Source organism: Acidovorax sp. GW821-FHT10A04, assembly GCF_059415825.1.
On sequence record NZ_JBWKNZ010000005.1, the window covers coordinates 314,032 to 369,491 of the forward strand.

A 55,460-nucleotide genomic window follows, 5' to 3' on the forward strand; every position below is an offset into this window, starting at 1 on the left:
TTTTGAATCAAACTCAGGCTTTGGTGGCGATGTCATTGGCGATCAGCTCAGCGAACGCTTCGATGGACATCACTCCGAGGTCACGATTGCCCCGGCCGCGTACTGCAACGGCGCCTGCGGCCTTCTCCTTGTCGCCCGCGACGAGGATGTACGGCAGCTTTTGCAACGAATGCTCGCGTATTTTATACGTAATCTTCTCGTTGCGCAGATCCAGGCCCACCCTAAGGTCTTGATTCGGCAGTGCTTTTTGCAGCCGTTCAACAATTTCGCGACAGTAATCGGCCTGCGCGTCGGTGATATTGAGCACCGAGACCTGCACCGGAGCCAGCCACACGGGGAAGGCGCCAGCATAGTGCTCGATCAGCATGCCGATGAAGCGCTCCATGCTGCCCACCGTGGCGCGGTGCAGCATCAGCGGGCGCTTGCGGCTGCCGTCTTCGGCCACGTACTCGGCGTCCAGGCGCTCGGGCAGGTTCGGGTCGATCTGCATCGTGCCGCACTGCCACTGGCGTCCCAGGGCATCCTTGAGCGTGTACTCGATCTTGGGGCCGTAGAAGGCGCCCTCGCCCTCGGCGATCTCGAACTCGCAGCCCGAATGGCGCAGGCCGTCCATCAGCGCCTTCTCAGCGCGGTCCCACGATTCGTCGGTGCCGATGCGCGCCTCGGGGCGCGTGGCCACCTTGTAGATGATGTTGGTGAAGCCGAAGTCCTTGTAGACCTTCTGCACCAGCGCCGTGTAGTTGGCGCACTCCTCCAGCACCTGCTCTTCGGTGCAGAAGATGTGGCCGTCGTCCTGCGTGAAGCCGCGCACGCGCATGATGCCGTGCAGGCCGCCCGTGGGCTCGTTGCGGTGGCAGGCACCGAACTCGCCGTAGCGCAGCGGCAGGTCGCGGTAGCTCTTGATGCCCTGCTTGTAGATCAGGATGTGGCCGGGGCAGTTCATCGGCTTGAGCGCGTACTCGCGCTTTTCCGACTCGGTCGTGAACATGTTCTCGTGGTACTTGTCCCAGTGGCCGGTCTTCTCCCACAGTTGCTTGTCCAGGATCTGAGGGCCCTTGACCTCCTGGTAGCCGTTGTTGCGGTACACGCGGCGCATGTACTGCTCCACCTCCTGCCACAGGGCCCAGCCCTTGGGGTGCCAGAACACCGTGCCGGGCGAATGCTCGTCCATGTGGAACAGGTCGAGCTCGCGGCCGAGCTTGCGGTGGTCGCGCTTTTCGGCCTCTTCCAGCATCGTGAGGTACTGCTGCAGCTCGTCCTTGTTGGACCAGGCCGTGCCGTAGATGCGCTGCAGCATCTCGTTGCGGTGGTCACCGCGCCAGTAGGCGCCGGCCACCTTCATGAGCTTGAAGAACTTGAGCTTGCCGGTGCTGGGCACGTGGGGGCCGCGGCACAGGTCCTCGAACGCGCCTTCGCGGTACAGGCTCACATCCTCGTTGCTCGGGATGCTGGCGATGATCTCGGCCTTGTAGTGCTCGCCCAGGCCCTTGAAGTAGGCCACGGCATCATCGCGCGGCAGCACGCGGCGCACCACGGGCTCGTCCTTGGCAGCCAGCTCGGCCATGCGCTTTTCGATGGCCACCAGGTCATCGGGCGTGAAGGGGCGCTTGTAAGCGAAGTCGTAGAAGAAGCCGTTCTCGATCACCGGGCCGATGGTCACCTGCGCCTCGGGAAACAGCTCCTTGACGGCATAGGCCAGCAAGTGGGCCGTGGAGTGGCGGATCACATCCAGGCCGTCGGCGTCCTTGGCCGTCACGATGGACAGGGGGCTGTCGGCCGTGATCTGGTAGCTGGTGTCCACCACCTTGTCGCCGATCTTGCCGGCCAGGGCGGCCTTGGCCAGGCCCGTGCCGATCGATGCCGCCACTTCGGCGACCGTGACCGGGCCGGGGAACTCTCGCTGCGAGCCGTCGGGGAGCGTGATGTGAATCATGATGGGTCTCTAATCCGTGGATGGGTGGGTATGGGGGTCGATCGCGGGGCAGGTGCTGCGGCGCACGCCAGCCGGAATCGGAAAACAAAAAAGCGCGGAACCGGCCGCGCTTTTGATTGGGGAGAGGTGAATCTCGTGCAGGCGCGAACGGCCAGCCACTAGTGGCCGGTGGAGAACTCCGTTGTAGTTCGCGGTGTCATAACCAGATTGCCTTTCTCGCCCTTGTGGGAAATCAAACAGTTGATGCCGCCATTTTAACCATGTTCGCCGAAGGGTGCACGGCGCAAGCCATCTGACAGCCCGCCAGTCGCGCCCCGACAACAGGACCACCCCGGCGAGCCCAAGCAAAAAGCCACCCCGCTGGGTGGCTTTCTGGAGTCTCCTCATCCCCCTTGGCGAGGGATTTCGGATCAGTGGAACTGCTCTTCTTCGGTCGAGCCGGTCAGCGCGGTCACGCTGGACTTGCCGCCCTGGATCACGGTGGTCACTTCGTCGAAGTAACCCGTGCCCACTTCCTGCTGGTGCGACACGAAGCTGTAGCCGCGGTCGCGGGCTGCGAACTCGGGCTCCTGCACCTTCTCGACGTAGGCCGACATGCCGCGGGCCACGTAGTCCTGGGCCAGATCGAACATGTTGTACCACATGGAGTGGATGCCAGCCAGCGTGATGAACTGGTACTTGTAGCCCATGGCGCCCAGCTCGCGCTGGAACTTGGCGATGGTCGCGTCGTCCAGGTTCTTCTTCCAGTTGAACGAAGGCGAGCAGTTGTAGGCCAGCATCTTGCCGGGGTGCTTGGCGTGCACGGCTTCGGCGAACTTGCGGGCGAACTCCAGGTCCGGCGTGCCGGTTTCGCACCACACCAGGTCGGCGTACTCGGCATAGGCCACGGCGCGCGAGATGGCCTGGTCCATGCCCTTCTTGGTCTTGTAGAAGCCTTCGGCGGTGCGCTCACCGGTCAGGAAGGGCTTGTCGTTCTCGTCGTAGTCGCTGGTCAGCAAGTCGGCGGCTTCGGCATCGGTACGGGCGATCACCAGGGTGGGCACGCCGTAGACGTCGGCAGCCATGCGGGCGGCGATCAGCTTCTGGCAGGCTTCGGTGGTGGGCACCAGCACCTTGCCGCCCATGTGGCCGCACTTCTTCACGGAAGCCAGCTGGTCTTCGAAGTGCACGCCACCGGCACCGGCGCGGATCATGGCCTTCATCAGTTCGTAGGCGTTGAGCACGCCGCCGAAACCGGCTTCGGCATCGGCCACGATGGGAGCGTGGTAGTCGATGTAACCCTTGTCGCCGGGGTTGATGCCCTTGGACCACTGGATCTCGTCAGCGCGGGTGAAGGAGTTGTTGATGCGCTCCACGACCTTTGGCACCGAGTCCACGGGGTACAGCGACTGGTCGGGGTACATGGCCGAGTATTCGTTGTTGTCGGCAGCGACTTGCCAGCCCGACAGGTAGATGGCCTTGATGCCGGCCTTCACCTGCTGCATGGCCTGGCCACCGGTCAGCGCGCCCAGGCAGTTCACGTAGGGCTCGTTGTTCACCAGGTCCCACAGCTTCTCGGCACCGCGGCGGGCCAGCGTGTGTTCGACCTGGAAGGAGCCGCGCAGACGCACCACGTCGGCAGCGCTGTAGCCACGCTTGATGCCCTTCCAGCGGGGGTTGGTCGCCCAGTCTTTTTCCAGGGCGGCAATCTGCTGTTCGCGGCTCAGTTGTTCGTTGAAGGATTGGGGCATGGGGTCTACTCCTGAGGTTGGTTGAAAACACCGGGCTGCGTCTGCTGCCCATGGAGAGAACTTTAAGTCTTGTATAAGAGTTGCACAAGCTCTTATGTCTTATATAAGAGATAAATTTTTCCCTTATAAAACAAGACTTTATGCTTCAAATTCCTCAATGTGAAAACCATTTTCTCGTATTGAGAGAAATTGCCGCACCGCAGCATTCTTGCATTCCGCATTGCCAAAAGCAATTTTTGCAATGTGAAATTTGCTGATCGGGGATTTCAGGAGCCCGCGCACCCGCACTGCCAGGCCGGCCTGGCCCCGTCAGGCCCTGGGTGCACGCGCCACGTCGCGCATCCAGTCGCCGCCATCGATGCGCGCCGCCGAGCGCACCCGGCTGGGGTTGATCTCGTACACCAGGCAGTCCACCGATCGACCGTCCACCTCCAGGGCGATTTCGCGCTTGAAGTATTCGTCGTCGGGTGCACCGGAGATTTCCTCGATGGCGTCGAGGCGCCGCTCCAGCGCCGGCTCCATGGCGTAGACCTCGCCGACAACATCCACGGCACCACCCAGCACCAGCCCGGGGTAGGCGCCCAGGTGGTACAGCGCGCCTGCAATGCGCGAGAACCCGATGAAGCGCGGTGCCGGCTGCAGCCGCGTGATGTCGTTGGAGCCCCCCTTGCGCAGGGTGCCGTAGACGAACACGCAGCGCAGCGGGCCGGGAGAAGGGGATGCATCGGGCATGGCGTGCAGATCCTTGGGGAATGCCCGTCAGGCGGTGAGCGTGATTTTTCCGGCGCGGCCCGGCACATCGCTGGCCGCAGCCGCCTTGGCCGCATCCGCAATATCGAAGGAGGCCTCCACCGGCAGGCGCAGCTCGCCGCTGGCTGCCAGGCGGATCAGCTCGCCGATCAGGCGTGCCATCTCGGCTGGTGGCGTGGCCTCGGAGCGCTTGGCGCCCCAGAAGCCCTTGACCGTGGCCTGCTTGAAGATCAGGTTGTTGGCGCTCAGCACCAGCGGCTGGCCCGACATGGCACCGAAGGACACCAGCGTGGCCCCAGCCGCCACCACATTCATGATCTGATTGGCGGCATCGCCACCGATGGAGTCCACCGCCCGCACGATGGGCTCGCCAGCGGTGATGGCCTGCACGCGCTCCTCCCAGCCGGCCTGCTCGGTCGAGACACCGTTGGCAATGCCCAGGGCGTCGAGCTCGGCCACGCCGGCATTCCTGCGCACCAGGTTCACCACCTTCACGCCGCGCGCCTGGGCCAGCATGGCCACGGTCTTGCCCACGGCGCCGTTAGCGGTGTTCTGCACCATCCACTGGCCGGGCTTCAGCTGCAGGTCTTCCAGCAGCATGGCGGCCGACAGCGGCATCGCGATGAGCTGGCAGGCCAGGCCGTCGGTCACCGCATCGGGCACCGGGATCAGTTTGGCGCCCTGGGCCAGGAAGTACTCAGCCCAGGTGGCGCTGGCACCGGCCAGCATCACGCGCTGGCCGACCTGGAGGTGCGTGACGCCCTCGCCGAGCGCGTCGACCACCCCCACCGCCTCCGTGCCGGGAACCGCCGGCAGCGGTGGCCTGTAGCCGTACTTGCCACGGATGATTGCCAGGTCGTGGTTATGGATAGGCGACATCGCCATGCGCACCCGCACCTGGCCGGCGGCGGGCTGGGGCTGCGGGCGGTCGGCCAGGACCAGCACTTCGGAGGGTTCGCCAAAGGATTCGAAAACGACACTGCGCATGGGATGCTCCTTGGAACAAGGGATGAAAAAAGAGAAGCGCCAGATCTGCGCCATGGACCCGAAGGAGCTTAGCGCCTGTGCAATCATCGCGGGGTCGCTCTGCCGACACCCCTGTCCTGCCCGCGATCCCCGTGCATTGCATCGGAGCGCGGGTGCGAACGCCGCCCCCCCGCACCGCCCGATGACCACCCCCAGCCGCACCGTTGCCTACCTTTGCCTGGCCCTCAGCATGTCGCTGGTGGGCAGCTATGTCGCCCTGTCCAAACCGCTGGCCGCCGTGCTGCCGGTGTTCCTGCTGGCCTGGATGCGCTTTGGCATCGGCGGCCTGGCCATGCTGCACTGGCTCATGAAACCCGCCGACGAGCCGCCCATGACGGCGCAGACCCGGCGCCTGCTGTTCCTCGAGTCCTTCCTGGGCAACTTTTTGTTCACCGCCTGCATGATCTACGGCGTGAGCCTGACGAACGCGGTCACCGCCGGCGTCACCATGGCCAGCATGCCGGCGGCCGTGGCGGTGATGAGCTGGGCCTTCCTGCGCGAGAAGGTGGCGCCGCGCACCTGGGTGGCCGTGGGCTGCGCCGTGGTCGGCATTGCCCTGTTCGCCATGGCAAGCCCCAGCGCCGGCCATGCCAGCCCGGCAGGTGCCGAAGCGTCCGCGGGCAAGACCCAGCTCGCATGGCTGGGCCAGTTGCTGCTGCTGGGCGCCGTGGTGTGCGAGGCCGCCTACTCGGTGATCGGCAAGAAGCTCACCGGCGCGCTGGGGCCCAAGCGCATCACCTCCATCATCAACCTGTGGGGCTTCACGCTGTCGGCTCCGCTGGGCCTGTATGCCGCGTGGCGCTTCGACTTCGCGGCGGTGGGCTGGGGCACCTGGGTGCTGCTGGTGTTCTACGCCCTGGCCGCCAGCATCTGGACCGTGTGGCTGTGGATGACCGGCCTGCGCGTGGTGCCCGCGGCCCAGGGCGGCGTGTTCACCGTGCTGCTGCCCGTGAGCGCGGCCCTGGTGGGCGTGTTGGTGCTCGGCGAATCGCTCAGCGGCCTGCAGCTCATGGCCTTTGCCATCGCGCTGGCCAGCGTGCTGCTGGCCACCCTGCCCTCGCGCCTGGCCTTGAAAGTGGGAAAACGGTCAGGCTGACAGCGGCGTCGCACTGACCACGATGCCATCGGCATCGGCATAGAGCCAGTCACCGGGGCGCACCCAGACGCCCTGGATCTGCACGGCCACGTCGCGCTGGCCCTCATTGCGCTTCTCGGTGGGCAGGGGCATCAGGGCCAGGGCGCGGATGCCTACGGCCGCTGCACGCAGTTCGGCGATGTCGCGCACGCAGCCATCCACCACCACGCCGGCCCAGCCGTTGCGTGCGGCGGCGGCGGCCAGGTTGCCCCCGACCAGCGCCTTGCGCAGCGAGCCACCGCCGTCGACCACCAGCACCCGGCCGTTGCCGGGCGAATCGACCGCGGCCTTCACCAGGGTGTTGTCCTCGAAGCACTTGACGGTGCTCACCGGCCCGCTGAAGGCCGGCACGCCCCCCAGGTCCTGGAACACGGGCGGCAGCACGCGGAAGGCACCGCTGTCGTCGCCCTTGTGTGCATCGCAGAAATCACAGGTGCTGAAGGCCGAGGAGGATGAGGCTGTCATGGAGCAAAAACCTTTCGTGCGAAAAGAAAAAGGAGGAAGCCGGTGCTGCACAGGCAATCACCGCCATTCATTGTCCTGCACGGCGGCCGCCCCGGCAGGCCCGACTGCCACGCACCCGCATAACCTCGGCAGCCCACTTTCTCCCCCAGGGAAAGCACCAAAACGGTGAGCTTTACCTTCCCTGGGGCAAGCAAGCAACAAATCGAGGCAAAAAAAGCGTTTTCTCCCTTGGAAACGCGTTTTTTTCCCAGTAGCATCGGCCTGCCAGCAGAGAGGCTAGCTCTCACTGGTCAGACAATCTACTTCCAACAAGGAAAATCCAACATGGCAACTGCAAAAAAGGCTCCGGCAAAAACAGCACCCGCAGCCAAGACGCCCGCCACCAAGGCGGCGGCTCCTGCCAAGAAGCGCACGCCCAACGCTGCGTTCATGAAGGCCCTCACCCCCAGCCCCGCTCTCGCGGCTGTGGTCGGCTCGGCACCGCTGCCACGCACGGAGATCATCAGCAAGCTGTGGGTCTACATCAAGGCCAACAACCTGCAGGATGCTGCGAACAAGCGCAACATCAACGCAGACGCCAAGCTCAAAGAGCTGTTTGGCAAGCCCCAGGTGTCGATGTTTGAACTGGCTGGCCTGATCGGCAAGCACGTCAAGTAAGCACCCAGGCGCTGCAGGGCGCGGCCTCCGCCCCCTGAAAAGCCGGCCTTGCGCCCAATGCCAGTCAGTAAGCGCCGAGGCCAGCTGGTGCAGCAAAAAAAAGGGAACGTGTTCAACACGTTCCCTTTTTTGCTTGATGAGCGCTGCATCGGCTTGACGAACTCAGCGCGTTGACAGACCCCGCCCGGATCGAACAGGCGCTGGCGCGGGCAAAAGCTACCTTGAGGACTCCCTCCACCAACTGCGCAGCACGAAGGCCGCGGGCACAGACATCAACGCCGCACAGAGCCATCCATACCAACGCCCTTCCGGCAGCGCAGGCGCTGCCAGCGCCCACAGGTGCACACCGACCCCGGCTTCGGTGGACGCATGCGCGAATTCCGCCAGCGCCCCGAGCATCATCTGGATGGACAGCAGCGCGAGCACCAGCGCCGACAGGTGAAACGCCGTCAGCAGGCCGATGCGGGTGCTGAGCTTGCGCGAGGCGACGGCCAGGCACACGACACTGGCAAGGCCGAGGGCCGCGCCGCCGAGCACGTCCACCCCTTCGGCGCGCAGCCACTGCGAGCGCAGGAACAGGCCCACTTCCAGCGCTTCCCGGAAGGCCACCACGGTGGAGAACGCCATCGCCACCAGCGGTGCCGAAGGACGTTCGAGCCACACCTCCACCAGCGCCTGTGTGCGCGAGCGGATCGCATTGGCCGTCACCAGCATGGTGCTCACCATCAGCAGCACACCCACCGCAAGCACGAAGGTCAGCCCTGCCGACCAGCGCGGATCGATGTCCGAGGCGATCAACCACAGGCTGAGCCCAATGCCCAGCAGCAAGCCGACCCCGGTGCCCACGGCAACCCAGGGCAGCAGGCGCCCAGCCTTGGCCGTGCGCAGGCAGGCCACCAGCGAGGCCAGGATCAGAATCAGCTCGGCCGACTCTCGCAGCACCACCACAAATGCATCGAACACGACAGGAAGCCCTCCCGCAAGCGGAGTAGGTTAAGGATGATTCTCATTATCACGGCTCTGACCGCCTTTCCATGAGACACTGTCGGCGCTCCCGCCCCCCTGCGGCATCCGCCCCTGAATCAGCGACACACCCCATGACCGACAAGGATCTTCTGGCCATCATCGACCGGGCCGTTGACGAGTTCAACGGCGACCTGGACGAACTCGAGAGCGCCATCGGGATGCTGATGCTGGGCCGGCACTACGGTTGGCGTGTGATGCTGCTGATCCACAGCCCCACCACCATCCGCAAGTACACCAAGATATTGAGCATCAAAAGCCTGCGCGATGTGCTGCCCGAAGTGGGCGTGCTGGCCCACCGCTCCAACGCATGGCGACTGGTGGACGGCACCAAGAATTTCTGGAAAGTGGTGCGCGGGCAGATCAGCGGCGTGCGCAGCGCCCGGGTGAACAAAACCCAAGGCGAGTAGCGGCGGGCGCCAGCGCGGCGCAGCCCCCTCTTCCCCCAACCCCTTCAGGGCCGCGGCAACACGCCGCGGTGGGCGCCAGCGCGCCCCGGTCTCTTCTGAGCCTGCGGGCCATTGCCGCAGCAGGACTCCCCAATAACCCCCAGTGGTAGATCTCCAAATGACCACTTGATTGCGCCCGCGCACAGGCGCCCACCTCGGGGGCACCATCCATTCCACCCGTTACCACGCGGGAGAACTGCACCTCTCGCCGGGTTGATCGGCGCCACCGTGGCAGTACGGATACACCGCATTTAGTAGAACTTGACACAACTACTTTTGCATCGATACATTTGATTGCGACTGAGAACAACTTGCATTTATCAATCAGCGACAGCAGGTGCTGCGCTGCATGCCTTGCATCTGTGCAGATGCCCTTTTTCGATTTCTCTCCCTCCCTCCAAGGCCTGTCCATGCCCTCAACGAAACCATCGATCCGCCGCGCCGCGAGCGCCCCACTCCAGCCCCGCGCGCTCAGCTACGCCATCCGTGCGGCCATCGCCACCGCCGCCTTCGCCGCACCTGCCACGTCGGCCTTTGCACAGACCGCCGCTTCCACCTCGCTGCCGACCGTGACCGTCTCGAGCGAAGGCGAAGCCGGCTATGCCGCGCCGCGCAGCACCACGGCCACCAAGTCCGACACGCCGCTGCGCGACACCCCCCAGTCGATCTCGGTGGTGACCAAAGAACAGATCCGCGACACGGCCGCGCAAAGCATTGCCGAGGCCACCAAGTACGTGCCCGGCGTGGGCTTCGCCCAGGGCGAGGGCAACCGCGAGACGCCGATCTTCCGCGGCATCAGCAGCACCGGCGACTTCTTCATCGACGGCATCCGCGACGACGTGCAGTACTACCGCGACCTGTACAACATCGAACGCGTGGAAGTGTTCAAGGGCCCCAACGCCATGATCTTCGGCCGCGGTGCGACCGGCGGCCTGATCAACCGCACGACCAAGCAGGCCGGCTGGACGCCCTCCATCGGCGGCTCGCTCACCCTGGGCAGCGACAGCAACAAGCGCCTGACGGCCGACATCAACCAGCCCATCAACGACCAGTTGGCCTTCCGCCTGAACGCGCTGCACGAGAACTCGGACAGCTACCGCGACGGCGTGTCCATCAAGCGCTCGGGCATCAACCCCACGCTGGCCTGGCGCGCGGGCGCGAAGACCTTGGTGACGGTGGGCTACGAGCACTTCAAGGACGACCGCATCGCGGACCGCGGCATCAGCAGCTTCCGCGGAGCCCCTGTGTCGGTCGATCCGGCGACCTTCTTCGGCAATGCCGCGGCCAGCCCCACGGGCACCACGCTGAACGCCTTCACCGCGTCTGTCGAGCACGAGTTCGAGAACGGCCTGCAACTGCGCAACCGCCTGCGCATCACCGACCAGGACAAGTTCTACCAGAACGTCTTCCCTGGCGCGGTGAATGCAGCCGGCACCCAGGTGGCCATCAGCGCCTACAACAACGCCACCAGCCGCCAGAGCGTCTTCAACCAAACCGATTTCAACTACACCATCAACGCCGGTGCCGTGAAGCACAAGCTGGCATTCGGCGCCGAGCTGGGGCAGCAGGACACGGACAACTTCCGCAACACCGGCTTCTTCCCGGGCAACGTGACCAGCGTCAACGTGCCGCTGTCCAACCCCACCACGCAACTGCCCGTGACGTACAGCCAGAGCGCCACGGACGCCAACAACAGCGGCAAGGCCAAGGTGGCGGCCCTGTACCTGCAGGACCAGATCGAACTGGGCCCGCAATTCCAGGTGATCGGCGGCGTGCGCTACGACAAGTTCAAGGTGGACTTCCGCAACAACCGCAACGGCCAGCAGTTCGACACCTCCGATGGCCTGGTCTCGCCCCGCATCGGCCTGGTCTACAAGCCGCAGGAAGCCGTGTCGCTGTACGCCAACTACAGCGTGGCCTACCAGCCGCGCGCCGGCGACCAACTGTCCTCGCTGAGCCTGACCAATGCCGCACTCAAGCCCGAGAAGTTCAAGAACTTCGAGCTTGGCGCCAAGTGGGACGTGCGCAGCAACCTGGCCCTCACGGCCGCGCTGTACCGCCTGGACCGCACCAACGTGATCGTGCTGGACCCGAGCGACCCGACCAACACCCGCACCATGCTCAGCGATGGCCAGCGCTCGCAGGGCTTCGAGCTGGGCCTTTCCGGCAACGTCACGCCCGCCTGGAGCGTGGCTGGCGGCTACACCTACGCCGACGCCAAGTTCATCGCCGACACCTCGGCCACGCAGCGCGCCGATGGTGCCGTGGGCCAGGTGCCGCGCCACACCCTGGCCCTGTGGAACCGCTATGACTTCACCCCCGCCTGGGGTGCAGGTCTGGGCGTGATCCACCGCACCAAGATGTTCGCGGCCAACGAACTGATCGCCACGGCCGCCAACACCATCCCCAACGTGGTGCTGCCCGGCTACACCCGCGTGGATGCGGCAGTGTTCTACACCCTGAGCAAGTCGATGCAGCTGCAGCTCAACGTGGAGAACCTCTTTGACAAGAAGTACTTCGCCAACGCCAACAGCAACAGCAACATCACGCCCGGTGCGCCACGCAGCTTCCGCCTGGCGCTGAACGCGAAGTTCTGAATCTGAAGACACGAAAGGGCTAAGCCCTATCGTGGTACAAGCCGCAGTGCCCAGGCACTGCGGCTTGTCTGCCTTCGGGGGACGCGTGACCCGGCACACGCCACGCGACCCGCAGGCCCTTAAAGTCTCGCAAAAAGCACCTTGCAAGCTCCATGAATCGAAAGGCATGCAGGCAAAGACCTCATACACCCCATCCTCCCACAGCAGGCAGAAATCGACCCAGGAGGCAGCCATCGAAGGCGAACACATCGCCATGGAGGCGCAAGATTTCCTGGCCAGCCCTATGCTGGGCCAGTCCATGCTCTGGCTCCAACGCGCGCATGACCCGGCGGTGGTCTTGTTCATCCTGGGCGGCATCGGCCCGCATGCCTCCCGGCGGAGCTGGCAGCAGGTCTGCTGGCTGGTAGCTGTAGCCCCGGCGGCATGACGAAGCGCCAGCGATGCGGCTCAGGTTGTGTCCGATTTCACGCGCGCACCAGCAAATCGCGCCCGGCGATGTCCAGGCCAAGCTGCCGGGCAGCAGCGATCAGGCGCGCATGCAAGTCTGCATCGTCGACAGCCACAAGTTGGCCGGTGCGCGAGCAGCCTATCAACACCACCCTGCAATCGGACTCGCTGGACTTGATCAGGTACACGGCCTTCTTGCTTTCGTCCCAGACGCTGGAGACGAGGCCATGGGTGTCGAACTCGCGGATGACACGGTAAACCGTGCTGGCTGACGCCCGCGTACCGCGACGGAGCATGCGCTGGTACACCTCGTCTGCAGAGACACCATACGGCTTGGCCGCCGCGATTACCTGGTAGATGCCGATGCGCGCCATCGTGGGCCGCAACCCCGCCGTGCGCAGGTGCTGCAGCACGGGCGTGCGGTCACCGGCGGAGCCCACCTCTAGCGCAGGTGCGGCGAGGGACGACGCTTGCAGCCCGCGCCCGGCGGCAGCCAAGGGTGGTGGCGCCGGCCTGTTGGCCACTCCTTTCCACCCGACCGTCCCCACAGGAACAGCGCCGCGGGCAAGTGCTGCCACGGATGCAGTTGACGGCTTCATGTGCAACCACCCCCGTCACGCGCCGCACAAGCAGGGCGCAGGCGGGCCTCGCCGGCTTGAACGTTCGCCCCTCGGGCGCCAGAAAAGGGAAATGGGAAGAATTTCATGCAACGTCCATGGGTGCCCGCGTCCGCTGACAAGAGCCCAGGGTAGCGCGTGGCAGCGCGGCAATCTGCACTTCTGAAAAGCAACGTCAGTAGTATCGCCAAATTCTACTATTTGCCAGCCGTGGCATCGCACGGCAAACAATCCCGCGGGCCAGCACGGTACGGCGCCTCCACGTACTGCCTCAACACCGTCCACAACGCCGTCAAATCCCCAGCGGCGCCAAAAAACCCTTGCTTACAACACCAATTGATTACAGCCAAGAACTAAGAATTCTCTGAGTGGCGGAAAAAAAATCTATTGCTGCGCCATGCGCTTTACATAAATCTTTTGTAAAGCAGCGCCCGAATTTGGGGCAAAGTCGTGGTTGTTGTGGCGACAACGCATCACGGCAAATGCGAACGCTACTTGTTTTGAGTAACATCTGGATGCATTGCAAAGGTACGCCGGTTACACCGCGCCTTTCGCCCGCACAGGCGCCTGCCGCTTCCCCATTCTTTTCACCGACGGAGCCCTCCATGTCCAAGACGCGCGTCCAGCGTCGCAGCAACTCGCTGCGCCCCACCATCCCCACTGCCACGGCATTGCCCTCCAGCACTTTGCTGACGAGCGACAAGGCACTGCTGCCCCTGGGCGCCCTCATGCTGGCTGCATCGGTGAGCAGCTGGGCCCAGACCGCCACGCCCGAAGCCACCATGGGCACGGTGACGGTCAAGGAAGCCGCCGAAGTGCAGTCCAAGGACACGCTGCAGACCAAGAAGAGCAGCATCGGCAAGAGCACGCAGGACATCCGTGACATTCCGCAGTCGCTCACGGTGATGACCGAGCGCCTGATGGACGAGGCCAAGCTCGACACCCTGAAGCAGGCCCTGCACTACACCTCGGGCATCACCTTCGCGGCGACCGAGAACGGCACCGACCAGGACATCCGCCTGCGCGGTTTTTCCGTGTCCACCGTGGGCGACCTGATGATCGACGGCATGAAGGACCCCTCGCAGTACGAGCGCGACACCTTCAACTACGACCGCATCGAAGTGCTGCGCGGCTCGGCTTCCATGCTGTTCGGCCGGGGCTCCACCGGTGGCGTGGTCAACCAGGTCAACAAGAAGCCGCTGCTGCTGGACCAGTACGAGCTGGAAGCCACCTACGGCACCGACAGCGTGCTGCGCACCACGGCCGACCTGAACAAGCTGCTGGGCGAGAACGCCGCCTTCCGCCTGAACCTGATGCACACCAAGGGCGACAACCACGGCGCCAGGATCGACAAGTACGGCATCGCCCCCACCGTGAGCTTTGGCGTGGGCACGCGCGATGAGTTCTCGATCGGCATGTTCCACCTGAACTCGGACAACGTGCCATGGGCCAACCTGCGCTACCTGCAGGGCACGGCCCCGACGCTGATCAACCCCAAGAACTTCTACGGCACGCAGAGCGACTACCTGCGCGGCAAGGCCACCTACGGCATGGCCTCGTGGATCCACCGCTTCAATGACGGCAGCGAGCTGACCACCCAGTTGCGCGCCGGCACGTTCGACCGCGCCCAGTGGGGTACCACGGCAGGCTACGGCACCACAGGCGGCGCCGCCACCACCTGGGCCAACCTGAACGGCAGCACCCTCCTGACCAGCGCCGGCCTGAGCCCGCGCTCCGACACGCACGAAGGCGTGTACGCGCAGACCAACTACACCACCAAGGCCAACTGGGGCGGCATGAAGCACGAGCTGATGGCCGGCATCGACGCCGCCCAGGAGAAAGCCTTCTTCAACGTGGCCCTTGGCCAGCCGGGCACCAACTACAACAAGGGCAACACCACCGTGGGCACGCCGGACGATGGCCGCACCACCGCGATCTCGCCCTCGTACCGCTACGACCAGAACTACACGTCCTCGTCGGTCGGCGCCTACGTGCAGGACCTGGTGCAGATCGCCCCGCACTGGAAGCTCCTGGGCGGCCTGCGCTGGGACCGCGTGAGCTCCACCCCCGAGCGTGACCTGTACACCAACAACGTGATCACCCACGAGACGACGCGCCTGCGCTACAACTCGCTGTGGAGCCAGCGCGTGGGCGTGCTGTTCCAGCCGAGCGAGACGGCGTCCTACCACCTCTCGTACAGCACCTCGTTCAATACCTCGGCGGACACCTACCGCTTCACGACGCAGCAGAACGCCAACACCGACGCGGAAAAGAGCCGCAATTTCGAGCTGGGCGCCAAGCTGGACTGGCTGGACGGCAACCTGTCCACCCGCGGCGCGATCTTCCGCACCGAGAAGTACAACGAACGCACCACCGACGCCGACTTCGCCGGCACAGCCTACCTGCTCAATGGCAAGCGCCATGCCGCAGGTGTGGAACTCGACGTGGTCGGCCGCATCACCCCCCAGTGGGACATCTACGCCTCCTACACCTGGATCCCCGTGGCCACCATCGACAAGACGGGCAGCGCCGCTGCCAACACCGTCGGCCAGCGCGTGGGCCTGACACCCAAGCACAGCGCCAGCGTCTGGCTCGGCTACCAGGCCACGCCCAAGCTGCGCGTGGCAGGCGGCGTGCGTGGCGTGAGCGAAAACCGCCCCGTGGCCGGTACCACGGGCGCGGCATCGGCAACCGCCTATGCGCAGGGCTACGTGGCCATGGACCTGATGGCCCAGTACAACTTCACCGACAGCGTGTACGCCAAGCTCAACATCAACAACGTGGCCAACCGCAGCTACGGCGACCAGCTGTACCCCGGCTTCGTCACGCTGGGTGAGCCGCGCAATATCCGCCTGACGGTGGGTACGCGCTTCTGAGCGAACGCAACTACCCTACCATTGCCTGAACCGAGACCCTGAATCGCCCGCCATGCTGCTGCACATCCCGAACCTCCTGAACGCCGACGAACTGCGTGGTGCCCAGGAGCTGCTCAGGGATGCGCCGTGGCACGACGGGCGCGTCTCGGCCGGGCCGCAGGCCGCACAGGCCAAGAACAACGAGCAGTTGCCCGAGCAGTGCGAAGTAGCCCAGGCCCTGCGCCAGCTGCTGTTGCGCGGCCTGGAGCGCAGCCCGCTGTTCTTCTCCGCCGCCCTGCCCAAGACCATTTCGCCCCCCATGTTCAACCGCTATGGCGGGGCCACCAATGCCTTCGGCAACCACGTGGACAGCGCCGTGCGCTTTCTGCCCGACGGCAAGGGCCGCGTGCGCACGGACATCTCGTGCACCGTCTTCCTGAGTACGCCCGAAGACTATGACGGTGGCGAGCTCGTCATCGAGGACACCCACGGCCCCCAGCGCGTGAAGTACGCCGCGGGTGACATGGTGGTCTACCCCGGCACCAGCGTGCACCGGGTAGAGCCTGTCACGCGCGGCCAGCGCCTGGCAGGCTTCTTCTGGGTGCAGAGCATGGTGCGCAGCGACGAGCAGCGCCGCCTGCTGTTCGACATGGACCAGCACCTCACGCAGTTGCGCAGCACCGTGGGCGAATCGGCTGGCGCCATCGTCGGCCTGACCGGCACGTACCACAACCTGCTGCGCATGTGGGCGGACGTGTAGGCTGGGCGCCCATGTCCTCCCCTCCCCCACCCACACTGCAGCAGGTTCCCGCGCACATCGTCACCCTCGACGACCACGAGCGCCATGCGCGCACGCTGCTGGACGACAATGCCTGGGCCTATTTCGCCGGGGGTGCCGCCGACGAGATCACGCTGCGCGCCAACCGCAGCGCCTGGGATGGGCTGCCCCTGTGGCCACGCGTGCTGCGCCCTCTGGCGGGTGGACACACGCGCGTGGAGCTTCTGGGGCGTTCGCTGGCCCACCCTATTTTGCTGGCCCCCGTGGCCTTTCAGCGCATGGCCCATGGCGATGGCGAGCTGGCCACCGCCTACGCGGCTGCGGCGCTGGGCGCCGGGCTGGTACTGAGCACCCAGGCCACGCTGCCGCTGGAAACCATTGCCCAGGCGGTGCAGAACGACGCCGGCCGCGGCCCCCTGTGGTTCCAGCTGTACCTGCAGCACGACCGGGGCTTTACCCAGGAACTGGTGCAGCGTGCCGAGGCCGCAGGCTACGAAGCCCTGGTGCTGACGGTGGACGCCCCGTCGAGCGGCGCCCGCGACCGCGAGCGCCGCGCGGGCTTTCGGCTGCCCCCCGGCATCGCCGCCGTGAACCTGGCGCAGCTCCCCCCGCCCCCGCGCGTGGCGCTGCAGCCCGGCCAGAGCGCCCTGTTCGATGCCCTGCTGCACCAGGCCCCCACCTGGGACGATGTGGTCTGGCTGCAGTCCATCACCCGCCTGCCGGTGCTGCTCAAGGGCGTGCTGCACCCGGCCGACGCCCGCCAGGCCGCGGGCCTGCAGGTGGCGGGCCTGGTGGTGTCCAACCACGGCGGCCGCACGCTCGATACCGCCCCCGCCACGGCCAGCGCACTGCCGCGCATCGTGCAGGCGGTGGAGGGCCGCCTGCCCGTGCTGGTGGATGGCGGCATCCGCCGCGGCACCGACGTGCTCAAGGCGATGGCGCTAGGGGCATCGGCCGTGCTGGTCGGCCGCCCCGTGGTCTGGGGCCTGGCCAATGCGGGTGCCGCTGGCGTGGCCCATGTGCTGCGCCTGCTGCGCGATGAGCTGGAAATCGCCATGGCGCTCACCGGCTGCGCCACGCTGGCAGATGCCTCGCCCGCCTTGCTGGAAGGCGATTTTTAGAACCTGTTCAAGGCCGGCAATCGGGTTTTCCCCTCTCGCCAGGAATGGTTTGTTGCAAATGCGAAAAATTCGCATTTATAATCACCCATCTTCTACCAGCCAGCCACCACTGCCTGCCGCCATGATCGTCTGTGTTTGCCGCCGGATTTCTGACCGCGAGATCGCCCGCCACGCCCGTGCAGGCATGAGCTTTGATGAGATCCAGTTCGAACTGGGCGTGGCCACCCAATGCGGGTGCTGCGAAAGCTGCGCCCGCGACGTGGTGGCCCAGTGCAGTGCATCGAGTCCGGTCGCCGCCCTGCACAACGAGGTAGCGCCCCAGACGATCCAGCTTGCCAGCTCCATCATGGAAAGCAAGGCATGGAACTCCTCTCTACACTCGCCGGCAGCCTGATCCTCGTCGCAGGCTCGGCCTGGTGGATCTTCCGCAAATAATCAAGGTCTCACAGGCCTGTGCCGTTTGCCGCGCAAGCGGCGGCAGCCGCCATCACACTTATGTCTCACCCTGATCGTTTTGCCCCTCCCGCGGGCGTCAGTCGCAATACCGTGATCGTAGGTTCCGTCGTGCTGCTGCATGTGGCGGGCATCTGGGCGCTGCAGTCGGGCCTGCTGCGCCGCGCGGCGGAGGTCATCGTGCCGGCAGAGCTGCTCAGCGAGTTCATTGCGCCGCCCGCGCCCAAGATCGAGCCACCGCCGCCCAAGCCGCCGGCACCACCGCCACCGCGGCCCGCCCCCCAGGTGAAGGCACCGCGCCCGGCCCCCATGCCCGTGGCCATTGCCGACCCCACGCCGGCCCCCAATGCCCCCACGGGGGTGACCACGCCCCAGCCCCCCGCGCCGCCCATCGCCGCCCCCGTGGCCGTGGAAGCGCCGCCACCGGCCCCACCCGCCCCCCCGGCCCCGCCCAAGATCGAACTGCCATCGAGCGATGCCGCCTACCTGAACAACCCCAAGCCCAGCTACCCCGCCATCAGCAAGCGCATGGGCGAGCAGGGCAAGGTGATCCTGCGCGTGCTCATCGGCACCGACGGCTCGCCACAGAAGGTGGAAATCAACAAGTCCAGCGGCTTCGAGCGCCTGGACCGCCAGGCCCAGGAAGCCGTCATGCGCTGGCGTTTCACGCCCGGAAAGCGCAATGGCGTGCCAGAGACCATGTGGAACCTGGTACCCGTCAATTTTGTTCTCGAATAATCATCAGGAGTTCTCATGGAATCGCAATTCGGCATCGCCAACGTATGGATCCAGGGTGACTTTGTCACCCGCGCAGTGGCCGTCATCCTGCTGGCCATGTCCCTGGCCTCGTGGATCGTCATCATCATCAAGGCCCTGGACATCGTGAAGTTCAAGAAGCACACCCGTGCCGCCCAGGACTTCTGGCACAGCGAGGACTTTGCCGCCGGCCTGTCCAAGCTGGGCAGCGACAACACCAACCCCTTCCGCCACCTGGCCCTGGAAGGCCGCGAAGCCACGGCCCACCACCGCAACACCAAGGCGCACCTGCACGACAGCCTGGACGTGAGCGACTGGGTCACGCGCTGCCTGCGCAACTGCATCGACGAGTTCACTTCGCGCCTGCAGTCGGGCCTGGCCATCCTGGCCTCGGTCGGCTCCACCGCCCCCTTCATCGGCCTGTTCGGTACCGTCTGGGGCATCTACCACGCGCTGCTGGCCATCGGCACCTCGGGCCAGTCGACCATCGACAAGGTGGCCGGCCCCATCGGCGAAGCGCTGATCATGACCGCCCTGGGCCTGGCCGTGGCCATCCCCGCCGTGCTCGGCTACAACGCCCTGGTGCGCGGCAACAAGTCCATCCTGGGCGGCCTCAACAGCTTTGCCCACGACCTGCACGCCTACTTCGTCACCGGCGCCCGCGTGTCTGCCGGCGGCGAACAGGCCAAGGTGCTGCCGCTCAAGAAAGGCAGCTAAGCCATGGCCTTCGGAACGCAAGACGAAGCCGATGACGTGATGAACGAGATCAACATGACGCCACTGGTGGACGTCATGCTGGTGCTGCTCATCATCTTCATCATCACCGTCCCCGTCATGAAGCACTCGGTGAACGTGGACCTGCCCCGCGCCACCAACCAGCCCGAGGACGTCAAGCCTGAAACCGTGCGCCTCTCGGTGGCGGCCGACGGCAAGTACTACTGGAACGAGTCCCAGGTAACGGACGAGGAGCTCTTCCCGCGCCTGCAGGCCGAGGCGGCCAAGCAGCCCCAGCCGGACCTGCACATCCGCGGCGACAAGGAAGTGCGCTACGAACGCGTGGCCCAGGCCATGGCCAGCGCCCAGCGCGCCGGCGTGCGCAAGATCGGCTTCGTGACCGACCCGCAGTGACGCGCCTGCCGCGCCGCAAGGCGCGGGCGGCCGCCATGCAACGACAGGCCTTCGGGCCTGTTTTGCTTGGTGCCTGCGGTGTCCGCGCCGGGATCGCCCATCACCCCCACCCTCGCCCAAGATTCCTGCCGGTTCATGAAGAAATCACTTGACCAGTAATTGCGAATCACTATCATTAGCGAACCGTACAAATCAACGTACCAGGAACTCTTTCATGCAAGCCACCCTGACTGCCGCCACGCTCCTGCGCTCCGCCCCTGCAGACACCCTGCAGCCGCAGCAGGCCGCCGCCGCATTGCGCAGCGCCACCTCGGTGGACGCAACGGCCGCCGTGGACAGCAATGATCTGCTGCAGGGCCAGAAGGCCGTGGCCATCAGCCACAACGGCTCGGTGTACCGCCTGCAGGCCACCAAGCTCGGCAAGCTGATCCTCACCAAGTAAGGACATCCCTCCATTCAACCGGTTTCATCGTGGGGCGACTCCCGGGCTTCCAGTCCGCAAGGGTCGTTTTTGCCAGCCAACGGGCTTGATTGACCCGCGTAGCCAGGCCTTTTTTTCCACGCTAGGCTCCTGGGGTCAGAGCCGACCGCCACGCCGGCGCTCTCCCCACCCAACGGCCCCCGACGGGGGCCGTTTTCCTTGGGTGCATGGCCGCCAGCGCGCAGCCCCGGCAAACGCCCGAAATGGGCGGTTTTCACCCTGCTGTTCCGCAACGGGACACGGGTCGGGTGTGAAACACTTCTTGACGTTTCTCCCTTTTGCGGGCACCGCCAGCCAGATCCCATCTTGCAGCCAGCCACACGCCTGCGGCGTCACGTGAAGGGGCCATCCGACACCCTGTGCACTGCCCCCGCCCATGACCCAGCCCACCACCGCCCGGCCCGAGATTTCCAAAGCCCAGTTGCTGCAGGAACTGTCGGCTTTCGCCAATCCCAGCGACCGCAAGGGCGTGACCCTGGTGCTGCGCGACCACGTGCTGTACTGGGCCTTCATCGCCACCGTGCTGCTGGCCGGGCCGATGTGGGTCAAGGTCGTGGCCGCGCTGATGGCGGGTGTGCGCCTGTCCTCGTTCTATACCCTGGCGCACGATGCCGCCCACGGCACCCTGGCCCGCTCCAAGCGCCTGAACTGGGTGCTGGCGCTCGTGGCCGGCGTGCCCGCCACGCACAACTACCGCATGTGGTCGCACGACCACAACAAGGTGCACCACCCCTACACCAACGGCGACCACTTCGACTACTACACGCCCTACTCCAAGGCCGGCTACGACGCGCTGCCCTGGTACAGGAAGGTGCTGGAGCACATCTACCGCGCGCCCCTGGGCATCGGCCTGTGGCTGTACTTTGCGATCCACTGGTTCCCGACCCGCATCTACCCCAACGTGCGCACGCCCAAGGACCAGGTGCCCGAATCGCGCAAGTATTCCGCCCTGCTGCTGGCCTACCACGGCAGCTATGTGGCCTTCCTGCTGTGGTCGCCCGCCTTCGCCCCCGTCACGGCCCTGCAGGCCGTGCTGCTGGGCTGGGTGCTGCCGCTGTTCACGCTGATGTTCCTGAGCAGCACCTCGCTGTACATCATGCACACCCACCCCAACATCCCCTGGTTCAAGAGCGACGACCTGCGCAGCAACCGCCACAGCCCCGAGGTCTGTTCCGTGGTCTGGGTGCTGCCCGACTGGATCTCCAAGGTGGTCAACAACGTCTACAACCACGCGGCGCACCACGCGCATGCCGGCATCCCGTCCTACCACCTGCTGGCAGCGCAAAAGCGCATGAACGAGCTGGTGGGCCACAAGCTGGTGATCGAGAAGGCCTCGGTGCGCACCCTGCTGCGCACCATGCGCACCTGCAAGCTCTACGACTACGAGAACCACCAGTGGCTCGACTTCAAGGGCCAGCCCAGCGCACCGCGCATCGACCTGGAGCAAAAGGGCCTGGTCGCCCTGCGCAACCCCGTGCGCCGGCCCGCAGCGCCCATCCAGGCCCCCATGCCCAGCCCCTGTGCAGCGCCCAGCAGCAACGGCAACGCCCTGCCCCACCCCATGGCAGACGCAACCGCCTGACGCTTGGCATCCCCCAACGAAAAAACCGGCCAAGGCCGGTTTTTTTTCATGGGTGGTGCATGCCAAAAGGCATGCCGCGGCTCACAGGCCGATGGCGGCAATGCCGGCGCGCGCGACCTGCGCGTCTTCGGTGGACTTCACGCCGCTCACGCCGACGGCGCCCAGGCACTGGCCGTCCTTGAGGATGGCCACGCCACCTTCGAGCAGGCCGTCGATGGTGGGTGCGCTCAGGAAGGCGGTGCGCCCACCGTTCACGATGTCCTCATAGACCTTGCTGTCGCGGCGGCCCAGTGCGGCCGTGCGGGCCTTGGACGGAGCGATGTGCGAGGACACGGCGGCGGCACCGTCCAGGCGCTGCAGCCACAGCAGGTGGCCGCCATCGTCCACGATGGCGATGGTCACGGCCCAGTGGTTCTTCAGGGCTTCGGCTTCGGCGGCGGCGGCAATGGCCTTGACGTCGGCCAGTTCGAGTTCGTGCTTGGTCTTCATGGGTGCGGTGCGGGTTGGAGGAGGCGCCAACGCGCCCCCAGGGATGGAAACCGGCAAGCATAGCGGCTCCCGGCGGGGCCACCAACTGTGCCTGGGGCGAAAGAATAGTGACCGGGGACAGCGCAATCCCTCACGCCCCCCGCCCTCTGCGCGCCCATGGCAAGCCCGTTGGCCGGTGCGGGTATTGCCATTGGGGGGAACGCCTCCACCTAGAATTTGTCCAAGCCTGTACCGTGCAGGCACAAGGAGAGATACAGATGAATGACCAAGTCACCACCCTGAACCATTCGGCGGGCTATGGCATTTCGCAGGAAGAGCGCCACAAGGTGCTGCGCAATACCTATTGGCTGCTGGCACTGAGCATGATCCCCACCGTGCTGGGCGCCTGGATCGGCGTCGCCACGGGCATCACGCAGTCGCTGCGCGGCGGCGTGGGCCTGATCGTGTTCCTGGGCGGCGCGTTCGCCTTCATGTACGCAATCGAAAAGACCAAGCGCTCTGCCGCCGGCGTGCCCGTGCTGCTGGCCTTCACCTTCTTCATGGGCCTGATGCTCTCGCGCATGATCGGCATGGTGCTGGGCTTCAAGAACGGCACCGACCTGGTGATGACCGCATTTGCCGGCACCGCAGGCGTATTCCTGGTCATGGCCACCCTGGCCAGCGTGATCAAGCGCGACCTCTCGGGCATGGGCAAATGGCTCATGGTGGGCGCCTTGGTGCTCATGGTCGGCGCCATCATCAACGTCTTCGTCGGCTCCTCGGCCGGCATGATGGCCATCTCGGTGGCTGCCATCGGCATCTTCAGCGCCTACATGCTGTATGACCTCAAGCAGATCCTGGACGGCGGCGAGACCAACTACATCAGCGCCACCCTGGCCCTGTACCTGGACATCTTCAATGTGTTCCAGAGCCTGCTGGCCCTGCTGGGCATCATGGGCGGCGAGAAGGACTGAGCTCCTTTTCGCGCCGCCCCCTAAAAAGGCTCCTTCGGGAGCCTTTTTGTTGACCCCGGGCCGTGGTCAACCCTCAACCCAGGCGGGCTGCTGCCGATAATGGAACTACATGCGCTCTACCTTCCTTTCCGCCTCCCTGCCTGTCCTGCGCCTCCTGGCCGTCTCTGCCGCCCTGCTGGCACTGGCCGGGTGCGACAAGATCACTGCCAGCCTGGGACTGAACGAAACCCAGCAGAAGGATACCGAGGCCCGGGCCATTGGCGGGGCCTGCCGCCACGCACTGCGCGGCGTGGAGGACTGCTACACCCTCAATCCAAAGGCCCCCAAGGCGGCGGTCTTCGATGGATGGAAGGAGATGGACCAGTACATGCGCGACAACAAGATCGAAGGCACGCCTGCGGTGGTCACCAAGCCGCCCGAGCCGGCGCCCAAGCGTGCGGCAGCGAAGGCCTCCGCGCCCGCCGAGCATTGAACCGACCAAGACGACAAAGGGGCCCTCGGGCCCCTTTGCGCTTCGCGGCGGGTGATGTTCCCCGGCCTCAATCCCGCTCGAACACCGCCATGCTCTCCACGTGCGCCGTGTGCGGGAACATGTTGACCATGCCGGCCGCAGTGCAGCGGTAACCGCCCAGGTGCACCAGCAGGCCGGCGTCGCGCGCCAGCGTGGCGGGGTTGCAGCTCACGTAGACGATGCGCTTGGGCGCCGTCCAGTTCTCGGCCCCGGCCGGCAGCGGCGCAGCCCCTTCGGCACCGATGCGGGCCTGCTCGATGTCCGCCAGCGCCTTGGCCAGCGCGAAGGCGCCTTCGCGTGGCGGGTCCACCAGCCATTTCTCGGCCGAGCCATCGGCGATCAGCATCTCGGGCGTCATCTCGAACAGGTTGCGGGCCACGAAATCGGTGGGCGCCAGGGCCTTGCCGCCTTCGGCCACCAGGCCCTGGTTGAGCCGGTAGTTCTCGCGCGAGCGTGCCACCAGCGTCTCGCTGCCCTCGATGCCCAGCACCTCGCGGCCCTGGGTGGCCAGGGGCAGCGTGAAGTTGCCCAGGCCGCAGAACCAGTCGATCACGCGCTCGTGCTTTTGCACATCCAAGAGACGCAGCGCGCGCGTCACCAGCACGCGGTTGATGTGTGGGTTCACCTGCGTGAAGTCGGTGGGCTTGAAGGGCATGGTGATGCCGAAGTCCGGCAGCGCATAGGACAACTGCTCGCCGCCCTCCTCCATGAGCTTCACGGTCTCGGGACCCTTGGGCTGCAGCCACCATTGCACCTGGTGGGCGGCTGCGAAGTCGCGCAACCGGGCCAGGTCGTCCGCGCTCAGCGGCTCCAGGTGGCGCAGCACCAGCGCGGTCACGCTGTCGCCGCAGGCCAGCTCGATCTGCGGGCAGGTGTCGCGCGCGTCCATGGAGGCGATCAGCGCGCGCATGGGCATCAGCATCGCGTCCACATGCGGGGGCAGCACCGGGCAGGTCTGCATGTCGGCCACATAGCGGCTCTTGCGCTCGTGGAAACCCACCAGCACCGTGCCCTTCTTGATGACGTGGCGCACTGACAGGCGCGCGCGGTAGCGGTAACCCCAGGCCGGGCCCTCGATGGGGCGCAGCACCATCTCGGCACGCACCTTGCCCAGGTGCCACAGGTTGTCTTCGAGCACGCGCTGCTTGACCGCCACCTGCCCGCCCACGTGCAGGTGCTGCATCTTGCAGCCGCCACAGGCGCCGGCATGCAGGCCGAAGTGCTGGCAGCCCGGGCGCACGCGCTGCGACGATTCGCGGTGAATCGCCGTCAGGCTGGCCTGCTCCCAGTTGTTCTTCTTGCGGTGGGTGTTGGCGGTGACGTATTCGAACGGCAGCGCGCCGTCGATGAACACCACCTTGCCATTAGGCCTGCGGGCCACGCCCTGGGCTTCGAGGTCCAGGGATTGCACGGACAGCCAGCCTTCCGGCAGTTCTCCCGCTTCCTGCTGGGCGGGTTCATACGAGGGGGACAATTCTTTGGGTTCGCTCATCCCCTGATTGTCTCAGAGGCCGCGAACCCTCCCGCCGCCCCTTGCAGGCGGCAGGAAGCGAGGGCGCAATCAGCCGCGGTCGGCGCGCGGTGCGCGGCGGCCGCCGGGGCCGGTCATTCGGGCCGGTGCAAAGCGGGGCAGCTCGTTGATGCGCAGGTCGCAGCCATGGTTGTCCAGCGTGAACACCAGCGTGCTGCCGGGCGCCACGCGGGGCAGCACTTCGTGGATCTGGTAGGACATGTCCACCGGCGGCTCGGGCGAGCGGTAGATGATTTCCTTGGCCGGGCTGTAGACCACGTAGCAGGCAGCGGAGGCGGTTTGGCTGAAGCAGGCGGCCACCAGGGCCGCTGCGGCGAATTTGAATGCGGACATGAGAACTCCTCCTGCAACTTTCGGTATTGCACCCATTATGCGGGCTGGTGGCGCGCTCGCCAATGCAGGCGTTGCGCGCGTGCCTACCGCAGCACGAGGTGGTTGGTGTGCTTGACCTCTTCCATCACCGCGTAGGTGCGCGTTTCGCGCACGCCCGGCAGTTGCCACAGCACGTCGCCAGCAAACACGCGGTAGGCGTTCATGTCGGCCGAGCGGGTCTTGAGCAGGTAGTCGAAGCCCCCCGCCACCATGTGGCATTCCATGATCTCGGGGTGCACCTGCACGGCGGCCTTGAACTGGTCGAACACATTCGGCGTGGTGCGGTCGAGCAGCACCTCGACGAAAACCAGCATGCCGGCGCCCAGCTTGAGCGGGTTCAGCCGCGCCTCGTAGCCCAGGATGAAGCCGTCGCGCGTGAGCCGCTGCACGCGCGCCAGCACCGCCGTGGGCGACAGGGCCACGGCTTCGGCCAGCTTGAGGTTGGCAATGCGCCCGTCTTCCTGCAGGATCGACAAAATTCTGCGGTCGATACGGTCCAGATCGGCTTCATTGGTCATTGACTCTAGTGATTCATTCGTTCGATAGGCCAATTTTCGAACATTTATTCACCGCAAGTCCAGAGATGATCCGTTTCAGCGAGGCAGACAGCCGTTTGCCCCGAACTTCTCTCACCAAGACGCCGCCATGACCCACCCCACCGCCTTCGCCGACTTCGCCCCGCGCACCCCGCTGGCCAGCCCGCTGCGCGCCGCCATCACCGCGGCCTGCCGCCGCCCGGAACCCGAGGCCCTGGCACCGCTGCTGGAGCAGGCCCGCGTGCCGCAGGAGGTGGCCGCGGCCGCGCAGCAGCTGGCACTGCGCATCGCGGGCGCGCTGCGCCAGCGCAAGGCCGCCAGCGGCCGCGCCGGCATCGTGCAGGGCCTGCTGCAGGAGTTCTCGCTCTCGTCCCAGGAGGGCGTGGCCCTGATGTGCCTGGCCGAGGCGCTGCTGCGCATCCCCGATGCGGCCACGCGCGACGCGCTGATCCGCGACAAGATCAGCAACGGCCAGTGGGAGCCGCACCTGGGCAAGAGCCCCTCGCTGTTCGTCAACGCCGCCACCTGGGGCCTGCTGATCACCGGCAAGCTGGTGGCCACGCACAGCGAGGGCAGCCTGGGCGCATCGCTGGGCCGGCTCATCGGCCGGGGCGGCGAGCCGCTGATCCGCAAGGGCGTGGACATGGCCATGCGCATGATGGGCGAGCAGTTCGTGACCGGCGAAACCATTGCCGAGGCCCTGGCCAACGCGCGCCGCATGGAGGCCGAGGGCTTTCGCTATTCCTACGACATGCTGGGCGAGGCGGCGCTGACCAGCGCCGATGCCGAGCGCTACTACGCCTCCTACGAGCAGGCCATCCACGCCATCGGCAAGGCATCGGCCGGGCGCGGCATCTACGAAGGCCCGGGCATCTCGATCAAGTTGTCGGCCCTGCACCCGCGCTACAGCCGCGCGCAATTCGGCCGCGTGATGGACGAGCTCTACCCCCTGGTGCTGCGCCTGACCGAGCTGGCCAAGAGCTACGACATCGGCATCAACATCGACGCCGAGGAGGCCGACCGGCTGGAGATCTCGCTCGACCTGCTGGAGCGCCTGTGCCACGCCGAGAGCCTGGCCGGCTGGAACGGCATCGGCTTCGTGATCCAGGCCTACCAGAAGCGCTGCCCCTATGTCATCGACTTCGTGATCGACCTGGCCCGGCGCACGCGCCGCCGCCTCATGGTGCGCCTGGTCAAGGGCGCCTACTGGGACAGCGAGATCAAGCGCGCCCAGATCGACGGCCTGGCCGACTACCCGGTCTACACGCGCAAGGTGCACACCGACATCTCCTACGTGGCCTGCGCGCGCAAGCTGCTGGCCGCGCCCGAGGCTGTGTACCCCCAGTTCGCCACGCACAACGCCGAGACCCTGGCCACCATCTACCAACTGGCGGGCAGCAACTACTACGCGGGCCAGTACGAGTTCCAGTGCCTGCACGGCATGGGCGAGCCGCTGTACGAGCAGGTGGTGGGCGCCGTCACCGCCGGCAGGCTGGGCCGGCCCTGCCGCATCTACGCCCCGGTGGGCACGCACGAGACGCTGCTGGCCTACCTGGTGCGCCGCCTGCTGGAGAATGGCGCGAACACCTCCTTCGTGAACCGCATCGCCGACGAGACCATCGCCCTGGCCGATCTGGTGCGCAGCCCCGTGCAGGTGGTGGACGAAGCCGCGGTCCGCGAAGGCACTGCCGCCCTGCCCCACCCGCGCATCCCGCTGCCAGGGGCGCTGTACGGCCATGGCCGTGCCAACTCGCAAGGCCTCGACATCGCCAGCGACGCCACGCTGGCGCAACTGGGCGCCACCCTGCAGGCCAGTGCGCTGCACGATTGGAAGGCCGGCCCGCTCCTGGCCACCGATGCCCCCGCCGGCCCCACCACCCCGGTACGCAACCCCGCCGACCTGCGCGACGTGGTCGGCCAGGTGCAGGAGGCCACGGCCGACGACGTGGACCAGGCGCTGAAGCACGCACAGCAGGCGGCTCCCGCCTGGGCCGCCACCGCCCCCACCGAGCGCGCTGCCACCCTGCAGCGCACGGCCGACCTGCTCGAAGAGCGCCTGCAGCCGCTGATGGGCCTGTTGATGCGCGAGGCCGGCAAGAGCGCCAGCAACGCCATCGCCGAGGTGCGCGAGGCCGTGGACTTCCTGCGCTACTACGCGGCCCAGGTCGCCACCACCTTCGACAACGCCACGCACATCCCGCTGGGCCCCGTGGCCTGCATCAGCCCCTGGAACTTTCCGCTGGCCATCTTCATGGGCCAGGTGGCCGCGGCGCTGGCCGCCGGCAACCCGGTGCTGGCCAAGCCGGCCGAGCAGACGCCGCTCGTCGCCGCCGAAGCCGTGCGCCTGCTGTGGCAGGCCGGCGTACCGCGCGGCGCGGTGCAGCTGCTGCCCGGCCAGGGTGAAACCGTGGGCGCGCGCCTGATCGGCGATGCCCGGGTGATGGGTGCCATGTTCACCGGCTCCACCGAGGTGGCGCGCATCCTGCAAAAGACCATTGCGGGCCGGCTCGATGCCGCTGGCCGCCCCATCCCGCTGATCGCCGAGACGGGCGGGCAGAACGCCATGATCGTGGATTCCTCGGCCCTGGTGGAACAGGTGGTCACCGATGCGGTCTCGTCGGCCTTCGACAGTGCGGGCCAACGCTGCTCGGCCCTGCGCGTGCTGTGCGTGCAGGAGGATGCCGCTGACCGCGTGGTCGAGATGCTCCAGGGCGCCATGGGCGAGCTGCGCATGGGCAACCCCGGCGCCCTCGCGGTGGACGTGGGCCCGGTGATCGACGCCGAGGCCCAGGCCGGCATCCACAGGCACATCGAGGCCTTCAAGGGCCGTGGCCAGCGTGTGTTCCAGCACTGCCGCAGCGACGCTGCCGAGGCTGCGCAGGGCACCTTCGTGCCGCCCACGCTGATCGAGCTGAACAGCATCAGCGAGCTGCAGCGCGAGGTCTTCGGCCCCGTGCTGCACCTGGTGCGCTATGCCCGCCAGGACCTGGACCAGCTGCTCGACCAGATCAACGCCACCGGCTACGACCTGACCCAGGGCGTGCACACCCGCATCGACGAGACCATCGCCCGCGTGGTGGACCGCGCGCATGCCGGCAATGTCTACGTCAACCGCAACATGGTGGGCGCCGTGGTGGGCGTGCAGCCCTTCGGGGGTGAAGGCCTGTCGGGCACCGGGCCCAAGGCCGGCGGCCCGCTGTACCTGCTGCGCCTGCTGGCCGAGCGCCCGGCCGACGCGCTGGCACGGACCTTAGCCGCCGCCGACCGCGCCGCCCCGCCCGACCTGGCTGCACGCGACCAGCTGCTGATGCCGCTGCGTGCGCTGGAACGCTGGGCGCAGATGGGCAACCAGGCCACCCTGGCCGCCACCTGCCGCCGCTTTGCCGGCGAAAGCCAGAGCGGCACGGCGCGCACCCTGCCCGGCCCCACGGGCGAGCGCAATGTCTACAGCCTGCTGCCCCGCGCCACGGTGCTGTGCATCGCCTCTGCCGAGGATGACGTACTGACCCAACTGGCCGCCGTGCTGGCCAGCGGCGGCAAGGCCGTGTGGAGCGATGCCCACACCGCCCTGCGCACCACCCTGCCCGCCGAGGTGCAGGCACGCATCGTGACCACAGGGAACGCCCTGGGGGATAGCAGCATCGAACTGGCTGCGGTGCTGCACCATGGCAGCCCTGAAGCCTTGCGCAGCGTGTGCGAACAGCTCGCGCGCCGACCTGGCCCTATCGTCGCCGCCACGGCGCTGCCCCCGGGCAGCACCGTGGTACCGCTGGAGCGGCTGGTCATCGAGCGTGCCCTGAGCGTGAACACGGCCGCAGCGGGCGGCAATGCGAGCCTGATGACCATCGGCTGAGCTTTGTGGAGCGCGCTCACTCGATGGAGATGTTGCGCTCCTTGATCAGCTTGGACCAGCGCTCGCTCTCGCTGGCGATGAAGCGGGCGAAGTCCTCGCGGGTTCCGCCGCCGAACTCGTTGTTCTGCGACTGGATGGTGTCCTTGACCTCGGGCCGTTCGATCGCCTTGGCGAAGGCTTCATGCAGCCGGGCCACGATCGCCGGCGGGGTGCCCTTGGGCGCGACGTAGCCCATCCAGTTGGACACGGTCACCTGCGGGTAGCCGAGCTCCGCGAAGGTGGGTGTGTCCGGCAGGGTCGACAGGCGCTTGGCCGAGGTGACGGCGATGGGCCGGATCTTGCCGGCCTTGATGGACTGCAGCGCCGCGCCCGTCTGCTCGAACATCAGGTCCACCTGCCCGGCCAGCAGCGCGGTAGCGGCAGGACCGCCGCCCTTGAACGGAATGCCCACCATGTCGATGCCTGCGGTGCTTTCGAACAGCTCCGCCGAAAGATGGTGTGCGCCCCCGGGCCCCGCGTTGGCTATGTTCAGCGAGCCCGGGGCTTTCTTCGCTGCCGTGACGATGTCGGCGACCGTCTTGTACGGCTTGCTGGCGGGGGTAGAGAGCACCAGCGGGCTCTTCTCCAGCAGGATGATCGGAACCAGGCTCTCGGGCGCGAAGTTCAGCTTGGGATAGATCCAGGGATTCACTGCCAGGGGGCCGAAGCTGCCCATGCCGATGGTGTAGCCGTCCGGCGCGGCGCGGGCCACCATTTCCGTGCCGATGTTGCCGCTGGCCCCCGGCTTGTTGTCCACGACCACCGGCTGGCCCAGGATGGCCGAGAGCTGCTGCGCCACCAGGCGCGTCTTGACGTCCGTATTACCGCCCGCGGCGAAGGGCACGATGATCGTGATGGCCTTTGCCGGGTAGGGCGCCGCCCCTTGCTGCGCGTGGGCGAGGCCCGGCGCTGCGCAGGCAATCAGCGCAGCGGCGATCGCCGTCCTTCGGGTCCATGTGGGGTGCGTGGGGTGCATGGTCTGTTCTCCATCCATAGGTGAGGTATGTGCGGTCCGGCGGACCCCAAAGTGCACTTCGGGTTTGCGTTTAATTGCATTTTACGGTCGCAATATGCAAAAATAGAACCTATGGAAAACACCAATGCCTGCCCTTTTGGGCAATTCGAGGTCGACGGAGAGGTGCTGCACGCCGTGGATCTGCCGGCCCTGTTCGGTCCGCGCCTGGCGCGCCTGCCGGTGGTACTGCGCCTGCTGCTGGAGAACGCCGTGCGCAACATGCAGGGTGCGGAACGGGACGCCGCCGTCAGCGCCTTGCTCGCCTGGCTGGAGACCGGAACCAGCACGGCGGAAATTGCCTTCCAGCCAGGCCGTGTGCTCATGCACGACACGACCAGCACCCCGGCCCTGGTGGACATCGCAGGCATGCGCGACGCGCTGGCAGAGGCCGGTGTCGACCCCACAGTGCTGAATCCCGGCCTGCCGGTCGATGTCTCGGTCGACCACTCGCTGGCCGTGGAGATCCATGCCCAGCGCGATGCCCTGGCGCGCAACCTGGAGCACGAGATCCGCAGGAACGGCGAGCGCTACCGCTTCCTGCGCTGGGCAGCCGCGGTGCTCGATGGGGTGCGCATCCACCCGCCGGGCACGGGCATCATGCACACCATCAACCTGGAGCAGCTGGCGACCGTGGTCACCACCGAGGTCCGCGACGGCGTGCGCTGGGCCGTGCCGGACATGATGATCGGCACCGACAGCCACACGCCCATGGTCAACGGCATCGGCGTACTCGGCTGGGGCGTAGGTGGACTGGAGGCGCAGACCGTGATGTTCGGCATGCCCACCATGCTGCGCATTCCCGACGTCATCGGCGTGAAGCTGACTGGCACCCTGGCCCCCGGTGTGCTGGCAACCGACCTCGCCTTGACCGTGACGCAGCGGCTGCGCGCGATCGGCGTGTCGGGCGAGTTCGTCGAGTTCTACGGCCCGGGCGTGTCCACGCTGACTGCAGGCCAGCGCAGCGTGGTGGCCAACATGGCACCCGAATACGGCGCCACGACCGGCTTCTTCCCGGTGGACGGCCAGACCACCGCCTACCTGCTTGGCACGGGCCGCAGCGCGGCGCAGGTGCGGCTGGTCGAGGCCTGCCTGCGCTTTGCCGGGCTGTGGTTCGACCCCGAGGCCGAGCCCACCTTCACACGCCGCATCGAGGTCGACCTGGCCGCGGTGGGCATGCACATCGCCGGCCCGCAAAGGCCGCAGGACCTGCTCGACCACGGCGATGCGGCGCGGGTTCTGCGCGCCATCGGCTTCACGCCGCGGGCCGACGCCGGGCCGGGTGCGGGACTGCCGCGCCATGCCATCGCCATCGCCGCGATCACCAGTTGCACCAACACCTCGGACCCGGCCCTGCTGATCGCCGCCGGCCTGGTGGCGCGCAAGGCGCGCGCGCTGCGCATGCAGGTGCCCCACTGGGTCAAGACCTCGCTCGGGCCCGGCTCGCCGGCCGCCGCCTCGTACCTGGAACGCGCCGGCCTGCTGGAGGACCTGTCGGCCGTGGGTTTCGACATCGTCGGCTACGGCTGCACCACCTGCATCGGCAACCCTGGTCCCCTGCCCGAAGTCATCCGCAGCGAACTGGCCCAGGGGCGCATCCGCCCGGTGGCGGCGATCTCGGGCAACCGCAACTTCCCCGGGCGCGTGCACCCCGACCTGGACCTGGGCTTTCTCATGTCGCCCCCGCTGGTCATCTCCTTCGCGCTGGCCGGCGATGCCGAGCGCAACCTGCGCGAAGAACCGCTCCAGACCCTGGCCGACGGTCGCCCCGTGTTCCTGCGCGACCTCTGGCCCAGCCACGAGGAGATCTCCCGGCTCACCGCACATGCCGTGCAGGCGCCCGACTTCACGCACGACTTTCGCATCGCCAGCCAGTCGCCGCTGTGGCACCGGCTGGACGCGCCGACCACCCCACGCTTTCCCTGGGACCCGGCGTCCACGGCCCTGCGGCGCCCGCCGTTCGCCGCGCTCGACCAGGGCAGCCAGCTGGGCCGCTACACGGCCTATCCCTTGCTGGTGGTCGGCGACGACATCACCACCGACCACATCTCACCCGCCAGCGCGATTCCGCCCGACAGTCTGGTGGCCGACTTCCTGGTGGCGCGCGGCGATGACCGCAACGACCTCAACGTCTTCGCCTCGCGGCGCGGCAACTGGGAAGTGATGCTGCGCGCGGCCTTCCACAGCAAGACGCTGGTGAACCGGCTGGCCCCCGGCGCGCCCGTGGCCCACACCCTGCACGCCCCAAGCGGGCAGGTGCTGCCGATCTGGGAGGCCGCAGCCCGCTACCGCGAGGAAGGCCATGCGGTGGTGATGGTGGCCGGCGAGCGCTATGGCACGGGCTCATCGCGCGACTGGGCCGCTAAGGGCCAGCGGCTCCTGGGCATCCGCGCGGTGCTGGCCATGGGCTTCGAGCGCATCCACCGCTCCAACCTGGTGGGCATGGGCATCCTGCCGCTGCGCTTTGCCCCGGGTGTCGGCCCCGACACACTGGCCCTGCAGCCGGGCGACCGCATCGTGGTGGACGCCCCGGCCCAGGATCTGAGCCCACGCTGCCCGGTGCGCGTGGAGATCCTGCGGGCCGACGGCGCACGCGAATCCCTCGTGGCCACCGCCGGGGTGGAGACCCAGCTCGAAGTGGAGCTGCTCCGCAGCGGCGGCGTGATACCGCTGATCCTGCGCCAGACCATGGCCGCCCATGCGCACGAATCGACCATGCCGGCATAGACCGGCCATCGGCGCAGCAAGCCACGGCCCCTACCGTGGAGAATCGGTCTCCATGAAGACCGAATCCACCATCGCGGCACAAATCATCGCGCTGGCCCAATCCGAAGAGTGGGCGCTGGGCACGCACCTCAAGGCCCAGGGGCTGGCCGACCGCCTGCGCGTGTCGCGCTCGCCCATCAACGATGCGCTGCAGCTCTTGGCCGACAAGGGCGTGCTGTCGCGCGAGCGCAACCGCGGCTACTTCCTCGCGGCCCTGCCCACGGATCTGTCCAGCGAGACGCTGGAGGAAATCGGCATCTCCGAGAACGATGCGGTGGGCACGGCCTACTTCCGCATCGCCGAGGACCGGCTGCGCGGCCTGTTGCCGGACAGCATTACCGAGACGGCCCTGCGCGCGCGCTACCAGCTCACGCTGGGGCAGTTCACCGCGGTGCTGGGCCGCATCGCCCAGGAGGGCTGGGCCGAGCGCAAGCCAGGCTACGGCTGGGAGTTCACCTCCATGCTGACCACGCCCGACAGCCTGCTGCAGTCCTACCGGCTGCGCCTGGCGCTGGAGCCGGCGGCCTTGCTGGAGCCGGGCTACCGGCTCGACGCCCAGGTGCTCGCGCGCTGCCGCGCCGCCGAAATGCATTTGCTGCAGGGCGGCATCGCCACCGACACGGCCGACCAGCTGCACGACCGGGGCGTGCGCTTCCACGAATCGCTGATCGAAGCCTCGGGCAATGCCTTCTTCATCGACACCATCCGCCGCGTCAACCGCGTGCGCCGACTGCTTTCATACCGGTCGATGAAAGACCGCAGCCGCTACCAGCAGCACTGTGAGCAGCACCTGCACATCCTGCAACTGCTGGAGCACGAACGCAACGAAGAAGCATCGCTGGCGATGCGCGAACACCTGTCCAGCACGCTGCGCAACCTGGCGCAGATCAGCGACATCCTGCAGGCCCGCCCCGCCGCTCCGCAACCCCCTTCCAAAACACCATGAACCCTGCTGCCGCATCCCCCGACATCGTCCGCGCCTTCGCGCCCACCGGCGTGCTGCGCGCCTCCATCAACCTGGGCAACCCCATCCTCGCGCGCCGCGACGGCGACGGCCAGGCCGCGGGCGTCTCGGTGGACCTGGCCCATGCCTTCGCCCACCGGATGGGCATCGGGCTCGAGCTCGTCGTCGTCGATGCGGCGGGCAAGTCGGTGGACGTGGTCACCGAGGAAAGCGCCGACATCGGCTTCTTCGCGATCGACCCGGTGCGGGGTGCGGGCATCGCCTTCACCGCGCCCTACGTGCTGATCGAAGGCGCCTACCTGGTGCGCGATGCCTCGCCGCTGCACAACAACGAGGACGTGGACCGCCCTGGCCAGACCATCACGGTCGGCAAGGGCAGCGCCTACGACCTGTACCTCACGCGGGAAATCCGGCATGCGCAGATCGTGCGCGCCCCCACCTCCCCCGCGGTGGTGGACACCTTCGTGGAACAGAACCTGGATGTCGCGGCCGGCGTGAAGCAGCAGCTACAGGCCGACGCGCAGCGCATCGCCGGCCTGCGCCTGCTGCCCGGGCGCTTCATGGTGATCCAGCAGGCCATGGGCCTGCCGCGCTCACGCGATGCGGCCGCGGTCCGGTTCCTGCGGGCCTTTGTCGAGGAGGTGAAAGCCAGCGGCTTTGTCGCGCAGGCGCTGGCCTGGCACGGCATCGAGGGCGCATCCGTCGCGCCAGCGCAGGTGGAGAACAGCTAGCGGTCAGGGCCTGTCAACGCCGTCTTCGGGGGTCGCGAAGGCCCTAGTGAAAACGGTGGTGGTCCAGCGCCCAACGCCCCAGCACCCGGTAGGCCCCGCCCGAGCCCAGCCGGTTGTACAGCAGCTGGAACTCGCGCACCGTCCAGCACAGCGGCTCCACGGGGTGCGCCGGCACATCGCGGGGGCTGTAGTACAAGGTCATGTGGGGCGTGATGACCGGTGCGCTGCGCGCGAAGTGCGGCTGCGGCCAGGCCGCCTGCAGCGCATCGTGCAGCGCCTGGTACAGCGCCAGGAAGCCGGCCACCCCCTCGCCCTCGCCGCACAGCACCTGCGGGCGGTTGCCCCGGCGCCGGTGAAAGCTCAGGAAACGGTCGAGCCGGATATTGAAGGCCGGCATGTCCACCCCGCTGGCGGCACGCGCCGCCCACAGGGCCAGGGCTTCGGAAAAATCGGCATGCCAGTCCAGCGACACCAGGGTCAGGTGCAGGCGCTCGGTGCGCACCTCGCTGCCGGCCAGTTGGTGGCGTGCGATCAGGTCCCGGCGCAGGCGGTCTGCACTCCACGCGGCCGCCGGCTCAGCCAGCACAGCAAAGAAGAGGTGGTGGGGCCGGGCACGCCGCTCGGGAGCGGGCTGGGGGTGCGGCCGGGATGGGCGTGGCTCGGCGGGTTCCACCCCTGGCAAGGACAGCTGGTGTGGCATGGCATGGCTCCATGGACTGGTCACCACACTAGCGCTCGCGGGCCCGCTTGTCCAGTGCGCTGCGGGAACAGATGTAACTAGGGCCTGTTCATGCCCGCGCCCGTCAGTCCATTCCCGTCTTGCCCGGAGCCCAGTAGGCCTTGGACAGGATGCGCGAAGACGGCACCCCATGCCCCTTGAGCGCCTGGCGCGCCTGCTGGATCGACTGCGCCCTGCCGGTGAGCACGAACAGGGTGCCATCGCCGCTGCATTGCGACCACAGATCGCCGATGGCCTGCACCCGCCGGACCTCGTCGCGCCGTTCCACCAGCAGCGCGGGCGCCACGCCCAGTGCCTGCAGCGCCAGCGCAGCTTCGGCGCTGGACTCCACCTCGAACACGCAGCGCGGCGCGGCCCTGCCCGCCGTGGCCGCCACCACCGAAGCAGCGAGGCCGAACGAGGTCTCATCGCCATGCAGCACCACCGGCCCGGCGAGATCGCCCAGCGCCAGCGAGCGGTGGGGCCCGAAGACCTGGCAGGCATCGCCGGCCCGCACGCGGCGCAGCCAGTCGCTGCCGGGCCCGGCGCCATGCGCATAGCCAAGCAGTCGCGTGCGCACTTGCTCGGCATCGAACCCGATGGGGGTGAAGGTGCGCGCCGTGAACGGCCCGGCCACCTTGACCTGCAGCTTGTGCCCTGGTGCCCAGGCCGCGCCCTGCAGGGTATCGCCCTCCAGGGCGATGAGCCGAAAGCGCTCCGACACCTGCTCGACCGCTGCCACCCGCGTGTTGCGCAGCAGCAGCCGGTCGAAGGTGCGCTCCAGCAGGCCCGGCCGGCGCTCCTCAGTAGAGTGCATGCCGCACCTCGTGGTCGTAATGCGCGTTGATCTGCCCCACCTGCTCCTCGCCGATCTGTGTGGTGGCACCGCCCAGCCGCGTGAGCTCCGCCAGCATCTGCCCCACCGTGGGCACGCTGGCGCGGTCCACCTGCGATGCCGGGGCCCAGAGTTTGGCGCGGTTCACCGCCTTGCCGCAGTGCATGAGCACCTCAGTGATGGCCACCACCGTGGCGGTCTTGGGCGTGCGCCCCTGCTCCGCCAGCTCGGCCAGCAGCTCGGGGGCGGTGGACACCCTGCCGTGGCCATTGATGCGCAGAAACACCTCCAGCCCCGGAAAGATGAACAGCATGCCCACGCGGTCATCGCGCTCCAGGTTGCGCAGGGACTCGATGCGGTTGTTGCCCGGCCAGTCGGCAAAGGCCACGGTGTGCGCATCGAGCACGTGCACGAAGCCTGGCGGGCCGCCGCGCGGCGAGGCATCGAGCCCCTGGCCACTGCCTGTGGCCAGGCAGAAGAAGGTCGCGGCCTTGAGGTAGCTTTCGTGGCCACCGATGAGACGGTCGAGCACCGCCTTCTGGATCATCTCGGACGGCGGGGCGTACAGCGCATCGAGGTCGGGGGCATCTGCTGCCACCGGCTGTGGCACAGGTTGCTCGACCAGGGCGCGCAGTTGCGGGTCCCGGACCTCGAGCACGTCGAACAGCCCCAGCGCGCGCAGTGCTGGCGCCAAGGCTTCGATGTCGCCCGCGGCAGCCGCGCGGGCCTCGGTGGATGCGCCGGGGTCCCGCAGTACCCGTGCATTGGCGAGGAAGGCCCCCACCGATCCCTTGCGGACGGTGACGCCGCCCACCTCCACTTCGTTGACATGGTCCGGAAGAACATCCTGTGCGCGCATGGTCTGGCTCCTGTTGATGCGATGCAAACAAGAATAAGATGCATTCACTTGGCGGCTGTAGACTGGATACGCCATTTGATTGCTCAAATCCGCCATTACCGCAGCCGCCACCGCATCCCCTGCCCCCCATGTCCGACCTGAAGCTCGACCTCGCCACCATCGACGCGCCCGACGGCCCGCTGGTCATCGCCCTGGCCGGCACGCAGGACGGCGAGCGCATGTCCGAGCCGCACCAGCACGCGCGCGGCCAGCTCTTCGGCTCGCTGCGCGGGCTGATCTCGGTGAAGGTGCAGGATGCCGTGTGGGTGGTGCCCGCCATCCATGCCGTGTGGCTACCGCCGCACCACCTGCATGCGGCCCAGTCGCATGGGCCCTTCCATGGCTGGAGCGTGTACGTCGAACCGGCCGCCTGCGAGGGCCTGCCCGCCAGGCCCTGCACGCTGCGCACCTCGGGCCTGCTGCGCGAGGCCGTGCTGCGCGCGGCCGAGTGGCCGCTGGGCCCGCTCGATGCCGGCCAGTCGCGTGTGGCCGGGGTGATCCTGGACGAAATCCGCAGCCTGCCGGTCGAGCCCCTGGGCCTGCCCCTGCCCAAGGATGCACGCCTGCTGCGCATTGCGCGCGCGCTCATCGGCGACCCGGCGGACGGGCGCGACCTGGAGGCCTGGGCCCGGTGGGCGGCCCTGAGCTCGCGCACGCTGAGCCGGCGCTTCGTGGAGGAAACCGGCTTCAATTTCACTGCCTGGCGGCAGCGCGCGCGCCTGCTGCGCTCGCTGGAGATGCTGGCCGCCGATGTGCCCGTGAACGCGATCGCGCTGGACCTGGGCTATGCGACGGCCAGCGCGTTCATCACCCTGTTCAAGCGCAGTTTCGGCGAGACCCCGGCCGCGTACCGGCAGCGGCTGTGAGCGGGCGCCTTACCTTGCTTGACTTGATGTCTATACCTGCACCGTGAGGTAGACACCCTCGCGCCCCACCACCGGGTCGCGCGTGGGCATGAAGATGGTGCAGTCGTCGCAGGGCGAACGGATCTCCTTGTCGCCGTCCACCGCGATCAGCTCGCCCTTGGCAAAGGTCTCGAAGCCGATGACCGGCCGCGTGAAGGCGAACTGCGGTGTCTGCACCAGGTGCACCTCCAGCAGCCGAAAGCGTCGCGCGGGCGCGCGGTCGGCCGGCGCAGGCAGCGCGTCGATGAGCCCGTGGTGCGCCAAAAAGCGCAGCGTGACGTCGGTGGCCAGGTCGGCGGCCGACCGGGCGAAATGCTGCCCGCACTCCACCACCACCGCGCCCAGGCTGTCGCTGGCTGAATCGCCGTGGCGCGCATAGGACATGACCCCAGTGCCCGGCGCCGAGCCCGGTGGCATCACCAGGTGCACCAGGGGGCTGCCCACGGCCAGGGTCAGTGCGGCATTGCGCTCGAACTCCGGGTAGACCCAGAAGGGTTGTACCGGCGCGCGTGTGGAGTGGATGTCGAGGATGCTGTCGGCTGCGGCCAGCACCGGGCGCAGCTCGCGCGCACGGCGCAGCTCGGGGCTCTGCTCGCTGCCATCGAGCATGGCGGGCGACCAGATGCGGTTGAGGTTGTGCACCAGTTGCCGGTTCTCGTAGGGCCGGTCGATGTCGAAGGCCTCATAGGCCTCCACGTTGGCAAAGCTCACCGTGAGCGTGCCCACCTTAGGGCGCACCCCCGTGTCGAGCAAGTGCGTGGCGGCCACCATGCCGCAGATCTCGTTGCCATGCGTCAGCGCATTGATGAGCACGTGCGGGCCGGGCCGGCCCGACTCGAAGCGGTGCACGTAGTCGATGCCGGTGTTGCCCTGGCGGTAGGCCGACAGGTCACGCGGCAGCACCTCCAGGGGCGAGTTGTCGGGGGCGAAGGCGGGTTGTTGCGGCATGGGTTGCTCACTCACCGCGGATGCCCAGGCGCTTGACCAGGTCGCCGTACACCGCCAGGCGCTCGCCCATCATCGCGGTGAACTGTGCGGACGACAGGGCCTCGGGCACCAGCGCGCCGCGCGACTGCAGCGCCTCGACCATGGCGGGCTGCTCGGCCACCGAGCGCACGGCCTTGTACAGCGCGGCCAGGATCTCGGGCGGGGTCTTCGCAGGCGCGGCCAGGCCGATCCACGAAGTGGCATTGACCACGGGGTAGTCCAGCTCAGCAAAGGTGGGCACATCGGGCAGCACGGCCAGGCGCGTGGGCGCGGCGATTGCCAGCGCACGCAGCTTGCCGGCCTGGATCTGGGGCAGGAAGGGGGCGAGGTTGTCGAGCCCGAACTGCACCTCGTTGGCCATCAGCGCGGTGACCAGCGGGCCACCGCCCCGGTAGGGCACGTGCACCGCGTCGAGCTGGGCGGCGTTCTTGAACAGCTCGGCATTGAGCTGCCCCATGCTGCCAGGCCCGGCGCTGCAGAAGTTGAGCTTGCCCGGGTTAGCCTTCACATGCGCGATGAACTCCTTGAGGTTCTTCGCCGGCACGGCCGGGTTGACCACCAACACGTTCGGCGTGCGCGCCAGCTGCGCGATGGAGGCGAAGTCCTTGATCGGGTCGTAGCCTACGTTGGCCTGCGTGAGCGGGTTGGCCAGGTGCGAGCTTTGCGAGGACACGACCAGCGTGTAGCCATCGGCCTTGGCGCGCGCCACCTGGGCGCTGGCGATGGAGCCGCCGGCACCGGCGCGGTTGTCCACCACCACCGAGGTGCCCAGCGCCTTGGCCAGCGGCTCGGCATAGAGCCGCGCGATCAGGTCCACCGAGCCGCCCGCAGGGAACGGCACCACCAGCGTCACCGGGCGTGACGGGAAGGCCTGCGCACGGGCGGCAAAGGGCAATGCTGCCGTGGCAGCGGCGACGCCCGCACCCAGGACTTGGCGGCGGCGCAGGGTGGAGGCAGGGGAGGTGGAGTGCATGGGCTTCCTGGGGTGGTAGAGCAGTGGCAGGGCAATATTTGAAGATATTCTTGCAGTTTGATTTCAATTTTGCAACAACACACGCAAAATGGACATTGCCAAGATCTGCGCACAATCCCATGGCCATGAACCTGAACCGACGCATCGCCAGCTACGGCAAGAAGCTCACCAAGAGCGAGCAGCGCCTGGTCGCCGAACTCCAGGCCCAGCACCCGCAGGGCCTGCTCGAATCGGCCACCCAGCTGGCGAAGAAGGTGAACACCAGCGCCTCCACCGTGGTGCGCCTGCTCGTCAAGCTGGGCTATGAGAGTTATGCGCAGGCGCAGATGGAGGCCCGCTCGGAGGTGACGGCCCTGCTCGCCACGCCCGGCACGCGGGCCAGTGCCGTGATCGGCGACGACATCTCCATCCGCTCGTGCCTGGACAACGTGCTGATGCACGACCAGCACAACCTGGCCACCACCTTCGCCGCGCTGGACGTCGCGGCCTTCGAGGCCACGGTGCGCCTGCTCACCCAGCGCAAGGCGCGCGTGCACGTGCTCGGCCAGCGCCACGGGGCCCCCATCGCCAGCCACCTGGCCTTGCACCTGAACCTGTGCCTGCCCGATGTGCGGCTGATGACCTCGGCCAGCCCCCTGCCCATCGAAGACGAGATGCTCTGGATCGGCGAGCACGACGTGCTGCTGGCCCCCACCTTCCGGCGCCACTCGCTGGCCATCACACGCGCCGCGAAATACTTCAAGGAGCAAGGCGCCCAGGTGGTGGTGGTGACCGACACCCCCACCGCACCGCCCGTGGCCTCGGCTGACCAGGTGCTGCTGGTGCGCACCTCCAGCGCATCGCCGTTCGACTCGTACACCGCGGCACTCTCAGTGTCCAACGCACTCATCATGGCCGTGGCCCAGCGCCGCAAAAAGGAGCTCGGCGCAGCGCTGGAGCGCGGCGAGGCCCTGTGGGCAAAGCACTGGAAGGAAAACCCGGGCTGAGGGCCGCTTGCGGGAACTCGCCCCCCCGCCCCGCGCATCCCATGGCGATGCACACCACCGCCCTGCCCCGGCGCACCGTCGCCGCCGCCCTGGTCGCCGCCCCTGCGCTCTGGCTGGGCGTGCGCGCCCAGCCAGCCGCCGCGCGCATCGCCACCCCATCGCAGTCCGAGGGGCCGTTCTACCCCGTGCGCCTGCCCGACGATGCCGACCATGACCTGCTGCGCAACGGCCCGCTGAGCTACCGCGGCGGCCAGCCGGCCTGGGTGGAAGGCACGGTGACCGACCTGGCCGGCAAGCCCGTGCGCGGCGCGCAGGTCGAGATCTGGCAGTGCGACGAACACGGCCACTACCACCACCCGGGCGACGGCGGGCGCGCCGATGCCGCCTTCCAGGGTTTTGGCCGGATGACCGTGGGGCAGGACGGCAGCTACCGCTTTCGCACCATCCGCCCCGTGCCCTACAGCGGGCGCACGCCGCACGTGCACTTCAAGGTGCGCCTGGGCCCGCGCGAGCTGCTGACCACGCAGCTCTACGTGGCCGGCGATGCGGGCAACGCCCGCGACGTGCTGTGGCGCAACCTGCCGCAGGCCGCACGGGATGCGATCACCGTGCCGTTCACGCGCGGTGCAGATGGACTGCAGGCGCGCTTTCCGATCGTCGTGGCGGCCTGAGCGCGGGCAAGTTCACTACTTGCGGCGGTAGAACACCATGCCGCCGTGGTGCAGTTCGTCGGCGTTGACGAAGGTGCCGTCGGCAGTGAAGCCCGTGTCGTCCCAGTACGCAATGCGGTTTCCCCGCACTTCATAGCGCCCCTGGTAAGCACTGGCGCGCGTGCCACGCGCCTCGTCATAGCGGCCATTGGGCAGCAGCTCCTGGCGGATCTGGCCATCGCCAGTCACCCACATGCCGTGGTACTTCGACGCATCCGACGGTGTGGTGGCCAAGGCGGGCTGGCGCGCAGCCATGGCCGCAAGCACCGACCCGGCAAGGACCAGCGCAAACGTGGAATGTGAAAGGTAGTTCGTCATAGTGAAATTTCCTGTTGGTTCACACCGCCTCAGCCACGCCGCTGCACCAGCGAATCGCCGAAGATCAGCCGCTGCGGCATGGGCATGCCGATGAAGCGTGCGGGGAAGATGGGCGCGATGGCGCTGGCTTCGGTGAGGCGCGCCAACTGCTCTGCGCTCAGTTGCAGGCCCAGCGCGCCGATGTTGTCGAGCGCCTGCTCCAGCGTGCGCGCACCCATCACCGGCGCGGTCACTGCGGGGTTCGCCAGCGTCCAGGCAATGGCCACCTGCGAGGCGCTGGCCCCCACCTCGCTGGCGACCTGCTGCACCACCTCGGCAATGTCCAGCGCGCGCTCGGTCATGTGGCCCGACGAGGCGATCACGCCCTTGCGCGATGCCGACACACCCGCCTCGGCCTGCTGCGCCAGGTCGCTGCGCGTGTACTTGCCGGCCAGCAGCCCCCCGCCCAGTGGTGACCAGGGCAGCACGCCCAGCCCCAGCGCGGCCGCCATGGGAATCAGCTCGTGCTCCACCGTGCGCTCGAGCAGGCTGTACTCGATCTGCAGGGCCACCAGCGGCGCCCAGCCGCGCAGGTCGGCCAGGGTCTGCAGGCGTGCGATCTGCCAGGCCGGCGTGTTGCAGATGCCCACGTACAGCACCTTGCCCGAGCGCACCAGGTCATCCAGGCCGCGCATCACCTCCTCCGGCGAAGTGGTGAAGTCCCAGGCGTGCAGATAGAGCAGTTCGATGCGGTCGGTGTCGAGCTGGCGCAGGCTGGCCTCGACCGAGCGCTGCAGGTTCATGCGGTGGTTGCCGCCAGAGTTGGGGTCGCCCGGGTCGCGCGCCATGGTGAACTTGGTGGACAGCACCAGCCGGTCGCGCCGGCCCTTGATGAGCCCGCCCAGGATGCGCTCCGAAGCGCCGCCCGTGTAGTTGACCGAGGTGTCGATGAAGTTGCCGCCCTGCTCCACATACAGGTCGAAGATGCGGCGCGACTCGTCGCCATCGGCGCCCCAGCCCCAGTCGGTGCCGAAGGTCATGGTGCCCAGCGCCATGGGCGAAACGCGCATGCCTGATCGTCCGAGCAGGCAGTAGTGATTGAGTGCATTGGGTGCGGTCATGAAGGCTTCCTTTCAAGCGGGTTGGTATGGAAAGAAGTGTTGCCGCGGCCCTGCCCGAGGGCGTAGAACATTCGTCCGACGTTCTTGCACGATCATCCAGCCCCACATGCCACGCGCCCGCAGCGGGTGGACAATGGCAGCCATGCATTCGCAACTCGCCACCCTCGCCAACATCCTGGGCCGCCATACGGCCACCGACGGCATCCACCCCAGCGCCATCCCCGGCGTGGGGCTCATCCGCACCTCGGCGCCCACCATGCCCATGCCCGTGGTGTACGAGCCCACGCTGTGCCTGGTGGCCCAGGGGCGCAAGCGCGCGGTGCTGGGCACCACCGGCTACATCTACGACGCGGCGCAGTACCTGGTGGCGTCGGTGGACCTGCCGGTGATGGGGTCGGTGATCGAGGCCAGCCCCGAGCGGCCTTACCTGTGCCTGGTGCTCGACCTGGACATGGCGCGCCTGAGCGAGCTGGCGCTGCGCCACCCCGCGCCCAGCGAAGAGGCGGGATCCCCGGCGCGCGGCATCGCGCTGAGCCAGACCACGCCCGAACTGCTCGATGCCGCCGTGCGCCTGGCATCGCTGCTCGATGCGCCGCAGGACATTGCCGAGCTGGCGCCCCTGGTGCAGCGCGAGATCTTCTACCGCCTGCTCACCGGGCCGGGCAACGGCCTGGTGCGCCAGCTGGCCCAGGCCGACAGCCGGCTCAACCAGATCGCGCGCGCCATCGCCTGGATACGCGGGCGCTACACCGAGGCCTGGAGCATCGACGAACTGGCCGACGTGGCGGGCATGAGCCGTTCGAGCTTCCACGTGCACTTCAAGGCCGTGACCTCGCTGAGCCCGCTGGAGTTTCGCACCCAGCTGCGCCTGCAGGAGGCACGCCGCATGATGGTGGCCGAGGCCATGGATGCGGCCAGTGCGGGCTTTCGCGTGGGGTATGAGAGCCCCTCGCAGTTCAGCCGCGACTATGGCCGCGCGTTCGGCCTGCCGCCGGCCAAGGATGCGCAGCGCCTGCGGACTGCCACGGCATAGGCCAGACGGACCTCACAGGATGATGTTGTTGCGCGGCCGCAGCAGCGGCGGCAGGTCCGTATCGCCCAGCAGCTCGCGCAGCTCCACCTCGACCATGCGGTTGATCTGGGCGATGGGCACATCGTTGGCGCCGCCTTCGAACGGGTTCTCGGTGCTGGCGCCGACCTGCTCCAGCGTGGTGTACATCCATGAAATCATCACGCTGAAAGGCACGACCAGCCAGACCATGTGGCCCTGCATCCAGCCGCTGGCCAGCGCATTGAGCGCATCGAACTCCTTGAGCAAGCCAAACGGCAGCAGCACGCAGAAGAAGCGGATGAAGAAGGCGTTGATGATCGCGTACTGGCGCGGGTACGGGAAATTCTTGATGCGCTCGCTGCGCCCCTGGTGGTCCAGCAGCTCCTTGAGGGCCTTTTCCATCTCGATGAAGAAGTTGATGGGGATCTCGCCGGCCTGGAACAATTTCAAAATTGTGCTGCTCTGCCGGGCCAGCAAGGCCGTGGCCTTGTTGCGCGAGGCGAGCACTGCGCGCAGCTCGTCCGCCTCCAAAAACCTTGCCAACTCCACCTCCAGCGCCGTCTCCTGCTCGGGCACGCAGTAGTGGCGCTGGTACTCGGCATTGGTGCGCTGGTTGGTGCTCTCCCACGCGCGGTGCCGGCGCATCTGGTAGCGCAGGGCCGTGACCCAGGCCAGATGGCGGTGGACCAGTTGCCGGGTGGCCGCCTCGTTCTTCAGGTAGTCACGGCTCACCAAGCCCCAGGCGCGGCTGGCGTTGAGGATGCCGGTCCACACCTGCTGCGCCTCCACCGTGCGGGCATAGGTCTGGGTGTTCTTGAAGCTCACGATGAACGCCGTGGCCGTGCCGATGAGCGCCACCACGGTCCAGGGCACACTGAGCCAGCGCCAGTGGGCCAGCTGGTACAGACAGACCGGCACCAGACCCAGCGCGACCAGGACATAAAGCTCCCTCCGCGTCCAGACCATGAACTCGGAGAGCCGGTATCCCCTGCCAACGTTCATCGCTGCGTCATCCAGGTTTCGAATGTGATGGCGCCCAGGCGCGGCGCGTCGCCCGGCGTGAGCGATGCGTCATCGAGCTGCACGCCGAAGTACGGTGCCGCGGCGTCGGCTACCACCGTGCGCGCATCGCCGATGGCCGCCAGGTAGCGCCGCACCAGCGCGGCCAGGCCCACGCGCTCGGGTCCGGCGATCTCGATGGTGCCGTTGACGGGGGCGCCCAGCGCTGCATCGGCCATGGCGGCGGCCACGTCGTCGGACGCGATGGGCTGCACCAGCGCGGGCGACAGGCGCACCGTCTGCCCCTCGGTGCCCGCCTGGGCGATGCCGCCAAGGAACTCCATGAACTGCGTGGCATGCACGATGGTGTAGGGGATGGCGGCGGCCTTGATCAGCTTTTCCTGCGCCAGCTTGGCGCGGAAGTAGCCGCTGCCCTGCAGCCGCTCGGTGCCCACCACCGACAGCGCCACGTGGTGCTGCACGCCGGCCGCCGCCTCGGCCGCCAGCAGGTTGCGGCCCGAGGTCTCAAAGAAGTCGAGTACCGCCTTGTCCTCGAACGAGGGCGAATTGGCCACGTCCACCACCACCTGCGCGCCTTGCAGTGCGGCGGCCAGGCCCTCGCCCGTGAGCGTGTTGACGCCCGTGTTGGGCGAAGCGGCCACGGCCTCGTGGCCGCGCGCGGTGAGCAGCTTGACGAGCTTGCTGCCAATGAGGCCGGTGCCTCCGATGACGACGATCTTCATTGCATTCCTTTGGGGTGAGCGAGATTGAATGCATCGATGGTAGATGTGAAACAATTCGGCTGAAATGACCAATACCCCAGAAAAACTGCCAAAACGCGAGCGTACCCGGCGCGTGCTGTTCGTGGCGTTCCCCGACGTGGGCTTGCTCGACCTGACAGGTGCGCAGACCGTGTTCTGGGCAGCCACCAAGGCCATGGAGGCGCGTGGCCTGAAGGGCTACGAACGCATCACCGCCAGCCCCGCCGGCGGCCTGGTGCGCAGCGCCGAGGGGCTGGAACTGCAGACAGTGGCGTTGCGCCAATGCCGCGCCTCATCGGTGGACACACTGATAGTGCCCGGCTCGCCGCACATGGATGCGGTGCTCGACCAATCCGCCCCGCTGGTGCAGTGGCTGCGCCGCGCATCGGCCAAGACGCGACGCACCGCATCGGTGTGCAGCGGCGCTTTTCTGCTGGCCGCGGCCGGCTTGCTGGACCACAAGCGCGCCACCACGCACTGGCTCATGTTCGACCGCATGAACGAGCGCTTTCCCAGCGTGGAGATCGACCGCGACGCGATCTTCGTGCAGCAGGGCTCCGTGTGGACCTCGGCCGGCGTCACGGCCGGCATCGACCTGGCGATGGCGCTGGTGGAGGCCGATTGCGGCCACGACGTGGCCATGGAGGTCGCACGCGAGCTGGTGGTGTACCTCAAGCGGCCCGGCGGGCAATCGCAGTTCAGCGCGCTGCTGCGCTCGCAGGCCGACAACTCACCCGCGTTTGAGGAGCTCAACCTGTGGATCTGCGCCCACCTGCAGCGCGACGACCTGACGGTGGAGTTCCTGGCCGAGCGCGCCCGCATGAGCCCGCGCAACTTTGCGCGCCAGTACAAGGAAAAAACCGGCCGCACGCCCGCCAAGGCTGTGGAGGTGTTTCGCCTGGAGGCCGCCAAGCGCCTGCTGGAGGACTCCACCCACCACATCGACCGCATCGCCAACCAATGCGGCTTTGGCGACGAAGAGCGCATGCGCGTGACCTTTCAGCGCCACCTGGGCGTGGCGCCCCGGGACTACCGCAGGCGCTTTGCACGCAGCTAGGGGTTACCGCAAGAGCGCCCCATCGAGCGCCATGCGCACGGTGCGCACCGTGAGCACGGCCAGGGCGATGCTCAGCGCGCCCAGCAGCGCGATGGCGACCACCCACAGCGGCCCGCTCGCACGGAACTGCGCATACTGCAGCGCCGCATTGGCCAGCGCCGCCATGGGGAAGCTGATGGCCCACCAGCCCGGCGTGAACGGGATGCCGCGCCGAAACACCTTGGGCGCCACCACGGCGAACATGAACAGCCCGACGTAGAACAGCATGCCGGCAAACCGGTCGATACCGCCCGCGAGGTTGGCGTAGGCCAGAAAGCCCACGGCAAACGGCGCCACCAGGATCATCAGCGATGGTGCCATGGCGGGCGGCAGCGGATCGCGGTGCACCAGCCGGCCGATGATCAGCGTGAGCAGCACCAGGGCCAGCATGGCGCCGACGGCGCCCGACAACAGGTTGACCTCCGCCGCCCAGGCCATGGGCATGTGCCCACCGGTCACAGGGATGTCGAGCGTGGCCACGCAGGGCACGATCCAGGCCGGCAGGGCGTTCGACGCATCCACCTGGCCCTTGAGCAGGCGCGAGACGACCACGAAGCACAGCACCAGCGTGGCCACCACGCCCACTGTCCACAGGCCCTGCGCCGCCGGCGCGCTGTAGTGCCCGGCCACGGCCGACAGCAGCAGCACCGAGATGGCGATGGTGCCGAAGAAGTTGCCCGCCACCGGGTGGTGGAACTCGGCGCGCACGGCATCGGGGTGCTTCACCAGCTTGGCCAGGTAGCCCGCCGACAACAGCACGAAGACCGAGAGCGCCAACGCCCCGATGGCCTCGCCGATGAAGGCCGGCGCGCCCAGGCTGCCATGCGCCAACCGCCAGGCCAGCGCCAGGCCGCTGAGGCCCATGACCGATGCGAACAGGTTGACGGGCAGGTTGCGCACCGAGGCTTGGGTGCGCGGATGAAATGCCGATGGAGAAGGATGGACGGAGGGGGTTTGCACGGCGGGCTCGCTTGGCAGAATTTGCATGGATAGGTAGTTTCCGCCAAACTGGCGCGGCCGTCCCAGGCAAGGCACGGCGTTTTCTGCCAATCACCGGGCCCCCACTGCCATGCGCATCGCCATCCTCGCCTTTCCCCGCTTCCAGCTGCTCGACGTGGCCGGGCCGGCGGACGTGTTTGCCGAAGCGGCGCGCCAGTTGGGCCAGCCGCGCGCCTACCAGGTGCAGGTGCTCAGCGCGAGCGCAGGCCCGCTGCGCAGCAGCAGCGGGCTGCGCATGGCGGTGGATGCCACCGTGGCCACGCACCGCGGCGCCATCGACACGCTGCTGGTGGCAGGCAGCCCCGACCTGAACGACATGGCCAGCGACGCACCGCTGCAGGACTGGCTGCGCCTCCGCGCGCGCACGGTGCGCCGCTATGGCTCGGTGTGCACCGGCGCCTTCGTGCTGGCGGCCAGCGGCCTGCTGGACGGCAAGCGCGTGGCCACGCACTGGAATTCCGCCGCGCGGCTGGCGGCGGGCTACCCCGAGGCCTGCGTCGAAGCCGACGCCATATACGTCAAGGACGGCAGGCTCTTCACCTCTGCCGGGGTCACCGCAGGCATGGACCTGGCCCTGGCCATGGTGGAAGAAGACCATGGCCGCGAGCTGGCCCTGCGCGTGGCGCGCGAGCTGGTGATGTTTCTCAAGCGGCCCGGCGGGCAAAGCCAGTTCAGCGCCCACCTGGCGGCGCAGACGGCCGAGCGCAGCAGCGTGCGCGCACTGCAGGACCATATCCTGGCCAACCTGAAAGGCGACCTGTCCGTGCCCGCCCTGGCGGCGCACGCCGGCATGAGCGAGCGCAGCTTTGCCCGCACCTTTCGCAGCGAAGCGGGCACCACGCCCGCGGAGTTTGTCGAGAACGCCCGGATCGACGCCGCGCGCCGCCTGGCCGAGGAATCCGACCTGCCCGCCAAGCGGCTGGCGGAGGCCGTGGGCTACGCCAACGTGGACGGGTTTCGCCGCGCGTTCACGCGCCGGCTGGGGGTGGGCCTGGTGGAGTACCGCAGGCGCTTTGCGAAGTGAAAACGCTGGACCCGGTGCGCTGGCCCCGCGGCAATGCGCGCAGCGCTTCGGTCACTTTGTCGCTCCAGTCCGCTGTGCTCCAGCCCCGAATGCAGTTTGGCGCATTCCACAGCCACTAACTCAGCATCGGTTCGCCGCGCGAAGCAAGGCGTTGCACGACGCGGGAGCGGGAGCAGCATTGGCAGCCCCACCGCCCTGCCCTGCCATGGCCGTGCAGATCGCATCCGACTGCGGCGTCTGGCCGAAGGTCATCGCCTTCGTGAACTGCGAGGGCGAATACATGTAGCAGGAATAGCTGGCGCCCTCGCGCGTGCGAACGCGGTAGTTGATGCGGCCGTTGCTGCCTTCTTCCTTCTGCTGGTCGCTGATGGTGAAGGTGCCGACTTCGCGGCCAATGGCTTGCGACGTGCGCTGCTCGATGCCTTGCTGCGTGACGGTGGTGGCGCAGCCGCACAGGACCAGGAGGGATGCGGCGCAGGCAGAGGAGATTCGCGGAAAGGTCTTGGGCATGGTTTGGGAGGTAGAGGAAATGGAGAATGGCCTATTGCATTGCGCATTGCCTTGCACGAACGAGGGCAACACGGTCCAGGCCATTGTGGAAGCGCATCGCGGGCTGGGGAACCCTACTGAGGTATGGGTTCCGGTGGAGGGTCGGAGCCACGCTGATGATCGTGCGCGAAGTCCCCGGCTGCATGCTGGTGGCCGATTTACTGACGGCCGGCGCCCACGTGCGCGCCTACCACTCCATGGCCATGCCCAACGCCCACCGGCTGCTGACAGCCCACCTGGGGCCCGCGGACATGGACCGCCTGACCCTGTCCCCGCACGCCGACGACGCCCTGGCCGGCGCCGACGTGCTGGCGCTGGCGACCGAGTGGAAGGAATTCAGCAGCCCGGATTTCGCGGCCATGGCGCGGCAGCTGCGCGCGGGCGCGGTGTTCGACGGGCGCAACCAGTACCGGCCGGAGACGGTGCGGGGGCATGGGTTGGGGTATTGGGGGGTGGGGAGAGGTGCAATTGCTCGGTAAATTGACCGCTACCTCATTCCGCCCCAATACCCGAAATGGCCGCCGCAAAACTCAATATGCGACATCTACGTGGACAACATCAAATGGCGCTGAAACTCCAAATCAGCCGCTCAGTGTTTGACCCAACTGCCGTCAGGCTTCCGCTCGTAAACAACTGTCGAGTCGCTAGTGGCACGGACCAGCCGGATACCGTTTACTGCATCGGCCTTTGCTTTGTAGCCCTCCCCGCCGACAGCAACGATATCAACGTTATTGGACGCGATTAGGCGCCACCGCCACTCGTTAGACGCATCCTGAAAAAGTTCGAACTTCATTTTCAATCTCCTTCGTAGTTTCACAGTCTGACCTAGCACCCTCATCACCGTAGCAGATCACACAACCATCAATACAGCGCGGCAGTAGGACGTTGTATGCGTTACCGCTCAGTTGCGACCCGCTGCAGCTCTTCGTCGACATGGGTCCAGTCCAATCATTCCTGTTCGAGTCAAAGCCCTGCATCCCTCCCATCCCAACACGTCTGGAAAGATAGCCTGCGCCAACATCAAGATTTGCAGACCATCCTATCTAGATGACGCCACAGCTCACGGCACTGTTCCGAGCTCGAGACAAAGCTGCCAAGGCTCTAGAGCACGGGACCGACACCGTGGTAGCCCTGAGGAAGCGGCCGCAGACTCCGGGTCACCGCCGAAGCGCCATATCCACCCCTGGTGGGGGCTACTGCTGCCGTTCTAGGTTCCCCCGACGTGCACACCGCACACTGCGCGTAAGTGCTGCAGCGCACTCGGCCATGCGATGCGCTCCTGCTCAAGACGAACCTGAGTTCCCCAGCGGTTGCCGCGGATGCCGTTGTAGACGTCGAGCTCCGCAGCTGTAAGGCTTTCCGGCGATTCCACCTTGCTAGGTTTTTCCTCTCGGACCCACATCGACCGGTGCGACAGGAGCGTATCTTCGTCCATCAGCACCGAGACCATTGCGGGAAAGCGCCGCCTGGCCCGCGCCAACGCCGTAAATCCGTGCGTGTCCACGTCGCCCCAATAGACCTGCATCTCCGCTTGACGTATCCAGCTGACGGCGTCCAGTTGGTCGACCGCGAGTCCGAGCCGCATGAAAGTCACCGCGCCTTCGATATCAGGCAGTGCGATTCCCGTGTTCTGGTTCTCGACCACGATACAAATGCGAGGTCGGATGGGAAGCGAGGTAAGCTCGCCACCCGGCGCTTCGATGTCGCACAGCCCGCCGACTTGAGCCCTCAGAAGCGGGCACAGGACACGGATACGCATGCGCGAAGGCTCGGTCCGCAGCCCGCAAGCCTCATGCAGGCTGGCTGCCTCCGGCGCGCCAAGCAGGTGACGAGCCAAGTCTGTAACAGCACCGCGGCGCTTTTCGACCCACTTCGTGTCGACGTCGGGCACTGGCAACTGACGCAGGTACAACGCTGAACGTGGATTGTCGAGAAGCCACTGCAGGAGCCTGCCGAACCGCTCGAAGTCCTCTTCGGAGTAGTCGACGAGCACGGCGTCACATTGACGGGCAACCGCTCGAGAGCCGGCAAGGTGCGGAAACCACTCGCACCATCGGGCGTATCGCCTCTTCGCACGTTCCCAACCTGCCTTCTGACCAAGAATTGCCGCCGCGGCATCCGCGGACGGAATGACCAGTCGCATAGGCAGCTCTTGGTCGCCGGAAGACCACCTGCGGCTGGCCCAATCCACCGTACAACTTCCAGGGTCCCAGTCTCGCCAGGCCTGCACCCACTCACGGGTGCGTCCCAAGCTGGAGAACACGTCCCTTTCGGTCAGGCCGTGAAGGACGACCGTAAAGGGCCATGCTGCCTCCTGAGGCGTGACAAGCCAGTTGGCGTGGTGCGCATCCCACTTCTTCCGCACAACGGCTTCGACCTGCAGCGGCGTAAGCCGCTTCGGTTCATTCACGCTGCAGCCTCCCCCGCTGCCGTTTCAGTGGCGTCGGCAGCCAGTTCCTCAGCGAGCACCTCTTGGGCTTCCAGCGGCAGGTCGAGCCGTCCGGTCTGGTCCACGTACGTGATAGCCAACGCTTCCGAGTACTTTCTGTCTCGGATGTTGACGAAAGTGCCGCCCCCGATGAACGGTTCTAATGCCATCACGTTCTTCACCGGCGTGGCTGCCACGACCTGGAACCCGAAGCTTTTGAAGATGTTCATCACCATCGTTGTGAATTCGTTGTCAGCTCGGTCGAAGGCCTCGTCCATGACCACGGTCGAATAGGTCGGCCAAACGCCCTCCTCGCCGGCGAGCTGGTAGCGCAGCGCCGCCGCAAGCACAGTCGTGGTGAGCTTTTGCCGCTGCCCTCCGGACTTACCGGCGCCGCTGTCGTAGGTCTCGACTTCGATGCTGGTATCGTCAAACTCCGTGGCAGAAAAGACAACGTGCTGGCGCACGTCCAGCACCAAGCTGCGCCACTTCACGTCCGCAGGCTGCTGGCTGCCAAGTCGCTGAACGACAGCGTTCAAGGCAGAGAAGCGCCGCTCCATTTCCTCGTCGTCGTCTTCTTTGAAACTGTGACTCAAGGCAGCCTTGAGCTGGCCGCGGAACTCGACGACCTCGTGGGTCGGTCGGTCGTCGTAGTTAATTTTGAGGTACGTGTTCTCGTTGAACGCGCAGCGGCGCAGACTGTCATTGACCTGCTCCATCCGCTCGCCGATATTGCGGCGTTCCTGATCCAACTTGGCGTGCAGCACGGCAAGGTTCTGGTCGCTCTGCTCTCGCAGTAGCGCCTTGAAGCGCGCAACGTACTCGTGCAGGCCGTCGGTTTCCAGCCGCGTAAGCTTGGCCATGAAATCAGGTGCGGAGTCCATCTTGGGGTCCAGACCCTGCGCCTCCACCGGCCACCGTTGGCAGAAGACAAACAGGTCGTGCTCAATCCGCTGCTTGATGTCGGCAGTCTTACCAGTTGCCGCGCGCTCCTCGTCACCGATAGCCCGAACCATAGCCATACAGGCCGAATCGAGCTGCTCCACCGTCATCTTCTTGCCGGTAGCCTCAAACCGCACAGCAAGTCGCTCCTTCTGCGTGGGCGACAGCGGAAACCCAAGCTGTTCCGCAGGGAGTTCATCAAGGCGCTTCTGCGCTTTCGAGCGTTCCAGGTCCACATCGACCGCCTCGCCTTGAGCCTTCTGCCGCGCCTCAGTAGCCCGGCCCCACACTTTGCGTTGCTGCTCGAGCTTCTTGTCCAGCTCAGACAGCTGCGGCCGTGCCTTGAGCTCCTGCGCGATGCGGTCTTTGAGTGACTTGACGTCGTCGAGCAGTGCGGCGACGTTGCTGTTTTCCCAAGTTACATTGACCAGGTTCTGGCAATGCTCGACCTGGCGGCTCTCATTCCGAGTGGTCTCCCGCGCGCGCTCTAGCGCCTTTTCTGCTTTGGTTACAGCTTCCTGGAGCGTGTCAAATTCGGCTCGATACGCCAGCAACTTCTCCGCATTTGAGAAGCCCAGGACCCAGTTGCCACGGTCATCCACCCGGCGAGAGTCGTCCTTCTCGTGCAGGCTGCGGTTGTGCTTCACTTGACCAGCCAACGTGACACCGCGATCCACTGAGCGCAAATCGTCAGAGCTGTGGACGCACGCATAGTCGAACCGACGCAACTCCTCGGACATCCAATCCTTGTGCTTCGGCGCGACGTCCAGCTTTCGCAGAAGTGAGTTGGCAGCAGGTTGTGCCGCGGGACTCTGATTCGCTCGTGGGGTCATGCGGCGATAGCCAAGGCGCAGCCCCAAGTGCGTCCGGTCTACCCAGGCAGCCACATCCCGGTAGTAGCGTTCCTCGACGAGCAGGTCCCGGGCGAAGCCCCCGAGAACGCGCTCAATAGCTCCGGTCCATTGACCTTCTTTGGCCTTGACCTGCAGCAGCTCGCCGACAAAGGGCAACTCGTCTTCGGCAATCCCCAGGTCGCGGCACATGCGCTCGCGAATTTCCAAGAGACGCGACGGCATGTTGGACGTGCGCCCCTCCATTGCCCGGATTTCCTTGAGCAATGCGGCAAAGCGCTCGTCCAACGTGCGCTTCTCGTCCTTCAGGCCGTCCAGCAGCTTTTCGTGGCGCTCAGCCATCGAATCACGCCCTTCGAAGATGATTCGTGCTTCCGCTTGCATCTGCGCAAACGTCTCCGGGGAGGCAGGCGAGGTCCACCCCAGTGCCTTGCAGCTAGTGACCAAGCGCAGATTGTTCGCCGACACGTCGGGCAGCCGCACACGCTCGGCACGTTCGACTTGAGCCTGCAGATCTGCGAGCACATTGCCGCCAGCGCCAGCGCGGATGGTGAGCAAGGCGTTGAACTCGCCTTCTTCCCGCCGTTCCT

The 55,460-nt window shown here is 67.0% G+C and carries 53 protein-coding genes (1 of these 53 running past the window's edge); 27 read left to right on the top strand and 26 right to left on the bottom strand.

Features of this window, described 5'->3' with window-relative positions; all coding sequences use genetic code 11:
* Positions 1–13 precede the first annotated feature (13 nt).
* From thrS to AC07PF_RS13715, 4 genes are all read right to left on the bottom strand, one after another.
* Positions 14–1,933 carry a threonine--tRNA ligase gene (thrS, locus tag AC07PF_RS13700; protein WP_494612225.1) on the bottom strand — a complete coding sequence of 640 codons (1,920 nt, stop codon included), beginning with the start codon at positions 1,931–1,933 and terminating at the stop codon, positions 14–16.
* A gap of 410 nt (positions 1,934–2,343) precedes the next feature.
* Complete coding sequence (gene aceA / locus AC07PF_RS13705) at positions 2,344–3,663, bottom strand: isocitrate lyase (protein ID WP_145698880.1); 1,320 nt, start codon at positions 3,661–3,663, stop codon at positions 2,344–2,346.
* 309 nt (positions 3,664–3,972) lie between these two features.
* Entirely contained in the window at positions 3,973–4,395 is a 423-nt protein-coding gene (locus tag AC07PF_RS13710; RefSeq protein ID WP_494612226.1) for a gamma-glutamylcyclotransferase family protein, read from the bottom strand.
* Between the two features lie 27 nt (positions 4,396–4,422).
* Positions 4,423–5,400 carry a zinc-binding dehydrogenase gene (locus AC07PF_RS13715; RefSeq protein WP_494612227.1) on the bottom strand — a complete coding sequence of 326 codons (978 nt, stop codon included), beginning with the start codon at positions 5,398–5,400 and terminating at the stop codon, positions 4,423–4,425.
* Between the two features lie 181 nt (positions 5,401–5,581).
* Between AC07PF_RS13715 and AC07PF_RS13720 the strand changes: the two genes are divergently transcribed.
* Positions 5,582–6,535 carry a DMT family transporter gene (locus AC07PF_RS13720; protein ID WP_494612228.1) on the top strand — a complete coding sequence of 318 codons (954 nt, stop codon included), beginning with the start codon at positions 5,582–5,584 and terminating at the stop codon, positions 6,533–6,535.
* Here the strand turns inward: AC07PF_RS13720 and rraA are convergent.
* A complete protein-coding gene (rraA, locus tag AC07PF_RS13725) occupies positions 6,527–7,039 on the bottom strand; it encodes a ribonuclease E activity regulator RraA (protein ID WP_494612229.1) in 513 nt (170 codons plus the stop codon). The genes AC07PF_RS13720 and rraA overlap by 9 nt on opposite strands.
* A gap of 324 nt (positions 7,040–7,363) precedes the next feature.
* On the opposite strand from rraA, the gene AC07PF_RS13730 reads away from it, so the two are divergent.
* Positions 7,364–7,696 (top strand): SWIB/MDM2 domain-containing protein, encoded by a 333-nt coding sequence (locus tag AC07PF_RS13730; RefSeq protein WP_007856154.1) that lies wholly within the window; start codon positions 7,364–7,366, stop codon positions 7,694–7,696.
* Positions 7,697–7,912: 216 nt separating this feature from the next.
* Here AC07PF_RS13730 and AC07PF_RS13735 read toward each other — a convergent pair whose 3' ends face one another.
* On the bottom strand, positions 7,913–8,659 hold the full coding sequence (locus tag AC07PF_RS13735) for an FTR1 family protein (protein WP_494612230.1): 747 nt from the start codon (positions 8,657–8,659) through the stop codon (positions 7,913–7,915).
* Positions 8,660–8,793: 134 nt separating this feature from the next.
* On the opposite strand from AC07PF_RS13735, the gene AC07PF_RS13740 reads away from it, so the two are divergent.
* From AC07PF_RS13740 to AC07PF_RS13750, 3 genes are all read left to right on the top strand, one after another.
* On the top strand, positions 8,794–9,129 hold the full coding sequence (locus tag AC07PF_RS13740) for a hypothetical protein (RefSeq protein ID WP_494612231.1): 336 nt from the start codon (positions 8,794–8,796) through the stop codon (positions 9,127–9,129).
* 449 nt (positions 9,130–9,578) lie between these two features.
* A complete protein-coding gene (locus AC07PF_RS13745; protein WP_494612232.1) occupies positions 9,579–11,765 on the top strand; it encodes a TonB-dependent receptor in 2,187 nt (728 codons plus the stop codon).
* 166 nt (positions 11,766–11,931) lie between these two features.
* Positions 11,932–12,192 carry a hypothetical protein gene (locus tag AC07PF_RS13750; RefSeq protein ID WP_494612233.1) on the top strand — a complete coding sequence of 87 codons (261 nt, stop codon included), beginning with the start codon at positions 11,932–11,934 and terminating at the stop codon, positions 12,190–12,192.
* Between the two features lie 37 nt (positions 12,193–12,229).
* Here AC07PF_RS13750 and AC07PF_RS13755 read toward each other — a convergent pair whose 3' ends face one another.
* A complete protein-coding gene (locus tag AC07PF_RS13755) occupies positions 12,230–12,625 on the bottom strand; it encodes a Fur family transcriptional regulator (protein ID WP_494612234.1) in 396 nt (131 codons plus the stop codon).
* 809 nt (positions 12,626–13,434) lie between these two features.
* Between AC07PF_RS13755 and AC07PF_RS13760 the strand changes: the two genes are divergently transcribed.
* The 9 genes from AC07PF_RS13760 (at position 13,435) to AC07PF_RS13800 (ending at position 21,983) form a co-directional block, all read left to right on the top strand.
* A complete protein-coding gene (locus AC07PF_RS13760) occupies positions 13,435–15,705 on the top strand; it encodes a TonB-dependent receptor (RefSeq protein ID WP_494612235.1) in 2,271 nt (756 codons plus the stop codon).
* A 52-nt stretch (positions 15,706–15,757) separates the two neighbouring features.
* Entirely contained in the window at positions 15,758–16,444 is a 687-nt protein-coding gene (locus tag AC07PF_RS13765; RefSeq protein WP_494612236.1) for a Fe2+-dependent dioxygenase, read from the top strand.
* Between the two features lie 11 nt (positions 16,445–16,455).
* The gene (locus tag AC07PF_RS13770; protein WP_494612237.1) at positions 16,456–17,583 is read left to right on the top strand and encodes an alpha-hydroxy acid oxidase; all 1,128 of its coding nucleotides are present in this window, start codon (positions 16,456–16,458) and stop codon (positions 17,581–17,583) included.
* Between the two features lie 121 nt (positions 17,584–17,704).
* On the top strand, positions 17,705–17,977 hold the full coding sequence (locus AC07PF_RS13775) for a (2Fe-2S)-binding protein (RefSeq protein WP_494612238.1): 273 nt from the start codon (positions 17,705–17,707) through the stop codon (positions 17,975–17,977).
* 101 nt (positions 17,978–18,078) lie between these two features.
* The gene (locus AC07PF_RS13780) at positions 18,079–18,774 is read left to right on the top strand and encodes an energy transducer TonB (protein ID WP_007856165.1); all 696 of its coding nucleotides are present in this window, start codon (positions 18,079–18,081) and stop codon (positions 18,772–18,774) included.
* 15 nt (positions 18,775–18,789) lie between these two features.
* A complete protein-coding gene (locus AC07PF_RS13785) occupies positions 18,790–19,509 on the top strand; it encodes a MotA/TolQ/ExbB proton channel family protein (RefSeq protein WP_007856166.1) in 720 nt (239 codons plus the stop codon).
* Between the two features lie 3 nt (positions 19,510–19,512).
* Positions 19,513–19,920 (top strand): ExbD/TolR family protein, encoded by a 408-nt coding sequence (locus AC07PF_RS13790; protein ID WP_007856167.1) that lies wholly within the window; start codon positions 19,513–19,515, stop codon positions 19,918–19,920.
* A 214-nt stretch (positions 19,921–20,134) separates the two neighbouring features.
* Positions 20,135–20,362 (top strand): hemin uptake protein HemP, encoded by a 228-nt coding sequence (hemP, locus tag AC07PF_RS13795; protein ID WP_494612239.1) that lies wholly within the window; start codon positions 20,135–20,137, stop codon positions 20,360–20,362.
* Between the two features lie 415 nt (positions 20,363–20,777).
* Complete coding sequence (locus tag AC07PF_RS13800; RefSeq protein ID WP_494612240.1) at positions 20,778–21,983, top strand: fatty acid desaturase family protein; 1,206 nt, start codon at positions 20,778–20,780, stop codon at positions 21,981–21,983.
* Positions 21,984–22,064: 81 nt separating this feature from the next.
* Here AC07PF_RS13800 and AC07PF_RS13805 read toward each other — a convergent pair whose 3' ends face one another.
* Entirely contained in the window at positions 22,065–22,472 is a 408-nt protein-coding gene (locus tag AC07PF_RS13805; protein WP_007856170.1) for a GlcG/HbpS family heme-binding protein, read from the bottom strand.
* 257 nt (positions 22,473–22,729) lie between these two features.
* On the opposite strand from AC07PF_RS13805, the gene AC07PF_RS13810 reads away from it, so the two are divergent.
* Together AC07PF_RS13810 and AC07PF_RS13815 are read left to right on the top strand one after the other, a co-directional pair.
* Entirely contained in the window at positions 22,730–23,425 is a 696-nt protein-coding gene (locus tag AC07PF_RS13810; RefSeq protein ID WP_007856171.1) for a Bax inhibitor-1/YccA family protein, read from the top strand.
* A gap of 109 nt (positions 23,426–23,534) precedes the next feature.
* On the top strand, positions 23,535–23,897 hold the full coding sequence (locus AC07PF_RS13815; protein WP_494612241.1) for a hypothetical protein: 363 nt from the start codon (positions 23,535–23,537) through the stop codon (positions 23,895–23,897).
* Between the two features lie 67 nt (positions 23,898–23,964).
* On the opposite strand, the gene rlmD is transcribed toward AC07PF_RS13815, so the two are convergent.
* From rlmD to AC07PF_RS13830, 3 genes are all read right to left on the bottom strand, one after another.
* Positions 23,965–25,428, bottom strand: a complete 1,464-nt coding sequence (rlmD, locus tag AC07PF_RS13820; RefSeq protein ID WP_494608277.1) for a 23S rRNA (uracil(1939)-C(5))-methyltransferase RlmD — start codon at positions 25,426–25,428, stop codon at positions 23,965–23,967.
* A 69-nt stretch (positions 25,429–25,497) separates the two neighbouring features.
* On the bottom strand, positions 25,498–25,800 hold the full coding sequence (locus tag AC07PF_RS13825; RefSeq protein ID WP_145698867.1) for a hypothetical protein: 303 nt from the start codon (positions 25,798–25,800) through the stop codon (positions 25,498–25,500).
* An 83-nt stretch (positions 25,801–25,883) separates the two neighbouring features.
* On the bottom strand, positions 25,884–26,357 hold the full coding sequence (locus AC07PF_RS13830; RefSeq protein ID WP_007856176.1) for an Lrp/AsnC ligand binding domain-containing protein: 474 nt from the start codon (positions 26,355–26,357) through the stop codon (positions 25,884–25,886).
* 127 nt (positions 26,358–26,484) lie between these two features.
* Between AC07PF_RS13830 and putA the strand changes: the two genes are divergently transcribed.
* Entirely contained in the window at positions 26,485–30,228 is a 3,744-nt protein-coding gene (putA, locus tag AC07PF_RS13835) for a trifunctional transcriptional regulator/proline dehydrogenase/L-glutamate gamma-semialdehyde dehydrogenase (protein WP_494612242.1), read from the top strand.
* 16 nt (positions 30,229–30,244) lie between these two features.
* Here the strand turns inward: putA and AC07PF_RS13840 are convergent, their stop codons facing one another.
* Positions 30,245–31,243: a Bug family tripartite tricarboxylate transporter substrate binding protein gene (locus tag AC07PF_RS13840; RefSeq protein WP_494612243.1), complete on the bottom strand. Its 999-nt coding sequence runs from the start codon at positions 31,241–31,243 to the stop codon at positions 30,245–30,247.
* A gap of 111 nt (positions 31,244–31,354) precedes the next feature.
* On the opposite strand from AC07PF_RS13840, the gene AC07PF_RS13845 reads away from it, so the two are divergent.
* The 3 genes from AC07PF_RS13845 to AC07PF_RS13855 are packed head-to-tail and all read left to right on the top strand — an operon-like array spanning position 31,355 to position 35,740.
* Entirely contained in the window at positions 31,355–34,006 is a 2,652-nt protein-coding gene (locus AC07PF_RS13845) for an aconitate hydratase AcnA (RefSeq protein WP_494612244.1), read from the top strand.
* A gap of 52 nt (positions 34,007–34,058) precedes the next feature.
* Positions 34,059–34,991 (top strand): GntR family transcriptional regulator, encoded by a 933-nt coding sequence (locus AC07PF_RS13850; protein ID WP_494612245.1) that lies wholly within the window; start codon positions 34,059–34,061, stop codon positions 34,989–34,991.
* Positions 34,988–35,740 carry an ABC transporter substrate-binding protein gene (locus tag AC07PF_RS13855; protein ID WP_494612246.1) on the top strand — a complete coding sequence of 251 codons (753 nt, stop codon included), beginning with the start codon at positions 34,988–34,990 and terminating at the stop codon, positions 35,738–35,740. The genes AC07PF_RS13850 and AC07PF_RS13855 overlap by 4 nt, the downstream gene beginning before the upstream one ends.
* Positions 35,741–35,783: 43 nt before the next feature.
* On the opposite strand, the gene AC07PF_RS13860 is transcribed toward AC07PF_RS13855, so the two are convergent.
* From AC07PF_RS13860 to AC07PF_RS13870, 3 genes are all read right to left on the bottom strand, one after another.
* Positions 35,784–36,440: a 2'-5' RNA ligase family protein gene (locus tag AC07PF_RS13860; protein WP_494612247.1), complete on the bottom strand. Its 657-nt coding sequence runs from the start codon at positions 36,438–36,440 to the stop codon at positions 35,784–35,786.
* Positions 36,441–36,543: 103 nt separating this feature from the next.
* Complete coding sequence (locus AC07PF_RS13865) at positions 36,544–37,275, bottom strand: siderophore-interacting protein (protein WP_494612248.1); 732 nt, start codon at positions 37,273–37,275, stop codon at positions 36,544–36,546.
* Positions 37,262–37,918 (bottom strand): pyridoxamine 5'-phosphate oxidase family protein, encoded by a 657-nt coding sequence (locus AC07PF_RS13870; protein ID WP_494612286.1) that lies wholly within the window; start codon positions 37,916–37,918, stop codon positions 37,262–37,264. Before AC07PF_RS13870 ends, AC07PF_RS13865 begins: the two co-directional genes overlap by 14 nt.
* Positions 37,919–38,280: 362 nt before the next feature.
* Between AC07PF_RS13870 and AC07PF_RS13875 the strand changes: the two genes are divergently transcribed.
* Positions 38,281–39,057 (top strand): AraC family transcriptional regulator, encoded by a 777-nt coding sequence (locus AC07PF_RS13875; protein WP_494612249.1) that lies wholly within the window; start codon positions 38,281–38,283, stop codon positions 39,055–39,057.
* A gap of 30 nt (positions 39,058–39,087) precedes the next feature.
* Here AC07PF_RS13875 and AC07PF_RS13880 read toward each other — a convergent pair whose 3' ends face one another.
* Positions 39,088–40,044 carry a M14 family metallopeptidase gene (locus tag AC07PF_RS13880; protein WP_494612250.1) on the bottom strand — a complete coding sequence of 319 codons (957 nt, stop codon included), beginning with the start codon at positions 40,042–40,044 and terminating at the stop codon, positions 39,088–39,090.
* Positions 40,045–40,051: 7 nt separating this feature from the next.
* Positions 40,052–41,056 carry a Bug family tripartite tricarboxylate transporter substrate binding protein gene (locus AC07PF_RS13885; protein WP_494612251.1) on the bottom strand — a complete coding sequence of 335 codons (1,005 nt, stop codon included), beginning with the start codon at positions 41,054–41,056 and terminating at the stop codon, positions 40,052–40,054.
* A 125-nt stretch (positions 41,057–41,181) separates the two neighbouring features.
* Between AC07PF_RS13885 and AC07PF_RS13890 the strand changes: the two genes are divergently transcribed.
* Positions 41,182–42,042 (top strand): MurR/RpiR family transcriptional regulator, encoded by an 861-nt coding sequence (locus tag AC07PF_RS13890; RefSeq protein WP_494612252.1) that lies wholly within the window; start codon positions 41,182–41,184, stop codon positions 42,040–42,042.
* A 41-nt stretch (positions 42,043–42,083) separates the two neighbouring features.
* Positions 42,084–42,713: a dioxygenase family protein gene (locus AC07PF_RS13895; protein WP_494612253.1), complete on the top strand. Its 630-nt coding sequence runs from the start codon at positions 42,084–42,086 to the stop codon at positions 42,711–42,713.
* 15 nt (positions 42,714–42,728) lie between these two features.
* Here AC07PF_RS13895 and AC07PF_RS13900 read toward each other — a convergent pair whose 3' ends face one another.
* A complete protein-coding gene (locus AC07PF_RS13900; protein WP_186457931.1) occupies positions 42,729–43,070 on the bottom strand; it encodes an Atu4866 domain-containing protein in 342 nt (113 codons plus the stop codon).
* 29 nt (positions 43,071–43,099) lie between these two features.
* Positions 43,100–44,170 (bottom strand): aldo/keto reductase, encoded by a 1,071-nt coding sequence (locus AC07PF_RS13905; RefSeq protein ID WP_494612254.1) that lies wholly within the window; start codon positions 44,168–44,170, stop codon positions 43,100–43,102.
* Between the two features lie 142 nt (positions 44,171–44,312).
* Here AC07PF_RS13905 and AC07PF_RS13910 point away from each other — a divergent pair, with 142 nt between their 5' ends.
* Positions 44,313–45,203, top strand: a complete 891-nt coding sequence (locus AC07PF_RS13910; RefSeq protein WP_494612255.1) for an AraC family transcriptional regulator — start codon at positions 44,313–44,315, stop codon at positions 45,201–45,203.
* A 12-nt stretch (positions 45,204–45,215) separates the two neighbouring features.
* Here the strand turns inward: AC07PF_RS13910 and AC07PF_RS13915 are convergent, their stop codons facing one another.
* Both AC07PF_RS13915 and AC07PF_RS13920 read right to left on the bottom strand, forming a co-directional pair.
* Complete coding sequence (locus AC07PF_RS13915; protein WP_494612256.1) at positions 45,216–46,223, bottom strand: bestrophin family protein; 1,008 nt, start codon at positions 46,221–46,223, stop codon at positions 45,216–45,218.
* Positions 46,220–46,963, bottom strand: coding sequence for an SDR family oxidoreductase (locus tag AC07PF_RS13920; RefSeq protein WP_494612257.1), 744 nt, complete (start codon positions 46,961–46,963; stop codon positions 46,220–46,222). Before AC07PF_RS13920 ends, AC07PF_RS13915 begins: the two co-directional genes overlap by 4 nt.
* Positions 46,964–47,027: 64 nt before the next feature.
* On the opposite strand from AC07PF_RS13920, the gene AC07PF_RS13925 reads away from it, so the two are divergent.
* Entirely contained in the window at positions 47,028–48,038 is a 1,011-nt protein-coding gene (locus tag AC07PF_RS13925; protein ID WP_494612258.1) for a GlxA family transcriptional regulator, read from the top strand.
* Between the two features lie 3 nt (positions 48,039–48,041).
* Here AC07PF_RS13925 and AC07PF_RS13930 read toward each other — a convergent pair whose 3' ends face one another.
* Entirely contained in the window at positions 48,042–49,064 is a 1,023-nt protein-coding gene (locus AC07PF_RS13930; protein WP_494612259.1) for an SLAC1 anion channel family protein, read from the bottom strand.
* 82 nt (positions 49,065–49,146) lie between these two features.
* Between AC07PF_RS13930 and AC07PF_RS13935 the strand changes: the two genes are divergently transcribed.
* Positions 49,147–50,100, top strand: a complete 954-nt coding sequence (locus AC07PF_RS13935) for a GlxA family transcriptional regulator (RefSeq protein ID WP_494612260.1) — start codon at positions 49,147–49,149, stop codon at positions 50,098–50,100.
* A 120-nt stretch (positions 50,101–50,220) separates the two neighbouring features.
* Here AC07PF_RS13935 and AC07PF_RS13940 read toward each other — a convergent pair whose 3' ends face one another.
* Positions 50,221–50,610, bottom strand: coding sequence for a hypothetical protein (locus AC07PF_RS13940; protein WP_494612261.1), 390 nt, complete (start codon positions 50,608–50,610; stop codon positions 50,221–50,223).
* 155 nt (positions 50,611–50,765) lie between these two features.
* On the opposite strand from AC07PF_RS13940, the gene AC07PF_RS13945 reads away from it, so the two are divergent.
* On the top strand, positions 50,766–51,128 hold the full coding sequence (locus tag AC07PF_RS13945; protein ID WP_494612263.1) for a UDP binding domain-containing protein: 363 nt from the start codon (positions 50,766–50,768) through the stop codon (positions 51,126–51,128).
* A 110-nt stretch (positions 51,129–51,238) separates the two neighbouring features.
* On the opposite strand, the gene AC07PF_RS13950 is transcribed toward AC07PF_RS13945, so the two are convergent.
* From AC07PF_RS13950 to AC07PF_RS13960, 3 genes are all read right to left on the bottom strand, one after another.
* Positions 51,239–51,442: a YegP family protein gene (locus AC07PF_RS13950; protein WP_494612264.1), complete on the bottom strand. Its 204-nt coding sequence runs from the start codon at positions 51,440–51,442 to the stop codon at positions 51,239–51,241.
* Between the two features lie 414 nt (positions 51,443–51,856).
* Complete coding sequence (locus AC07PF_RS13955; protein WP_494612265.1) at positions 51,857–53,059, bottom strand: DUF3322 domain-containing protein; 1,203 nt, start codon at positions 53,057–53,059, stop codon at positions 51,857–51,859.
* A protein-coding gene (locus AC07PF_RS13960) for an ATP-binding protein (protein ID WP_494612266.1) crosses the window boundary here: on the bottom strand, positions 53,056–55,460 show its 3' portion. 1,045 nt of this gene lie beyond the right edge of the window; only the last 2,405 of its 3,450 coding nucleotides appear in the window; the start codon falls outside the window, past its right edge — the gene reads right to left on this strand; it ends in the stop codon at positions 53,056–53,058. Before AC07PF_RS13960 ends, AC07PF_RS13955 begins: the two co-directional genes overlap by 4 nt.

What these genes read in the sequence shown, in the direction of transcription:
- thrS (WP_494612225.1), bottom strand. Translation starts at nt 1,933, where the DNA reads ATGATTCACATCACGCTCCCCGACGGCTCGCAGCGAGAGTTCCCCGGC.
- aceA (WP_145698880.1), bottom strand. Translation starts at nt 3,663, where the DNA reads ATGCCCCAATCCTTCAACGAACAACTGAGCCGCGAACAGCAGATTGCC.
- AC07PF_RS13710 (WP_494612226.1), bottom strand. Translation starts at nt 4,395, where the DNA reads ATGCCCGATGCATCCCCTTCTCCCGGCCCGCTGCGCTGCGTGTTCGTC.
- AC07PF_RS13715 (WP_494612227.1), bottom strand. Translation starts at nt 5,400, where the DNA reads ATGCGCAGTGTCGTTTTCGAATCCTTTGGCGAACCCTCCGAAGTGCTG.
- AC07PF_RS13720 (WP_494612228.1), top strand. Translation starts at nt 5,582, where the DNA reads ATGACCACCCCCAGCCGCACCGTTGCCTACCTTTGCCTGGCCCTCAGC.
- rraA (WP_494612229.1), bottom strand. Translation starts at nt 7,039, where the DNA reads ATGACAGCCTCATCCTCCTCGGCCTTCAGCACCTGTGATTTCTGCGAT.
- AC07PF_RS13730 (WP_007856154.1), top strand. Translation starts at nt 7,364, where the DNA reads ATGGCAACTGCAAAAAAGGCTCCGGCAAAAACAGCACCCGCAGCCAAG.
- AC07PF_RS13740 (WP_494612231.1), top strand. Translation starts at nt 8,794, where the DNA reads ATGACCGACAAGGATCTTCTGGCCATCATCGACCGGGCCGTTGACGAG.
- AC07PF_RS13745 (WP_494612232.1), top strand. Translation starts at nt 9,579, where the DNA reads ATGCCCTCAACGAAACCATCGATCCGCCGCGCCGCGAGCGCCCCACTC.
- AC07PF_RS13750 (WP_494612233.1), top strand. Translation starts at nt 11,932, where the DNA reads ATGCAGGCAAAGACCTCATACACCCCATCCTCCCACAGCAGGCAGAAA.
- AC07PF_RS13760 (WP_494612235.1), top strand. Translation starts at nt 13,435, where the DNA reads ATGTCCAAGACGCGCGTCCAGCGTCGCAGCAACTCGCTGCGCCCCACC.
- AC07PF_RS13765 (WP_494612236.1), top strand. Translation starts at nt 15,758, where the DNA reads ATGCTGCTGCACATCCCGAACCTCCTGAACGCCGACGAACTGCGTGGT.
- AC07PF_RS13770 (WP_494612237.1), top strand. Translation starts at nt 16,456, where the DNA reads ATGTCCTCCCCTCCCCCACCCACACTGCAGCAGGTTCCCGCGCACATC.
- AC07PF_RS13775 (WP_494612238.1), top strand. Translation starts at nt 17,705, where the DNA reads ATGATCGTCTGTGTTTGCCGCCGGATTTCTGACCGCGAGATCGCCCGC.
- AC07PF_RS13780 (WP_007856165.1), top strand. Translation starts at nt 18,079, where the DNA reads ATGTCTCACCCTGATCGTTTTGCCCCTCCCGCGGGCGTCAGTCGCAAT.
- AC07PF_RS13785 (WP_007856166.1), top strand. Translation starts at nt 18,790, where the DNA reads ATGGAATCGCAATTCGGCATCGCCAACGTATGGATCCAGGGTGACTTT.
- AC07PF_RS13790 (WP_007856167.1), top strand. Translation starts at nt 19,513, where the DNA reads ATGGCCTTCGGAACGCAAGACGAAGCCGATGACGTGATGAACGAGATC.
- hemP (WP_494612239.1), top strand. Translation starts at nt 20,135, where the DNA reads ATGCAAGCCACCCTGACTGCCGCCACGCTCCTGCGCTCCGCCCCTGCA.
- AC07PF_RS13800 (WP_494612240.1), top strand. Translation starts at nt 20,778, where the DNA reads ATGACCCAGCCCACCACCGCCCGGCCCGAGATTTCCAAAGCCCAGTTG.
- AC07PF_RS13805 (WP_007856170.1), bottom strand. Translation starts at nt 22,472, where the DNA reads ATGAAGACCAAGCACGAACTCGAACTGGCCGACGTCAAGGCCATTGCC.
- AC07PF_RS13810 (WP_007856171.1), top strand. Translation starts at nt 22,730, where the DNA reads ATGAATGACCAAGTCACCACCCTGAACCATTCGGCGGGCTATGGCATT.
- AC07PF_RS13815 (WP_494612241.1), top strand. Translation starts at nt 23,535, where the DNA reads ATGCGCTCTACCTTCCTTTCCGCCTCCCTGCCTGTCCTGCGCCTCCTG.
- rlmD (WP_494608277.1), bottom strand. Translation starts at nt 25,428, where the DNA reads ATGAGCGAACCCAAAGAATTGTCCCCCTCGTATGAACCCGCCCAGCAG.
- AC07PF_RS13825 (WP_145698867.1), bottom strand. Translation starts at nt 25,800, where the DNA reads ATGTCCGCATTCAAATTCGCCGCAGCGGCCCTGGTGGCCGCCTGCTTC.
- AC07PF_RS13830 (WP_007856176.1), bottom strand. Translation starts at nt 26,357, where the DNA reads ATGACCAATGAAGCCGATCTGGACCGTATCGACCGCAGAATTTTGTCG.
- putA (WP_494612242.1), top strand. Translation starts at nt 26,485, where the DNA reads ATGACCCACCCCACCGCCTTCGCCGACTTCGCCCCGCGCACCCCGCTG.
- AC07PF_RS13840 (WP_494612243.1), bottom strand. Translation starts at nt 31,243, where the DNA reads ATGCACCCCACGCACCCCACATGGACCCGAAGGACGGCGATCGCCGCT.
- AC07PF_RS13845 (WP_494612244.1), top strand. Translation starts at nt 31,355, where the DNA reads ATGGAAAACACCAATGCCTGCCCTTTTGGGCAATTCGAGGTCGACGGA.
- AC07PF_RS13850 (WP_494612245.1), top strand. Translation starts at nt 34,059, where the DNA reads ATGAAGACCGAATCCACCATCGCGGCACAAATCATCGCGCTGGCCCAA.
- AC07PF_RS13855 (WP_494612246.1), top strand. Translation starts at nt 34,988, where the DNA reads ATGAACCCTGCTGCCGCATCCCCCGACATCGTCCGCGCCTTCGCGCCC.
- AC07PF_RS13860 (WP_494612247.1), bottom strand. Translation starts at nt 36,440, where the DNA reads ATGCCACACCAGCTGTCCTTGCCAGGGGTGGAACCCGCCGAGCCACGC.
- AC07PF_RS13865 (WP_494612248.1), bottom strand. Translation starts at nt 37,275, where the DNA reads ATGCACTCTACTGAGGAGCGCCGGCCGGGCCTGCTGGAGCGCACCTTC.
- AC07PF_RS13875 (WP_494612249.1), top strand. Translation starts at nt 38,281, where the DNA reads ATGTCCGACCTGAAGCTCGACCTCGCCACCATCGACGCGCCCGACGGC.
- AC07PF_RS13880 (WP_494612250.1), bottom strand. Translation starts at nt 40,044, where the DNA reads ATGCCGCAACAACCCGCCTTCGCCCCCGACAACTCGCCCCTGGAGGTG.
- AC07PF_RS13885 (WP_494612251.1), bottom strand. Translation starts at nt 41,056, where the DNA reads ATGCACTCCACCTCCCCTGCCTCCACCCTGCGCCGCCGCCAAGTCCTG.
- AC07PF_RS13890 (WP_494612252.1), top strand. Translation starts at nt 41,182, where the DNA reads ATGAACCTGAACCGACGCATCGCCAGCTACGGCAAGAAGCTCACCAAG.
- AC07PF_RS13895 (WP_494612253.1), top strand. Translation starts at nt 42,084, where the DNA reads ATGGCGATGCACACCACCGCCCTGCCCCGGCGCACCGTCGCCGCCGCC.
- AC07PF_RS13900 (WP_186457931.1), bottom strand. Translation starts at nt 43,070, where the DNA reads ATGACGAACTACCTTTCACATTCCACGTTTGCGCTGGTCCTTGCCGGG.
- AC07PF_RS13905 (WP_494612254.1), bottom strand. Translation starts at nt 44,170, where the DNA reads ATGACCGCACCCAATGCACTCAATCACTACTGCCTGCTCGGACGATCA.
- AC07PF_RS13910 (WP_494612255.1), top strand. Translation starts at nt 44,313, where the DNA reads ATGCATTCGCAACTCGCCACCCTCGCCAACATCCTGGGCCGCCATACG.
- AC07PF_RS13915 (WP_494612256.1), bottom strand. Translation starts at nt 46,223, where the DNA reads ATGAACGTTGGCAGGGGATACCGGCTCTCCGAGTTCATGGTCTGGACG.
- AC07PF_RS13920 (WP_494612257.1), bottom strand. Translation starts at nt 46,963, where the DNA reads ATGAAGATCGTCGTCATCGGAGGCACCGGCCTCATTGGCAGCAAGCTC.
- AC07PF_RS13925 (WP_494612258.1), top strand. Translation starts at nt 47,028, where the DNA reads ATGACCAATACCCCAGAAAAACTGCCAAAACGCGAGCGTACCCGGCGC.
- AC07PF_RS13930 (WP_494612259.1), bottom strand. Translation starts at nt 49,064, where the DNA reads ATGCAAATTCTGCCAAGCGAGCCCGCCGTGCAAACCCCCTCCGTCCAT.
- AC07PF_RS13935 (WP_494612260.1), top strand. Translation starts at nt 49,147, where the DNA reads ATGCGCATCGCCATCCTCGCCTTTCCCCGCTTCCAGCTGCTCGACGTG.
- AC07PF_RS13940 (WP_494612261.1), bottom strand. Translation starts at nt 50,610, where the DNA reads ATGCCCAAGACCTTTCCGCGAATCTCCTCTGCCTGCGCCGCATCCCTC.
- AC07PF_RS13945 (WP_494612263.1), top strand. Translation starts at nt 50,766, where the DNA reads ATGATCGTGCGCGAAGTCCCCGGCTGCATGCTGGTGGCCGATTTACTG.
- AC07PF_RS13950 (WP_494612264.1), bottom strand. Translation starts at nt 51,442, where the DNA reads ATGAAGTTCGAACTTTTTCAGGATGCGTCTAACGAGTGGCGGTGGCGC.